Source organism: Luteimonas sp. J29, from assembly GCF_000472505.1.
In the GTDB taxonomy this organism is placed as follows: Bacteria; Pseudomonadota; Gammaproteobacteria; order Xanthomonadales; family Xanthomonadaceae; genus Luteimonas.
In genome coordinates this window covers 222,004-278,805 of the sequence record NZ_AWZR01000004.1, presented here as the reverse complement: position 1 = coordinate 278,805, position 56,802 = coordinate 222,004, and the positions used below count along the sequence as shown (strand labels likewise).

The 56,802-nt window shown below is 73.1% G+C and carries 46 protein-coding genes and 2 pseudogenes (2 of these 48 cut by a window edge); 32 read left to right on the top strand and 16 right to left on the bottom strand.

The features are described 5' to 3' along the window. Positions 1–2,745: the 5' portion of a TonB-dependent receptor gene (locus LUTJ29_RS0108270; protein ID WP_043740868.1), read on the bottom strand. 144 nt of this gene lie to the left of the window's left edge; 2,745 of the gene's 2,889 nt are visible here — the first part of the coding sequence; it begins with the start codon at positions 2,743–2,745; the stop codon falls past the left edge of the window. Between the two features lie 225 nt (positions 2,746–2,970). Between LUTJ29_RS0108270 and plsB the strand changes: the two genes are divergently transcribed. Continuing rightward, positions 2,971–5,595, top strand: a complete 2,625-nt coding sequence (gene plsB, locus LUTJ29_RS0108265) for a glycerol-3-phosphate 1-O-acyltransferase PlsB (protein WP_027072109.1) — start codon at positions 2,971–2,973, stop codon at positions 5,593–5,595. A 102-nt stretch (positions 5,596–5,697) separates the two neighbouring features. Here the strand turns inward: plsB and LUTJ29_RS0108260 are convergent, their stop codons facing one another. Further along, entirely contained in the window at positions 5,698–5,904 is a 207-nt protein-coding gene (locus LUTJ29_RS0108260; protein ID WP_027072108.1) for a DUF465 domain-containing protein, read from the bottom strand. A 61-nt stretch (positions 5,905–5,965) separates the two neighbouring features. Further along, positions 5,966–6,997 carry a class 1 fructose-bisphosphatase gene (locus LUTJ29_RS0108255; protein WP_027072107.1) on the bottom strand — a complete coding sequence of 344 codons (1,032 nt, stop codon included), beginning with the start codon at positions 6,995–6,997 and terminating at the stop codon, positions 5,966–5,968. Positions 6,998–7,107: 110 nt separating this feature from the next. Between LUTJ29_RS0108255 and ttcA the strand changes: the two genes are divergently transcribed. From ttcA to LUTJ29_RS0108235, 4 genes are all read left to right on the top strand, one after another. Beyond that, complete coding sequence (ttcA, locus tag LUTJ29_RS0108250; protein WP_027072106.1) at positions 7,108–8,013, top strand: tRNA 2-thiocytidine(32) synthetase TtcA; 906 nt, start codon at positions 7,108–7,110, stop codon at positions 8,011–8,013. 103 nt (positions 8,014–8,116) lie between these two features. Next, the gene (locus LUTJ29_RS0108245) at positions 8,117–9,022 is read left to right on the top strand and encodes a recombination-associated protein RdgC (RefSeq protein WP_027072105.1); all 906 of its coding nucleotides are present in this window, start codon (positions 8,117–8,119) and stop codon (positions 9,020–9,022) included. 27 nt (positions 9,023–9,049) lie between these two features. Continuing rightward, a complete protein-coding gene (locus tag LUTJ29_RS0108240) occupies positions 9,050–9,832 on the top strand; it encodes a SprT family zinc-dependent metalloprotease (protein WP_027072104.1) in 783 nt (260 codons plus the stop codon). 124 nt (positions 9,833–9,956) lie between these two features. Further along, positions 9,957–10,448, top strand: coding sequence for a hypothetical protein (locus LUTJ29_RS0108235; protein WP_144774310.1), 492 nt, complete (start codon positions 9,957–9,959; stop codon positions 10,446–10,448). A gap of 7 nt (positions 10,449–10,455) precedes the next feature. Here the strand turns inward: LUTJ29_RS0108235 and LUTJ29_RS0108230 are convergent, their stop codons facing one another. Continuing rightward, entirely contained in the window at positions 10,456–11,325 is an 870-nt protein-coding gene (locus tag LUTJ29_RS0108230) for an alpha/beta hydrolase (RefSeq protein WP_027072102.1), read from the bottom strand. Continuing rightward, positions 11,325–12,311, bottom strand: a complete 987-nt coding sequence (gene hemH / locus LUTJ29_RS0108225; RefSeq protein ID WP_027072101.1) for a ferrochelatase — start codon at positions 12,309–12,311, stop codon at positions 11,325–11,327. Before hemH ends, LUTJ29_RS0108230 begins: the two co-directional genes overlap by 1 nt. 152 nt (positions 12,312–12,463) lie before the next feature. Between hemH and LUTJ29_RS0108220 the strand changes: the two genes are divergently transcribed. The 5 genes and pseudogenes from LUTJ29_RS0108220 (at position 12,464) to LUTJ29_RS18065 (ending at position 15,614) form a co-directional block, all read left to right on the top strand. Next, positions 12,464–13,360 carry a lipid-binding SYLF domain-containing protein gene (locus LUTJ29_RS0108220; RefSeq protein WP_051322845.1) on the top strand — a complete coding sequence of 299 codons (897 nt, stop codon included), beginning with the start codon at positions 12,464–12,466 and terminating at the stop codon, positions 13,358–13,360. An 85-nt stretch (positions 13,361–13,445) separates the two neighbouring features. Further along, positions 13,446–13,682 carry a Sec-independent protein translocase subunit TatA gene (tatA, locus tag LUTJ29_RS0108215; protein ID WP_027072099.1) on the top strand — a complete coding sequence of 79 codons (237 nt, stop codon included), beginning with the start codon at positions 13,446–13,448 and terminating at the stop codon, positions 13,680–13,682. A 23-nt stretch (positions 13,683–13,705) separates the two neighbouring features. After that, positions 13,706–14,168 (top strand): annotated as a pseudogene (gene tatB / locus LUTJ29_RS18070) (Sec-independent protein translocase protein TatB). Then, on the top strand, positions 14,152–14,913 hold the full coding sequence (gene tatC, locus LUTJ29_RS0108205; RefSeq protein WP_027072098.1) for a twin-arginine translocase subunit TatC: 762 nt from the start codon (positions 14,152–14,154) through the stop codon (positions 14,911–14,913). Before tatB ends, tatC begins: the two are co-directional and overlap by 17 nt. Further along, a complete protein-coding gene (locus LUTJ29_RS18065) occupies positions 14,910–15,614 on the top strand; it encodes an RDD family protein (protein WP_051322843.1) in 705 nt (234 codons plus the stop codon). Before tatC ends, LUTJ29_RS18065 begins: the two co-directional genes overlap by 4 nt. A 29-nt stretch (positions 15,615–15,643) precedes the next feature. Here the strand turns inward: LUTJ29_RS18065 and LUTJ29_RS0108195 are convergent, their stop codons facing one another. Continuing rightward, positions 15,644–16,555, bottom strand: a complete 912-nt coding sequence (locus tag LUTJ29_RS0108195; protein WP_144774306.1) for a hypothetical protein — start codon at positions 16,553–16,555, stop codon at positions 15,644–15,646. 156 nt (positions 16,556–16,711) lie between these two features. On the opposite strand from LUTJ29_RS0108195, the gene LUTJ29_RS16765 reads away from it, so the two are divergent. Beyond that, positions 16,712–17,662, top strand: a complete 951-nt coding sequence (locus tag LUTJ29_RS16765; protein WP_084524784.1) for a glycoside hydrolase family 11 protein — start codon at positions 16,712–16,714, stop codon at positions 17,660–17,662. A gap of 11 nt (positions 17,663–17,673) precedes the next feature. On the opposite strand, the gene LUTJ29_RS0108185 is transcribed toward LUTJ29_RS16765, so the two are convergent. Continuing rightward, positions 17,674–19,494, bottom strand: coding sequence for a GspE/PulE family protein (locus LUTJ29_RS0108185; RefSeq protein ID WP_027072096.1), 1,821 nt, complete (start codon positions 19,492–19,494; stop codon positions 17,674–17,676). 79 nt (positions 19,495–19,573) lie between these two features. Here LUTJ29_RS0108185 and glyQ point away from each other — a divergent pair, with 79 nt between their 5' ends. The 6 genes from glyQ (at position 19,574) to LUTJ29_RS0108155 (ending at position 30,464) form a co-directional block, all read left to right on the top strand. Further along, on the top strand, positions 19,574–20,479 hold the full coding sequence (gene glyQ, locus LUTJ29_RS0108180) for a glycine--tRNA ligase subunit alpha (RefSeq protein ID WP_027072095.1): 906 nt from the start codon (positions 19,574–19,576) through the stop codon (positions 20,477–20,479). Between the two features lie 112 nt (positions 20,480–20,591). After that, positions 20,592–22,793 (top strand): glycine--tRNA ligase subunit beta, encoded by a 2,202-nt coding sequence (gene glyS / locus LUTJ29_RS0108175; protein WP_027072094.1) that lies wholly within the window; start codon positions 20,592–20,594, stop codon positions 22,791–22,793. 542 nt (positions 22,794–23,335) lie between these two features. Continuing rightward, positions 23,336–25,147: an outer membrane protein assembly factor gene (locus LUTJ29_RS0108170; RefSeq protein ID WP_027072093.1), complete on the top strand. Its 1,812-nt coding sequence runs from the start codon at positions 23,336–23,338 to the stop codon at positions 25,145–25,147. 1 nt (position 25,148) lies between these two features. Next, positions 25,149–29,078, top strand: a complete 3,930-nt coding sequence (locus LUTJ29_RS0108165; protein WP_027072092.1) for a translocation/assembly module TamB domain-containing protein — start codon at positions 25,149–25,151, stop codon at positions 29,076–29,078. A 128-nt stretch (positions 29,079–29,206) separates the two neighbouring features. Then, positions 29,207–29,575: a response regulator gene (locus tag LUTJ29_RS0108160; protein ID WP_027072091.1), complete on the top strand. Its 369-nt coding sequence runs from the start codon at positions 29,207–29,209 to the stop codon at positions 29,573–29,575. A 31-nt stretch (positions 29,576–29,606) separates the two neighbouring features. Beyond that, the gene (locus tag LUTJ29_RS0108155) at positions 29,607–30,464 is read left to right on the top strand and encodes a chemotaxis protein CheX (protein ID WP_027072090.1); all 858 of its coding nucleotides are present in this window, start codon (positions 29,607–29,609) and stop codon (positions 30,462–30,464) included. Positions 30,465–30,612: 148 nt separating this feature from the next. On the opposite strand, the gene LUTJ29_RS0108150 is transcribed toward LUTJ29_RS0108155, so the two are convergent. Further along, a complete protein-coding gene (locus LUTJ29_RS0108150) occupies positions 30,613–31,182 on the bottom strand; it encodes a type 1 glutamine amidotransferase domain-containing protein (protein ID WP_027072089.1) in 570 nt (189 codons plus the stop codon). Positions 31,183–31,363: 181 nt separating this feature from the next. On the opposite strand from LUTJ29_RS0108150, the gene LUTJ29_RS16755 reads away from it, so the two are divergent. After that, a complete protein-coding gene (locus LUTJ29_RS16755; protein ID WP_144774304.1) occupies positions 31,364–31,741 on the top strand; it encodes a hypothetical protein in 378 nt (125 codons plus the stop codon). A 15-nt stretch (positions 31,742–31,756) separates the two neighbouring features. Here LUTJ29_RS16755 and ubiB read toward each other — a convergent pair whose 3' ends face one another. The 5 genes from ubiB to oleC all read right to left on the bottom strand — a co-directional run bounded on the left by ubiB (position 31,757) and on the right by oleC (position 37,209). After that, on the bottom strand, positions 31,757–33,424 hold the full coding sequence (ubiB, locus tag LUTJ29_RS0108140; protein ID WP_027072088.1) for a ubiquinone biosynthesis regulatory protein kinase UbiB: 1,668 nt from the start codon (positions 33,422–33,424) through the stop codon (positions 31,757–31,759). Continuing rightward, positions 33,421–34,053, bottom strand: a complete 633-nt coding sequence (locus tag LUTJ29_RS18635; RefSeq protein WP_027072087.1) for an SCP2 sterol-binding domain-containing protein — start codon at positions 34,051–34,053, stop codon at positions 33,421–33,423. The genes ubiB and LUTJ29_RS18635 overlap by 4 nt, the downstream gene beginning before the upstream one ends. A gap of 121 nt (positions 34,054–34,174) precedes the next feature. Beyond that, complete coding sequence (locus LUTJ29_RS18380) at positions 34,175–34,333, bottom strand: DUF1328 domain-containing protein (RefSeq protein WP_027072086.1); 159 nt, start codon at positions 34,331–34,333, stop codon at positions 34,175–34,177. 186 nt (positions 34,334–34,519) lie between these two features. Next, positions 34,520–35,530 carry a 2-alkyl-3-oxoalkanoate reductase gene (gene oleD, locus LUTJ29_RS0108125; protein ID WP_027072085.1) on the bottom strand — a complete coding sequence of 337 codons (1,011 nt, stop codon included), beginning with the start codon at positions 35,528–35,530 and terminating at the stop codon, positions 34,520–34,522. Beyond that, entirely contained in the window at positions 35,527–37,209 is a 1,683-nt protein-coding gene (gene oleC / locus LUTJ29_RS0108120) for an olefin beta-lactone synthetase (protein WP_051322866.1), read from the bottom strand. Before oleC ends, oleD begins: the two co-directional genes overlap by 4 nt. A gap of 113 nt (positions 37,210–37,322) precedes the next feature. Between oleC and LUTJ29_RS0108115 the strand changes: the two genes are divergently transcribed. Continuing rightward, entirely contained in the window at positions 37,323–37,754 is a 432-nt protein-coding gene (locus tag LUTJ29_RS0108115; protein ID WP_232221176.1) for a YkgJ family cysteine cluster protein, read from the top strand. 2 nt (positions 37,755–37,756) lie between these two features. On the opposite strand, the gene LUTJ29_RS0108110 is transcribed toward LUTJ29_RS0108115, so the two are convergent. Continuing rightward, on the bottom strand, positions 37,757–38,659 hold the full coding sequence (locus tag LUTJ29_RS0108110) for an alpha/beta fold hydrolase (protein ID WP_027072082.1): 903 nt from the start codon (positions 38,657–38,659) through the stop codon (positions 37,757–37,759). A gap of 225 nt (positions 38,660–38,884) precedes the next feature. On the opposite strand from LUTJ29_RS0108110, the gene LUTJ29_RS18060 reads away from it, so the two are divergent. Further along, positions 38,885–39,361: a biliverdin-producing heme oxygenase gene (locus LUTJ29_RS18060; RefSeq protein WP_027072081.1), complete on the top strand. Its 477-nt coding sequence runs from the start codon at positions 38,885–38,887 to the stop codon at positions 39,359–39,361. Continuing rightward, positions 39,358–41,076 (top strand): GAF domain-containing protein, encoded by a 1,719-nt coding sequence (locus LUTJ29_RS16745; protein ID WP_051322842.1) that lies wholly within the window; start codon positions 39,358–39,360, stop codon positions 41,074–41,076. Before LUTJ29_RS18060 ends, LUTJ29_RS16745 begins: the two co-directional genes overlap by 4 nt. 100 nt (positions 41,077–41,176) lie before the next feature. Here LUTJ29_RS16745 and LUTJ29_RS0108095 read toward each other — a convergent pair whose 3' ends face one another. After that, on the bottom strand, positions 41,177–42,163 hold the full coding sequence (locus LUTJ29_RS0108095; protein WP_027072080.1) for an NAD(P)-dependent oxidoreductase: 987 nt from the start codon (positions 42,161–42,163) through the stop codon (positions 41,177–41,179). Between the two features lie 92 nt (positions 42,164–42,255). Here LUTJ29_RS0108095 and LUTJ29_RS0108090 point away from each other — a divergent pair, with 92 nt between their 5' ends. From LUTJ29_RS0108090 to LUTJ29_RS18375, 11 genes are all read left to right on the top strand, one after another. Further along, the gene (locus tag LUTJ29_RS0108090; protein ID WP_027072079.1) at positions 42,256–42,831 is read left to right on the top strand and encodes an ANTAR domain-containing protein; all 576 of its coding nucleotides are present in this window, start codon (positions 42,256–42,258) and stop codon (positions 42,829–42,831) included. Beyond that, positions 42,828–43,904, top strand: coding sequence for a CmpA/NrtA family ABC transporter substrate-binding protein (locus LUTJ29_RS0108085; protein ID WP_027072078.1), 1,077 nt, complete (start codon positions 42,828–42,830; stop codon positions 43,902–43,904). The genes LUTJ29_RS0108090 and LUTJ29_RS0108085 overlap by 4 nt, the downstream gene beginning before the upstream one ends. Before the next feature lie 515 nt (positions 43,905–44,419). Then, positions 44,420–45,589, top strand: coding sequence for a nitrate/nitrite transporter (locus LUTJ29_RS0108080; RefSeq protein ID WP_027072077.1), 1,170 nt, complete (start codon positions 44,420–44,422; stop codon positions 45,587–45,589). Positions 45,590–45,630: 41 nt separating this feature from the next. After that, positions 45,631–46,458: a formate/nitrite transporter family protein gene (locus LUTJ29_RS0108075; RefSeq protein ID WP_027072076.1), complete on the top strand. Its 828-nt coding sequence runs from the start codon at positions 45,631–45,633 to the stop codon at positions 46,456–46,458. 70 nt (positions 46,459–46,528) lie between these two features. After that, positions 46,529–47,020: a GNAT family N-acetyltransferase gene (locus LUTJ29_RS0108070; protein ID WP_043740854.1), complete on the top strand. Its 492-nt coding sequence runs from the start codon at positions 46,529–46,531 to the stop codon at positions 47,018–47,020. After that, positions 47,017–49,491 (top strand): nitrite reductase large subunit NirB, encoded by a 2,475-nt coding sequence (gene nirB, locus LUTJ29_RS0108065; RefSeq protein WP_043740852.1) that lies wholly within the window; start codon positions 47,017–47,019, stop codon positions 49,489–49,491. The genes LUTJ29_RS0108070 and nirB overlap by 4 nt, the downstream gene beginning before the upstream one ends. After that, positions 49,488–49,877, top strand: coding sequence for a nitrite reductase small subunit NirD (gene nirD, locus LUTJ29_RS0108060; RefSeq protein WP_027072073.1), 390 nt, complete (start codon positions 49,488–49,490; stop codon positions 49,875–49,877). The genes nirB and nirD overlap by 4 nt, the downstream gene beginning before the upstream one ends. Next, the gene (locus LUTJ29_RS0108055; protein ID WP_027072072.1) at positions 49,877–52,642 is read left to right on the top strand and encodes a nitrate reductase; all 2,766 of its coding nucleotides are present in this window, start codon (positions 49,877–49,879) and stop codon (positions 52,640–52,642) included. Before nirD ends, LUTJ29_RS0108055 begins: the two co-directional genes overlap by 1 nt. A gap of 25 nt (positions 52,643–52,667) precedes the next feature. Then, the gene (gene cobA, locus LUTJ29_RS0108050; RefSeq protein ID WP_051322841.1) at positions 52,668–53,462 is read left to right on the top strand and encodes a uroporphyrinogen-III C-methyltransferase; all 795 of its coding nucleotides are present in this window, start codon (positions 52,668–52,670) and stop codon (positions 53,460–53,462) included. 106 nt (positions 53,463–53,568) lie between these two features. Next, positions 53,569–54,306: a glucose 1-dehydrogenase gene (locus tag LUTJ29_RS0108045; protein WP_027072070.1), complete on the top strand. Its 738-nt coding sequence runs from the start codon at positions 53,569–53,571 to the stop codon at positions 54,304–54,306. Positions 54,307–54,402: 96 nt separating this feature from the next. Further along, positions 54,403–55,134 carry a UPF0149 family protein gene (locus LUTJ29_RS18375; RefSeq protein WP_027072069.1) on the top strand — a complete coding sequence of 244 codons (732 nt, stop codon included), beginning with the start codon at positions 54,403–54,405 and terminating at the stop codon, positions 55,132–55,134. A gap of 1,565 nt (positions 55,135–56,699) precedes the next feature. Here the strand turns inward: LUTJ29_RS18375 and LUTJ29_RS19170 are convergent. Beyond that, a pseudogene (locus LUTJ29_RS19170) lies at positions 56,700–56,802 on the bottom strand (DNA methyltransferase) (its annotated part continues 1,580 nt past the right edge of the window); the annotation flags it as partial.

Genomic DNA, 56,802 nt, shown 5'->3' with positions numbered 1-56,802 from the left:
CTTCGCCCGGGCATCGCCTGCCCACGACAGCTGGGCGTCGTGGTAGGTGGTCGATCCCAGGTCGTTGCGGTCGGCCACGCTGTCGTCGCAGATGTCGAAGCCGTTGGCGCCGCCGCACGACTCGCGCAGGCGGTCGATGTAGCGCGCCGTCCACGCCGCCTGCCAGCCGCCGGGACCGCGCCACACCGCGGCCAGGGTCGAGGTGCGCTCGGGAATGGCGCTGTTGTTGATCTCCACGCCGGGCGCGCGCGGCTCGGCCTGGCCGGCCTCGTTGACCAGTTCGTACTTCGTCACCCAGGTGGTCTTCCAGGCGAAGGCGAGGTGGCCCCAGGCCCGCTCGGGCAGGCGCCAGTCGGCGCTGAAGTCCCAGCCGTCGGTGCGAATGGTGCCGACGTTGCCGAGGATGTTGTCGAAGCGCACGATCTGGCCGCGCTCGTTGCGCTCGTAGAACCCGCAGGACACCGGGTCGCGCGTCCCGACGCAGCGATCGAGGATGGTCTGCGCGTCCAGCGCCTGGATCGCGCCGTCGATGGTGTGGCGGTAGAAGGTCAGGCCGAGGTCGAGTGCATCCGACCATGCCGCGTCGTCGGCGAAGGACGGGCTCCAGACCGCGCCCAGCATCAGGCTGCGGCTGGTTTCGGGCTGCAGATCGATGTTGCCCGAGGTCACCACCGAGATCTGTGGATTCGTCTGCTCGTAGCCGGGCGGCACGCCGTCCGCAACGCACTGCGGGGTGGTCGAGGCCTCGTTGTTGCACGGATCCACGAGGGTCGCGTCGAAGCGGCTGAGGGTGCCGTAGAGCTCGCCGATCGACGGTGCGCGGAAGCCTTCCGCGAACGAGCCGCGCAGCAGGAGTTCGTCGGCCACCTGCCAGCGCAGGCCGAGCTTGCCGGTGCTCGTGCCGCCGAAGTTGGAGTAGTCCGACCAGCGACCGGCCAGGCTCAGGTCCAGGCTCTTGCCCAGCCAGCCATCGCGCGCCAGCGGCACCAGCAGCTCGGCGTAGGCCTCGCGCACGTCGTACTTGCCCCGGGTCGCGCCGGAGGGGACGCCGTTGTATTCGCCGGCGACCGTGATCGGGTCGGGCTGGTACTCGCCCTCGTACTTGCGGTACTCCAGCCCGGCCGCGAACGCGACCGTGCCGGCCCAGCCGTCGAACAGGTCGCCGGTGAGGTTGGCCGAGGCCACGCTCAGCTCGTTGCTGCTGCGGTCGTGGACCACCGGCTGGATGAAGGCCAGCATCTCGGGGGTGATGGTGCCGGGACCGCCGAACAGGTCCAGCGGCACGCAGCCGGCGATCGCCGCGCACGCGGCCGGGTCGCCAAGCGCCTCGTTGATGCGCCTGACGTTGTAGCTGCCGGTGTTGGTCTGCCCGGCGTCGCTCTCGCTCCGGACCAGGTTGACGTCCCAGCTCCACTGGCGCCCGCCGACGTCGAACAGGCCGTTGAGCCCGAACGCGGCGTACCAGGTCTCGACCTCCTGCACGTAGCGGCGCGGCCCGCCCTCGACCGGGCGGCGGCCGAGCAGGAACAGGTTGGCGTCGGGCCCGACCGTGGTCAGGTCGAAGCCGAACGGGTTGTAGGGATTGGCGGCCGAGATCACCAGTCGCGTCTCGGCCCATTCGTTGTACACGCCGGCGTCGGTGCCGAGGAAGATCGGTTCGGGCGCGGCCTGGTTGGCCGATTCGCGCTCGTTGTAGAGCACGCGCGCGTAGGCGCCGAAGGTCGGGCTGAAGTCGAACTGGACCTGGCCGAACACCGACTTGCGCTCGGACGGCGTGAGCAGCAGGTTGTAGGGAGCGAAGTTGAAGCGGTCGGCGGTGCCGAAGCAATGGAAGTCGTCGGCGCGGTCGGTGGGGCAGCCGGGCAGCCCGCCGGCATAGGTCGGGGCGGTCGCCCCGGCATCGGGCGTGATGTCGTAGACGATGCCGGTGTTGGGGTCCTGGAACACGAAGCGGCCCTGCGGCGTCGCCGAACTGCCGTTGGACAGCCCGGTGCCCGGCACCGGCTCGCTGGCCGGCCCGTACTCGAGCGAGGAGATCTCCTTCTGCTTGAAGTAGGACGCACCGACGAACCAGCGCGCGCGGTCGCTGCTGCCGCCCCATCCCAGGTCCGCGCCCCAGGTCTCGCCGCCGGCCAGGTCGCTGTAGTCGCCGTAGTGCAGCTGCACGCTGGGCCCGTCGACCTCCTTGCGGGTGATGATGTTGACCACGCCGGCGATGGCGTCGGAGCCGTAGATCGACGAGGCCCCGTCCTCCAGCACCTCGATCCGCTCGATGATCGCGAGCGGGATGGTGTTGAGGTCGACCGCCGAGCCCACGCCCGAGGCCGAGGACTCGTTGACCCAGCGGATGCCGTCGACCAGCACGAGCACCCGCTTGGCGCCGAGATGGCGCAGGTCGACCGTGGCCGCGCCGGCGCCGACCCCGCCGCCGTCGGGCGGGAATCCGAAGTTGCCGGAGGAATTGAAGCGGGTGTTGAGCGCCGCGCCGCTCGCGGTCAGGTTCTGGACGAGGTCGGCGACGGACGTGAAGCCGCTGCGGTCGATGTCCTCGCGGGTGAGGATCTGCACCGGGACCTGGGTCTCCAGGTCGGCCCGGCGGATGCGCGAGCCGGTGACCTGGACCGTGTCCAGGGTCCGGGTGGAGGGCGTGGACGCGTCCTCCTGCGCGGCCGCGGCGAGCGGAAGCATGGCGAGGACGAGGCCGCAGCGGACGGCCGTGGCCAGGGGGTTGGGTCGGGGCGACATGTTTCTCTCCTTGAGATCGCGAAGTCACTGCAACTGCGGGCGCCCCCCTCGCCGCACCCCTGCTTGTAAACAAGTCGTAAAGATGCGCAAGTCCCGTCGGCGCGGCGCGGGTGAACCCGATCACGATTCCCGCTCGAGTCCGGAGGTCTGGTTCAGCTGGCCTTGACATCGCTGACCGGCCACGCGGGTCCGGCCCGGCCGACGCGCTTGGGCATAATGGTTGGAATGCCCACGCAACCGAACCTGTTCGACGCCCCGCCGCCCGGGGGCGACCCGCCGCCGCCCGACGAGGGCCGGGCGCCTGCGCGCGATCCGCTGCCGCCGCGCGTGGCGGCGATGCGCAGCGGGCGCCCGCTGTGGGCGAAGCTGGCCGGCTGGGTGCTCAAGCCCTGGATCGGGTTGCGCATCGAGCCGCCGGCGCCACCGGAACTGATCGACGGGCGTCCGGTGTGCTACGTGCTCGAGGACTACGGCCTGTCGAACGCCCTGGTCCTGGACCGCGCCTGCGCCGAGGCCGGGATGCCGGCGCCGCTGCGACCGCTGCCGGGGGACCCGCTCGGGCGCAAGCGCGCCTACGTGGCCCTGTCCCGGCGCAACATGGGCGGCGCGCTGGCGCTGGCGACCGGCCAGGCGCCGGCCAAGAAGACCCATTCCGAATCGCTGGCCCGGCTGCTCGAGGCCCATCGCGCCGATCCGGCGATGGACGTGCAGCTGGTCCCGGTGTCGATCTTCGTCGGCCGCTCGCCGGACAAGGCCTCGGGCTGGTTCTCGGTGCTGTTCTCCGAGAACTGGGCGATCGTCGGCCGCTTCCGCCGGCTGCTGGCGATCCTGCTCAACGGTCGCGACACCCTGGTGCGCTTCGCCGCGCCGGTGAGCATCCGCGAGCTGCTGGACGAGGACCTGCCGCCCGAGCGCGCGGTGCGCAAGCTCTCGCGCCTGCTGCGCACCCACTTCAACCGCCTGCGCGAGGCGGTGATCGGGCCCGACCTGTCCACCCGCCGGCTGCTGATCGACAAGGTGCTGGCCTCGCAGCCGGTCAAGGACGCGATCGCCGACCAGGCCCGCCGCGACGGCACCTCGGTCGAGGAGGCGTGGAAGAAGGCCCACGCCATGGCCTACGAGATCGCGGCCGACTACTCGCACCCGGTGGTGCGGTCGGCCTCGTTCCTGCTGACCTCGGTGTGGAACCGGATCTACCGCGGCGTGCTGGTCCACCACCTCGACCACCTCAAGGCGGTGGCGCCCGGCAACGAGGTGGTCTACGTGCCAAGCCACCGCAGCCACATGGACTACCTGCTGTTGAGCTACCTGCTCTACACCAAGGGCATCGTGCCTCCGCACATCGTGGCCGGGATCAACCTCAACCTGCCGGTGATCGGCCCGATCCTGCGCCGCGGCGGGGCGTTCTTCATCCGCCGCTCGATCCGCGGCTCGGCGCTGTACTCGGCGGTGCTGGCCGAATACGTGGCGCAGCTGATCGCCGGCGGCTACTCGATCGAGTACTTCATCGAGGGCGGGCGCTCGCGCACCGGGCGCCTGCTCCAGCCCAAGGGCGGCATGATCGCGATGACCGTGCGCGCCTACCTGCGCCAGCTCTCGCGCCCGGTGCTGTTCCAGCCGGTGTACATCGGCTACGAGAAGCTGATGGAAGGCAGCAGCTACCTCGACGAGCTGAGCGGCAAGCCGAAGGAGAAGGAGTCGATCTGGGCGCTGCTGTGGGGCATCCCCAAGGTGCTGCGGCAGAACTACGGCCAGGTGGTGGTGAACTTCGGCGAGCCGATCCCGCTGGCCGAGCTGCTGGCCGAGAACGCGGCCGAATGGGACGGCAAGGCCCTCTCCGACGAGGACAAGCCGGAGTGGCTGTCGCGCACCGTGGACGCGGCGGCGCAGCGCATCCAGGTCAACATCAACCGCGCCGCGGACGTGAACCCGATCAACCTGCTGGCGCTGGCGCTGCTGTCCACGCCCAAGCACGCGATGGGCGAGGCCGACCTGCTGGCGCAGATCGCCCTGTCGAAGATGCTGCTGGCCGAGGTGCCCTACTCCGACCGGGTGACGGTGACCCCGCACTCGCCGCAGGAGATCGTCGCCCACGGCGAGGAGATCGGCGTGCTGCGGCGGATCCCGCACCCGCTCGGCGACGTGCTCAGCGTCGGCGACGAGGACGCGGTGCTGCTGAGCTACTTCCGCAACAACGTCCTGCACCTGTTCACCGCCTCGGCCTGGATCGCCTGCTGCTTCCAGCACAACCGGCGCATGGCCCGCGACACCCTGCTGCGCCTGGGCCGCGGCGTGTACCCGTTCCTGCAGGGCGAGCTGTTCCTGCCCTGGGACCCGGACGGCTTCGCCGCGCGCGTGGACCGCACCATCGACGTGTTCGTGCGCGAAGGCCTGCTGCAGCAGGTGGGCGAGGACGACGGCGGGGTCCTGCAGCGCAATTCCGGCCAGTCCGACGAGGTGTTCCGCCTGCGCGCGCTCGGCCATCCGCTGCAGCAGGCGTTCGAGCGCTACTACATCGCCATTTCGGTGCTGGCCAAGAACGGCCCGGGCACGCTCGGCGCCGGCGAACTCGAGGGCCTGTGCCAGCTGGCCGCGCAGCGGCTGAGCCTGCTGTACGCCCCGGCGGCGCCGGAGTTCTTCGACCGCAGCCTGTTCCGCGGCTTCATCCAGAAGCTGCGCGAGCTCGACCTGGTCAAGCTCGACCAGAACGGCAAGCTGGTGTTCGACCAGCGCCTGGAAGGCTGGGCCAAGGATGCCAAGGTCATCCTCGGCCGCGAGCTGCGGCATACGATCGAGAAGGTCAGCCCGGAAGCGGTGCGACCGGACGCCGACGCGCCGCCGGCCGACTGAGGCACGCGGCGCCCGGCCGGAACCCGGCCGCCGGCACGACCGCGCGGCGGGGGCCGCCAGGCCGGTGCCGCCGGCACGCGCGCCAGGGGCGATCCGGCCGACTCAGGCCGGCTCGTCCGGGATCAGCGCCGATTCCAGGCGTGCGATCTGGTCCTTGAGCAGCAGCTTGCGCTTCTTCAGGCGCTTGATGGTCAGCTCGTCGCTGGTGATGTTCGCCTGCAGGGTGGCGATCGCCGTGTCCAGGTCGCGGTGCTCGAGCCGCAGCTCGGCCAGCTTGCGGGAGAGTTCGGCGGGATCGACGGGCTGCATCACCCGGCCAGCTTACACGCCTGCGCGGGCGGCCGGCAGGCCCGGCCGCGCGCTCCGGCGGTCAGCCGCGCGCGTCGTGCTCGCGGTGGTAGCGGGTGGCCGCCTCGACCTCTTCCTTCGAGCCCAGGAACACCGCCACGCGCTCGTGCAGCGCGCCGGGCTGGATGTCCAGGATCCGGCGCCGGCCGTCGGTGGCGGCGCCGCCGGCCTGCTCGACCAGCATCGCCATCGGGTTGGCCTCGTACATCAGCCGCAGCTTGCCGGGGCGGTCGGGTTCGCGCCGGTCCCAGGGATAGATGAAGATCCCGCCGCGGGTCAGGATGCGGTGCACGTCGGCCACCATCGAGGCGATCCAGCGCATGTTGTAGTCCTTGCCGCGCGGCCCCTCGCGCCCGGCCAGCAGGTCGGCCACGTAGGCCTGCATCGGCGGCTCCCAGTGGCGCTGGTTGGACATGTTGATCGCGAATTCCCTGGTCGACTCCGGGATCCGCACGTTCGGGCGGGTGAGTACGAACGAGCCCTGCTCGCGGTCGAGGGTGAAGACGTGGGTGCCGTGGCCGACGGTCAGCACCAGCAGGGTGCTCGGGCCGTACACGCAGTAGCCGGCCGCGACCTGGGCGCTGCCCGGCTGCAGGAAATGCGCGTCCTCGGGCTCGCCGGCGCCGTCCGGCGCGCGCAGCACCGAGAAGATGGTGCCGATCGACACGTTCACGTCGATGTTGCTGCTGCCGTCGAGCGGATCGAACAGCAGCAGGTAGTTGCCGCGCGGGTAGGCGTCGGGGATCGGCTGGCAGTGCTCCATCTCCTCCGAGGCGCACGCGGCCAGGTGCCCGCCCCAGGCGTTGGCCTCGAGCAGGATCTCGTTGGACAGCACGTCGAGCTTCTTCTGCGCCTCGCCCTGGACGTTGACGCTGCTGGCGCCGGCGCCGCTGACCGCGTCGCCGAGCAGGTCGCTCAGCGCGCCCTTGCCCACCGCCACCGAGATCCGCTTGCAGGCGCGCGCCACCACCTCGATCAGCAACCGCAGCTGCGGGTTGATGCGGCCCTCGCGCTGGGCCTCGATCAGGAAACGGGTCAACGACATCCGCGTCACGGCACCAATCTCCCGGGGAACGGCATGGACGGAGCGCCATTGTCGCCCTTTCGCGCGCCGATTGCGCCCCGCGCCGGGACGCCGGCGTCCGGCGCCGGTAAAATCGCGCCATGAGCACCGTCCTGCCCCTCGCCGAACCCGCCTCCCGGCGCGACCCGCGCGCCGCCGCGCGCGAGGGCGCGAAGCTGGCCAAGCGCCTGCGCCACCAGGTCGGCAAGGCGATCGCCGACTTCGGCATGATCGAGGACGGCGACCGGGTGATGGTGTGCCTGTCCGGCGGCAAGGACAGCTACACCCTGCTCGACGTCCTGCTGCAGCTGCAGAAGAAGGCGCCGGTGTCGTTCTCGATCACCGCGGTCAACCTCGACCAGAAGCAGCCCGGGTTCCCGGAGCACGTGCTGCCGGAGTACCTGCGCTCGCTCGGCGTCGACTACCACATCATCGAGCAGGACACCTATTCGGTGGTGACGCGCGTGGTGCCCGAGGGCAAGACCATGTGCTCGCTGTGCTCGCGCCTGCGCCGCGGCGCGCTGTACACGTACGCCGGGCAGAACGGCTTCACCAAGATCGCGCTCGGCCACCACCGCGACGACATGGTGGCGACGTTCTTCCTCAACCTGTTCTTCCACGCCAGGCTCTCGGGCATGCCGCCCAAGCTGCTCAGCGACGACGGCAGGCACGTGGTGATCCGCCCGCTGGCCTATGTGCGCGAGGCCGACATCGCCGCCTACGCGGAGCATCGCGGCTTCCCGATCATCCCCTGCAACCTGTGCGGCTCGCAGGACAACCTGCAGCGCAAGCAGGTGCAGAAGATGATGGCGCAGTGGGAGCGCGAATCGCCGGGCCGGATCGAGACCATCGCCCGCGCGCTGGGCGACATCCGCCCCTCGCAGCTGGCCGACCCGGCGCTGTTCGACTTCCTCTCGCTGGGCCGGCGCGACCCCGACGCCCCGCCGCCGGACGCGCACGCCTGGCTGGCCGGCGAACCGCACGCCCCGCCGGGCGAGCCTTCCTGATCCGCATCGCCGCGACGCCGCACCGGCGCCTGCCGCCCCGGCACGGCGCCGGTGCCCGGCCCCGTTCCCGATCCACGCCCCCTTCCCCGACACGGTCCCGCAGATGTTCTTCCGCAATCTCACCATGTTCCGCTTCCCCGTCTCGCTGGACCTGTCCTCGCTCGAGGAGCTGCTGGCCGGGCACCCGCTCAAGCCGGTCGGCGCGCTGGAGCTGTCCTCGCGCGGCTTCGTGCCGCCGTTCGGGCGCGAAGGCGAGGCGTTCTCGCACCGTGTCGGCCAGTCGGCCTGGATCACCCTCGGCGGCGAGGATCGCCTGCTGCCGTCGTCGGTGGTCAACGACATGCTCGCCAAGCGCCTGGCCGAGGTGGAGGAGAAGCAGGGCCGCCGTCCCGGCGGGCGGATGCGCAAGCAGATGAAGGACGACCTCATGCACGAGCTGCTGCCGCGCGCGTTCGTGCGCCCCTCGCGCACCGACGCCCTGCTCGACCTGGCGCACGGCGTGTGCGTGGTCGACACCTCCAGCCGCAAGGCCGGCGAGGCCGTGGTCTCGGAGATCCGCCACGCGCTGGGCAGCTTCCCGGCGCTGCCGCTCAACGCCGAGGTCGCGCCGCGCAGCGTGCTCACCGGCTGGATCGCCGGCGACCCGCTGCCCGAGGGCCTGTCGCTGGGCGAGGAATGCGAGCTGCGCGACCCGGCCGAGCACGGCGCGGTGGTCAAGTGCCAGCGCCAGGAGCTCCAGTCCGACGAGATCGCCAGGCACCTGGAATCGGGCAAGCAGGTCACGCGCCTGGCCCTGGTGCTGGACGACCACGTCTCGTTCGTGCTCGGCGAGGACCTGGTGGTGCGCAAGTTCAAGCTGCTCGACGGCGCCGTGGACCAGCTCGAATCCACCGAACGCGACGACATCCGCGCCGAGCTCGACGCGCGCTTCGCGCTGATGGCGGCGGAGTTCTCGCGCCTGTTCACGGTCCTCGAGGGCGCGCTGAAACTCTCGCGCGCCGATGCGTAGGCCGCGGCCAGCGGTTAGCATTCCCCCATGCCCTCGCTGTTCCGACTGTCGCCCCCGGCAGCCCCCACCGCCCCGCGCCTGCAGCGCGACAGCATCGCCTTCATCCTCGCCGACGGCCGCCGCATCGACGTGCTGCGGGTGCGCGATCCACGCGCCCGCCGCCTGCGCCTGAGCGTCGGCGAACGCGGCGCGCGGCTGACCCTGCCGCCGCGCACGAGCCTGGCCGCGGGCGAACGCTTCCTGCACGAACACCGCGAGTGGCTGACGCTGCAGCTGGCCCCGCGCGAGGACGACGTGCAGCCGCTGGTCCCCGGCGAGCCGGGCGCGGTGCCGCTGCGCGGGGAACGGCTGGCGCTGCGCTGGGAGGCCGGGCGCGCGTCGCGCGCCCTGCGCGATGGCGAGGCCGTGGTCCTGCAGCTGCCGCCGCGCGCCGGCGCGGCCGCGGCCGCGCGCGCACTGCGCGACTTCTACGAAGCCGAGGCCCGGGCCGACATCGGCCGCTGGCTGCCGGCCTGGCTGCCCGGACTGCCGCGACCGCCGCGGCGGATCCGGTTGAAGGTGCTGTCCTCGCAGTGGGGCTCGCTGGCGCCGGACGGCACCCTGACCCTGGACCTGGCCCTGGTGCTGGGGCGGCCGAGCGCATTCCACTACGTGCTGGTGCACGAGCTCTGCCACCTGCTGCACGCCGACCACTCGCGCGCGTTCTGGCGCGAAGTGGAGCGGCGCTGCCCCGACTGGCGCGAGGAGCGCGACTACTTCCGCGAGGAAGGCCGGCGGCTCAAGGCCGCCCTGCACGTCCTGCTGGGCTGAAGCGGGTGGCCGCCCTGGCGGCCCGCGCCCCGGCGCGACCGGTCCCCGGTGGCCGCTCCCCCGCGTCGGCCGCGTTAGTCCCGGGAAACCGTGGCCCCCGCCGCGGAGCACACCCGAGAGTGCGATGAGCCCTGTCCCGACCCCGACGATGCGCCTGTCCGCGGCCGCCCTGGTGGCGATCGCGCTGCTGTGCGGCTGCCAGCGGGCGGGCAATCCGATCGCCACGGCGATCGGGCAGGGCGCGCGCGGCGCCACGGATGCCGGCGGACTGGCCGGCACGAGCGACTCGCTGCCCCTGCCCCCCGGCTTTCCCGAGGACGTCTACCTGCCGCAGGGCTACCGCGTGAACAGCGTGATGACCCTGCCCCGGGCCAGCGTGCTGAGCCTGAGCGTGCGCGGCGACGTGGACGCCCTGCTCGCCGACGCCCAGACCGCCATGCAGGCCGAGGGCTGGACGCCGACGCTCTCGGCGCGGCACTCGGCCGACACCGCCATGCTGGCGTTCGAGAAGCCGGGGACCGGGGCCGTGCGCAACGCCACCCTCTCGTTCAGCCGCAACGTCGGCGACGAGCGCGTGATCCTCGGCGTGCAGCTGCGCGAGATACGGCGGCAGTAGCCGACGCTCAGGCGTCGCCGGCCAGGAAGTCGCCGATCGCCGCGGCCACCGCCGCGGGCTGCTCCATGTGCAGGTGGTGGCCGCCCGGCAGCACCACCAGTTCCCCATGCGGAAGCAGCGCGGCGCGCTCGCTGCGTTCGGGTTCGGGCAGGTAGGGCTGCGGCGGATCGGCATGGATCACCCGGGTCGGGCACTCGATGCCGGCGACCAGCGCCCGCACCTGCTCCTCGGTCGGGCGCAGCATCGTGGTCACGGTCAGGCGCGGGTCGGTGCTCCATTCCCAGCCGGTCCGGCCGTCCTCCAGCGCGACCGGGCGCGTGCCGCGCTCGACCAGCAGCCGCGCCGCGTCCTGGGCGATCGCGCCGACGCGGGCCATCATCCGCGCCCGCACCGCGGTGTCGAGGTCGGGGAACGCGCGCAGGCGCTTGCCGCGCAGGGCACGGGTGGAGGCCACCGCCTGGCGCAGGCGCGGCACCGTGTTCTCCGGGGTTTCGGGCAACGCCCCGAGCGCCTCGATCGCGACCAGCCGGCGCACCCGCTCCGGGCACGCGGCCGCGACCAGGCTGGAGATGCCCGCGCCCATGGAATGCCCGAGCAGGGCGAAGCGCTCCCAGCCCAGCGCATCGGCCACGTCCAGCACCAGGTGCACCGCGGCCGCGAACGAATAGTCGCCGCCCGGCGGCAGGTGGTGGCTGCGGCCGTGCCCGGGCAGGTCGATGGCGACCAGCTCGATTCCGTGGAGGTGGCCGGCCAGCGGCACGAAGCTGGCCGCGTTGTCGAGCCAGCCGTGCAGCGCCAGCACCGGCGGCCGTCCCGGTTCGCCCCAGCGCAGCCCGCGCACGGTGCCGCCGGGCAGCGTGATCTCGACCTCGCGCATCACGCCTCCGCGTCCCAGTCCGCCAGTTCGCGCCTGGCCAGCGCGGCCAGCGCAGCGGCGTGCGCGGGGGCATCGTTGAGGCAGGGGATGTAGCGCAGGCGCTCGCCGCCGGCCTCGCGGAACAGATGCGCGTTCTCGATCGCGATCTCCTCCAGCGTCTCCAGGCAGTCGCTGGCGAAGCCCGGGCAGACCACGTCCACCTCGCGCACGCCGGCCGCGGCCAGGCCGCGCAGGGTCTCGTCGGTGGCCGGGCCCAGCCAGCGTTCGCGGCCGAAGCGCGACTGGTAGGACACCACGTACTGCGCCGGCGCCAGCGCCAGCGCGCGCGCGATTGCGGCCACGCTCGCCTGGCACTGCGCCTGGTAGGGATCGCCGCCGTCGACCAGCCGCTGCGGCAGGCCGTGGAACGAGAACACCAGCCGCTCGCCCCGCCCGTGCGCGTCCCAGTGGGCACGCACCGACGCCGCCACCGCGTCCACCCAGCCCGGATCGGTGGCGTAGTCCTCGCGCACGCGCAGCTGCAGGCCGCCGCGCTCGCGCCGGGCCAGGGCGGCCACGGTGCCGGTGGTCGTGGACGAGTACTGCGGGTACAGCGGCAGCACCAGCACCCGGCGCACGCCCGCGGCCTCGAGCGCGCGCAGCCGCGCCGGCAGCGCCGGCTCGCCGTAACGCATCGCGTGCTCCACGCGCAGGTCCGGCGCCAGCGCCTGCATCCGCGCCGCCAGCGCGCGGGTGTGCACCGCCAGCGGCGAACCGCCCTCCATCCAGATCCCGGCGTACTTCTTCGCCACCCGCGCCGAGCGCAGCGGCAGGACCAGGCCGTGCAGCAGCGGCCACCACACGAGCCTGGGGATCTGCACGACGTAGGGGTCGGACAGGAACTCGCCGAGGTAGCGGCGCACCGCGGCGGGGGTCGGCGCCTGCGGGGTGCCGAGGTTGACCAGCAGCACCGCGGTGCCGGGCGCGGGAGGAGCAGGGGTTTGCATCGGCATAGGATGGCAGGGCACGGCGGCGCGCGCACGGCGGCCGCGGGGACGCTGCGATGCGCCGGCGCAACTCATCCGCGATTCATCGCCCCGTCACTAGCCTGAGCCGTCGCCGCGACGCGCGGCGGGCCGTCCAACGTGGAGTCCAACGTATGACCCGTTCCCGCACCCGTTCCGCGCCGCGCCGCCTGCTGGCCGCCGCGCTGCTGGCCCTGTCGCTGGCCTCCGCCGTCGCCGTCGCCGGTCCCGAAGAGGACGAGCGCGCGCGCAACTCGGTGCGGGTGCTCAACGAGGTCCAGGCGATCCCCGAGTCGGCGATCCCGGACAAGCTGCTCGACGAGGCGCGCGCGATCGTGGTCGTGCCCGACACGCTGAAGGTCGGCCTGGTGTTCGGCGGCCGCCGCGGCCACGGCCTGCTGTCGGTGAAGTCGGCCGACGGCACCTGGTCCAACCCCAGCTTCGTCACCCTGACCGGCGGCAGCATCGGCCTGCAGGCGGGCGTGCAGTCGGCGGACGTGGTGCTGGTGTTCCGCAACGACCGCAGCCTGGAATCGATCGTCAACGGCAAGGTGACCCTCGGCGCCGACGCCGGCGTGGCCGCCGGTCCGGTGGGGCGCAACGCCACCGCCGCCACGGACGGCCAGCTCAAGGCCGAGATCTGGTCCTGGTCGCGCGCCCGCGGCCTGTTCGCCGGCGTGGCCCTCGACGGCGCGGTGCTGCGCATCGACCACGACGCCAACCAGGTCGTGTACGGGCCCAACGTCACCCCGCGCATGATCCTGGAAGGCCGCCTGCCGCAGCCGCCGTCGGCCGCCGTGGTCGCGTTCCGCGACCAGCTCGAGGAGGCGACCGCCGCCGCCCGCGCCGCGCGCCGCAGCGAAGGTGCGGGCCAGGCCGCGCCCGCCGCCGCCCCGGCCCGGCCGCAGCCCGAGCCGGCCGGCGCCAGCACCGCGCCGCTGCTCGAGCCGCCGGCCGATCCGCAGCCGCGCCCGTTCGAGCCGGTGGACGACAACCCGGCCCTGGTCGAGCCGCTGCCCGAGACCCCCTGAACCGGCGGCGGACCCGGCGCACGGTCCGGCCCTGCGGGCTGGAGTATCCTGAGCGCCTCTCCTCACGGTTCGGCGGGAACACGCAATGGGTAGTTTCAGCATCTGGCATTGGCTGATCGTGCTGGTCGTGGTGCTGCTGGTGTTCGGCACCAAGCGGCTGCGCGGCGCCGGCCGCGACCTGGGCGAGGCGGTGAAGGGGTTCAAGAAGGGCATGGCCGACGACGACCGGCCGGCCGGCGAACTCGACCACCAGTCGCAGCCCGAGCGGCGCGAGGACACCGTGTCGGGCAAGCCCCGGCAGGACGACACCATCTCGCGCTGAGCCGCGGGTCCGCGGCCGCCTCCATGTTCGACATCGGCTTCAGCGAACTGCTGCTGGTGGCAGTGGTCGCCCTGGTCGTGCTCGGCCCCGATCGCCTGCCCAAGGCGGCGCGCTTCGCGGGGCTGTGGGTCCGGCGCGCGCGCGCAGTGGTATTCGGTGAAGTCCGAGCTCGAGCGCGAGCTGGCGGCCGAAGAGCTCAAGCGCAGCATGGACGAGGCCCGGCAGGCGGCCGCGAAGCTGGAGGAGACGATGCGCGAGACCGAGGCCGAAGTGCAGGCCAAGGTGCGCGCGGCCGAGGAGGAGGCACGGCGCGAAATCGAGGCCATGCGCCGCGAGGTGGCCGGCGCGCCGGCGCCGGAGGCCACGGATGCGGGTGCAACGATGCCCGAGCCGGCCGGGCCGGCAGCGACCGACGACCCACCGCAACAGCCCGGCCTGCCGGGCATCGGCAATGGACAAGACGGGGACGATGGCCAGCAGCGCTGAAGAAGACGACGGCTCGGGCAGCCTGATCGAGCACCTGGTCGAACTGCGCTCGCGCCTGCTGCGGGCGATCGTCGGCCTGGGCATCGCCCTGCTGGCGCTGCTGCCGTTCGCCAACCGCCTGTACGGCTGGTTCGCGCAGCCGCTGCTCGAGAAGCTGCCCGAGGGCGCGCACCTGATCGCGGTCGAGGTCGCCTCGCCGTTCTTCGCGCCGCTCAAGCTGGCGATGTTCGCGGCGCTGCTGCTGACCATGCCGTGGCTGCTGTACCAGGCCTGGGCCTTCGTGGCCCCCGGCCTGTACCGGCGCGAGAAGCGGCTGGCGCTGCCGCTGCTGGTCTCGGCGGTGGTGCTGTTCTACGCCGGCTGCGCGTTCGCGTTCTTCCTGGTGCTGCCGGCGGTGTTCGGTTTCCTCACCGCGATCACGCCCGAGGGCGTGGCGATGATGACCGACATCAACGCGTACCTGAACTTCGTGCTGGTGATCTTCCTCGCCTTCGGCATCAGCTTCGAGCTGCCGGTGGCGCTGGTGATCCTGGTGCTGCTGGGCTGGGTGACGCCGGCGCAGCTGCGCGAGTGGCGCGGCTACGCGGTGGTGGGCGTGTTCATCCTCGCCGCGGTGATCACCCCGCCGGACGTGGTCTCGCAGCTGATGCTGGCGATCCCGATGTGCCTGCTGTACGAAGCCGGCATCATCGCCGCGCGGGTGCTGGCGCCGAAGGCGGACGACGCGGCCGCCGGCGACGCATGAGCACGGCAGCCGGGCCGGCGCCAGCGCCCGCCGGGCTGCTGCGCCGCTACCTGGCCTGGTCGCTCGACATGGTCGTGCCGCTGACTGTCGCCGGCGCCCTGTGCGCCACGCGCATCGCCGCCGCGGCCGCGCGCGTCTCGGCCGCGCTCGATGCGCTGGCGCAGCGCATGGCGCAAGCCGCGCTCGACGCCCTGGTGCACGGCGCCGGCCCGCTGGCGCTGGCGCGCGACTGGCTGGGCGATCCCGCCTGGCGCGAGGCGGTGGCCGCCCTGTCCGTCGCCGTCACCGACGTCGTGGTCGCGCCGATGCTGCTGGCCGCGACGTTCGCGCTGGCCTGGTTCGCCGGGTTCGAGGCCTCGCCGCTGCAGGCGACGCCCGGCAAGCGCGCGCTCGGGCTGCGGGTGGAAGGCGTCGACGGCGCGCGGCTCGGCCCCGGACGCGCGGCGCTTCGGCACGTCGCCGGCGCCCTGTCCTGGCTCACCCTGAACTTCGGCCACCTGCTCGCAGCCATGCCGTCGCGCCACCAGGCGCTGCACGACCGCATCGCCGGCGCGCGGGTGCTGCAGCGGCGCGACGGGCGGCTGCCGGCGTGGTCGATCGGATGGCTGGTGCTGCAGCTGTTCGCGGCCGCGGCCGCGGGCGCGTGCCTGTTCCTGTCCGCGCACCGGGCGATCGAACGCGCCTTCGACGCCCTGCTCTAGGCGATCCGCGGCCTGCGCCCGTCAGGCGGTCACAGCTCCACCTGGTTCGCCGGCAGCGGCGGCGGCGCCGCGGGTGCGCCGCAGACATCGCGCCACATGTGGTACATCACCCCGAACATGACCACGTACATCAGCAGGATCAGGCCGAAGTAGAGCGGCGCGACCAGCAGCACGCCGAGCGCCGGATGCACCAGGCCGCCCACCAGGCCCAACAGCCCGCCGACCAGCACCAGGACCAGGAACAGGACGAACATCGCCGCCACCGAGAGCACCGCCAGCACCGCGATCGGCAGCAGGTTGCGCAGCGCGCCGGTGACGCCGTCGCGCATCGCCTCGAGCACCCCGCGCCCGCCCAGCGCGACCTGGCCGAAGCCGATCGCGTAGGCGCCGCCCAGGAACATGCCCAGCAGCATGCCCAGCCCGAGCAGCCTGCCGAGCCCCGGCGGCGGGTCCGGCAGGTCGTCGGGCTGGATCGGCCGGCCGGCCGCCTCGACCTGCAGCTGCATCATCTGCGCGTACCACTCCGGCAGGCCCTGCCCCACGGTGGCGACCAGGATCGCGAACACCAGCAGGTAGATCGCCGACATCAGCAGGCCGAAGCCGACCAGGCGCCCGCCGCCCTGGCCGCCACGGAACGGCTCGAACACCGCCATCGCCGCGACCGGGCGACCGCGTTCGGCCGCGTCGATCACCCGCAGCACGCCGCCGATCAACAGCGGGAACACGATCACCGACACCAGGGTGGCCAGCGCCGCGACCACGACCATCCCCTCCGCGCCCAGCAACCGCTGCCCCGCCACCTGGACGATGCTCGGCACCAGCGCCAGCGCGGCGACGATGGCGACCGCGCCAATCACCGCGCGCGGGTTGTTGCGCCCGAGGTTGACCGCCCGCGCCAGCCACGACCACCCCGCGCCCGGCCCCATGGTTCGCGTCGACATGCCTGCCTGCTTCGCTTCGATGTGGCCCCTGCCACGTTGGCGCCATGCTACTGCATCGGCGGCACGGGTCCGCGCTGGCGCACGCGTCGCCGGCCGGCCCGGGCCATGCGATGCTTCCGATCCCGCACGGGGTTCCCCGGCGACCGGAGGATTGCGATGAAGACGCGACGATCCCGGCTGGCGGCCGCCACCCTGGCCTGCATCGCCCCGCTGGCGGCGTGGACGGCCGGGGCGCAGACGCTCGGGCGCAACGCCACCGGCTTCCACGACGGCTACTACTACACGTTCTGGAAGGATTCGGGCGACGCGACCATGACCCTGCTGCCGGGCGGTCGCTACGCCTCGCGGTGGAACCGGAGCACCCACAACTGGGTCGGCGGCAAGGGCTGGAATCCCGGCGGACCGCGCGTGGTGGAGTACGCCGGCCACTACGGCGTGGACGAGACCCGGAACTCGTACCTCGCCCTGTACGGCTGGACCCGCGATCCGCTGGTCGAGTACTACGTGGTCGAGAGCTACGGGTCCTACAACCCGGCCACCTGCGACGGCGGCGAGGACTTCGGCAGCTTCCGCAGCGACGGCGCGACCTACCGCGTGCGGCGCTGCCTGCGCGTCGACGCGCCCTCGATCGAAGGCAACAGCAGCACGTTCCACCAGTACTTCAGCGTGCGCGAGCCGAAGAAGGGCTTCGGCGAGGTCTCGGGCACGATCACCGTTGGCAACCATTTCGACTACTGGGCCAGCCGCGGCCTGGTGCTTGGCCGCCACGACTACATGGTGATGGCCACCGAGGGCTACCAGAGCGAGGGCAGCAGCGACATCAGCGTCCGCGAGGTCCAGCCGCCCGCGGCGCGGCGCCGCAACGGCAGCCATCCGCTGGCGCCGGCGCACGCGTCCAGCATGGCGCCCGCGGCGCAGGCCGCGCCGCCACCGGCACCCGCGGCGGCGGGCGCCGCGCCCGCGCCGGCTCCTGCTGCCACCCCGGCCCCGGCATCGGCGCCGCGCATCCAGGCCATCGCGCCGTCCCCGGTCGTCGAGCTGTGGACCCGGCTGCGCGGGTGGTGGGACGGCACGCGCGACGCGGAGGCGAGCGCCCGCCGCGACTGAGGCGCGCGCGGCTACTCGACCGGCGGCAGTACGGTCAGCACTTCCTCGACCGTGGTCAGCCCGCGCGCGACCTTCTCCGCGGCGGCCATGCGCAGGGTACGCAGGCCTTCGTCCACGGCGGCGCGGGTGAACCCGGCCAGCTCCATGTCGGGCCGGATCAGCGCGCGCAGCCGCGGCGTGACCGGCATCAGTTCGTAGATGCCGACGCGGCCGAGGTAGCCGGTGTTGCGGCACTCCAGGCAGCCGACGGGGCCCTGGGTGCCCGCCGGCACCGGGGGCGCGTCCGGACCGGGGAACAGGGCGTGCCAGGCCTCGGGCCCGAGCGGCCGCGGCGCCTTGCAGTGCGGGCACAGCGTGCGCACCAGGCGCTGGGCGAGCACGCCGTTGAGCGTGGAGGCGATCAGGTAGTGCGGCAGGCCGAGGTCGAGCAGGCGGGTGATCGCCGAGGGCGCGTCGTTGGTGTGCAGGGTCGACAGCACCAGGTGGCCGGTGAGCGCGGCCTGCACCGCCATCTGCGCGGTATCCAGGTCGCGGATCTCGCCGATCATGATGATGTCCGGGTCCTGGCGCAGCAGGGTGCGCACGCCCTGGGCGAAACCGAGGTCGATCGCGTGGTGGACCTGCATCTGGTTGAGCTCGGTCGCGATCATCTCGATCGGATCCTCGATCGTGCACACGTTCACGTCCGGCGTCGCCAGCCGCTTGAGCGTCGAGTACAGGGTGGTGGTCTTGCCCGAACCGGTCGGGCCGGTCACCAGCACGATGCCGTGGGGACGCCCGGTGAGTTCGTTCCAGGTCGCCGCCTCGCCCGGGTCGAAGCCCAGCTGCTCGATGCTCTTGAACGCGGTGTCCGGGTCGAAGATGCGCATGACGCACTTCTCGCCGAACGCGGTCGGCATGGTCGACAGGCGCATCTCGACCTCGCGCCCGCCGGGCGAGCGGGTCTTGATCCGGCCGTCCTGCGGCCGTCGCCGCTCGGCCAGGTCCATGCGCCCGATCACCTTGATCCGCGACACCACCGCGGTCATCACCGGCGGCGGCATCTCGAACACCTTGTGCAGCACGCCGTCGATGCGGAAGCGCACCCGGCCGACCTCGCGGCGCGGCTCCAGGTGGATGTCGGAGGCGCGCTGCTCGTAGGCGTACTGCAGCAGCCAGTCGACGATGTTGACGATGTGGTGGTCGTCGGCATTGACGTCGCCGGCGCGGCCGAGCTCGACCAGCTGCTCGAAGCTCGGCGCCTGGCTGCCCTTGCCGTCGCCGTCCTGCTGCGCGCCGCGCACCGAGCGGGTGACGCCGTAGAACTCCATCGTGTAGCGGTGCAGGTCGAGCGGGTTGGCGACCACCAGCTCGATCTCCCGCCGCAGCAGGCGCTGGATGTCGGGCAGCCAGTCCAGCGCCATCGGCTCGCTGGTGGCGATGCGCACGCGGTCGGCATGCACCTCCACCGGCAGGATCCGGTGCCGGCGCGCGTAGGCGTGCGAGACCAGGTCGGTGACCTCGGCGACCACGATCCGGGTCGGGTCGATGCGCAGGTAGGGGCGGCCGCTGGCCGCGGCCAGCCATTCGGTCAGCGCCTCCAGGCCCAGCTCGCCGCCGGCGCGGCGCGCCGAGGGCAGCTTGAGGTTGGCCAGCACCACCAGCGGATGAACGGCGTCGAGCCCGCGCACGTGGCGGGCGCTGGCGCGCGCATGTTCGGCGTCCTTCTCCGCCAGCAGCCCGTCGGCCTGGAGCGCGGCGATCACCGGTTCCAGTGCCAGCTTCCCCGGCGGCAGGCGCGCGGGCAGGGGGACGGTGGGCGGGGACGGCGTTGGGTTCAAGCGTGGCTCCATGCCGGCCCGCGCCGGCCGCTGCGGGGTCCGCCGCTATACTAGCGCGCCGCGCCAGCCGCCGACCCCAGCGCCTCCTCCGATGACCGGACCGACGTTCCAGGAACTGATTTCCCGCCTCAACGCGTACTGGGGCGCACAGGGCTGCGTGCTGGTCCAGCCGCTCGACCTGGAAGTCGGCGCCGGCACCTTCCACCCCGCGACCTTCCTGCGCGCGCTCGGCCCCGAGCCGTGGAACGCGGCCTATGTCCAGCCCTCGCGCCGCCCCACCGACGGGCGCTACGGCGAGAACCCCAACCGCCTGCAGCACTACTACCAGTACCAGGTGGTGATGAAGCCCAATCCCGACAACATCGTCGAGCTGTACTTCGGCTCGCTGAAGGAACTCGGGATCGATCCGCTGGTGCACGACCTGCGCCTGGTCGAGGACAACTGGGAGTCGCCGACGCTCGGCGCCTGGGGCCTGGGCTGGGAGGTCTGGCTCAACGGCATGGAGGTGACCCAGTTCACCTACTTCCAGCAGGCCGGCGGCCTGGAATGCCGCCCGGTGCTGGGCGAGATCACCTACGGCCTCGAACGGCTGTGCATGTACCTGCAGAACTGCGACAACGTCTACGACCTGGTCTGGACGGTCGGTCCGCAGGGCGTGGTGACCTATGGCGACGTGTTCCTGCAGAACGAGCGCGAGCAGAGCGCCTACAACTTCGAGCACGCCGACGTGGCCGAACTGTTCCACCGTTTCGACGCCTGCGAGGCCGAGGCGCTGAAGCTGGTCGAGGCCGGCCTGCCGCTGCCCGCCTACGACCAGGTGTGCAAGGCCAGCCACAGCTTCAACCTGCTCGACGCGCGCCGCGCGATCTCGGTCACCGAGCGCCAGCGCTACATCCTGCGCGTGCGCCGGCTGGCGCAGTCGGTGGCGCAGGCCTACTACGAACAGCGCGAGAAGCTGGGCTTCCCCGGCTTGAAGACCCCGCCGAAGGCGGCCTGATCCCGCCCTTCCCCCGCGCGCCGGGGAAGGTGCCCGAAGGGCGGATGGGGCCGGCGCGTCCCTCCCCGGCCCTCCCCCGCGGGCGGGGAGGGAGACGACACAAGGTTGAGGAATGAGCGAACAACTTCCACTGCTGGTCGAACTGGGCACCGAGGAGCTGCCGGTCAAGGCCCTGCCCGGGCTGGCGCAGGCGTTCTTCGACGGCGTGCTGGCGGCGCTGGAGCGGCGCGGCATCGCGGTCGAGCGCGGCGACGCCAGGCCGCTGTACTCGCCGCGGCGGCTGGCGGTCCTGCTGCCTGGCGTGGCGGTGGAGCAGCCCGAGCAGTCGTCGGAGGTGTCCGGTCCCTACGTCAACGTCGCCCTCGACGCCGACGGCCAGCCGACCAGGGCCCTGCTCGGCTTCGCCGCCAAGGCCGGCGTGGAGTGGACCGCGCTCGAGCGCACCAGCGACGCCAAGGGCGAGCGCTTCGTGCTGCGCTCGGTGAAGCCGGGCGCCAGGACCCGCGACCTGCTGCCCGAGGTGCTGGCCGAGGCCATCGCGGCGATGCCGATCCCCAAGCCGATGCGCTGGGGCGACCACGATTTCGCATTCGCCCGGCCGGTGCACTGGCTGGTGCTGCTGCTGGGCAAGGACGTGGTCGAGGCCGAGGCCTTCGGCGTGCGCGCCGACCGCTTCAGCCGCGGCCACCGCTTCCTGCACGAGCGCCCGGTGTGGATCTCCACCCCGGCCGACTACGTCGACGCCCTGCGCGGGGCGAAGGTGCTGGTGGACCCGGCCGAGCGCCGCGCCCGCATCGTCGAACAGGTCGAGGCCGCCGCGGCCGCGGCCGGCGGACGCGCGCGCATCGACGCCGACAACCTCGACCAGGTGGTCTGCCTCAACGAATGGCCGCGCGCCGTGGCCTGCACCTTCGACGAGGAGTTCCTCGCCGTGCCGCAGGAAGCGCTGGTGGCGACGATGGAGGCCAACCAGAAGTTCTTCCCCGTCCTCGATGCCGACGGCCGGCTGACCGCGCACTTCATCGGCATCGCCAACATCGACCCCAGGGACGACGGCGAGATCCGCAAGGGCTACGAGCGCGTGATCCGGCCGCGCTTCGCCGACGCCAAGTTCTTCTTCGTCGAGGACATGAAGCAGGGCCTGGAGTCGATGAACGCGGGCCTGGCGACGGTGACCTACCAGGCGAAGCTCGGCACCGTGGCCGACAAGGTCGCGCGCGTGGCCGCGCTGGCCGAGGCGATCGCCCCGCAGGCTGGCGTGGACCCGGCGCTGGCGCGGCGCGCGGCGCAGCTGTCCAAGGCCGACCTGCAGTCGCGGCTGGTCAACGAGTTCCCCGAACTGCAGGGCATCGCCGGGCGCCACTACGCGATGCAGGACGCCGCGCTCGCCGACCTGCCGCACGAGCAGCGCGTGGCGCTGGCCAACGCGATCGACGAGGCCTGGCAGCCGCGCTTCGCCGCCGACGCGATCGCGCCCTCGCCGCTGGGCCGGGTGCTCGCCATCGCCGAGCGCCTCGACACCCTGGCCGGCGGCTTCGCCGCGGGCCTCAAGCCGACCGGCAACAAGGATCCGTTCGCGCTGCGGCGCAATGCGCTGGGGCTGGCGCGCACGATGATCGAGGGTGGGCTCGACTTCGACCTGCGCGACCATCTCTTGCGGGCACGACGGGCCGCACTCTCCGCCTGCGTCGCGAACGCGGAGAAGGCCGTCGGCGATGCCAAGGGCGAGAAGGAAGCTGCGTCCGCCCGCAAGGCGCTCGACGAGTTCACCGCGCTTCGCGATGGCGACGCGTCGTCGGGCGTCGATGAGCTGTACGACTTCATCCTCGAGCGCCTGCGCGGTTACTACGCCGACAAGGGCGTGCCGGTGCAGCAGTTCAACGCGGTCGCGGCGATGAAGCCGGCCTCGCTGGCCGACTTCGACCGCCGCATCGCCGCCATCGGCCACTTCGCGGCCGTGCCCGAGGCCGAGGCGCTGGCCGCGGCCAACAAGCGCATCGGCAACATCCTGCGCAAGGCGGAAGACCCGATCCCCGAGGCCGTGGACCGCGCGCTGCTGCGCGAGTCCGCCGAGCTGGCGCTCGCGGCCGCCGTGGACATGGCCATCGCCGACACCGACGGGGCCCTGGCCCGCGGCGACTACGTCGCGGTGCTCGGCCGCCTGTCCGCGCTGCGCCCGCAGGTGGACGCGTTCTTCGACGCGGTGATGGTGAATGCCGAGGACCCGGACCTGCGCCGCAACCGCCTGGCCCTGCTCAAGCGCCTGTCGGCGCGGCTGGGCAGCGTGGCGGCGATCGAGCACCTGTCGGCCTGAGCGACGCCGGGCACGGCGCGCGGCCGGCCTGCCCCCACCCANCCCTCCCCCGCAGGCGGGGGAGGGCTTTGGCGCGGCGTCCGTCACGGCCCGCATGCGCACCCGCATGGGGGGCAGCCATGACGACCGCGAGGGACGGCTCCGCCCGTTGTCCACGAGGGCGCCGCTGCGGGCGTGGGAGCTGCGACGCGCACGGCGACGATCCTTCGCTCCCTCCCCCGCTGGCGCGCCCTTGCCGCATGCGCTCGCTTGCCCGCTGCGCTTCCTCGTCCGCCTGCGCCCCCTCCCTCGCCGCACTCCCTCGCCCGCTTGCACTCCCTCGCCCGCTTGCACTCCCTCGCCCGCTGCGCTCGCTCGCCCGTTTGCGCCCCCTTGCCCGCTTCCGCTCCCTTGCACGCTGCGCTCGCTCCTCCGCTTGCGCTCCCTCCCCCGCCTGCGGGGGAGGGTCGGGGTGGGGGCACCCGCGCGACGCATGCACCTTCCCATCGTTCCAGCCTGGATCCGTTAAACGTCTTTCGACACTGCTTGGGTATCCTCCCCCGATGCGCCTCCCCCACCGCATCGCCGCCCTCGCCCTGCTGGCGCTCCTTGCCTGCGGCGCGGCGCATGCGGTCACCGTCGGCCCGGTCACGATCGTGGGGCTCGACGAGGAGATGGAGGAGAACGTGCGCGTGTCGCTGTCGCTGGTCGACGCGGCCGGGCAGGAGGTCACGGGCCGGCGCCTGGGCTACCTGGTGCGGGTCGCCGAGGCCGAGGCGCGCGAGGCGCTGGAGCCGTTCGGCTTCTACTCCCCGGCGATCGAGGTCGAGCGCAACCGCGACAACGGCACCGTGGCGGTCACCCTGCGCATCGACCCGGGCGAACCGGTGCGGGTGCGCAATTCGGACATCGCGATCATCGGCGAGGGCCAGCGCGACCGCTACCTGCAGGACGACATCGACGCGTTCATCCCCTCGCCAGGCGCCATCTTCAACCACGCCGACTACGAGGCGAGCAAGATCCGCATCAGCCGCCGCCTGACCGAGCGCGGCTATTTCGACGCCGACTTCTCCTCGCGCCGGGTCGAGGTCACCCGCGCCGAACACGCGGCCGACATCGAGCTGGTCTGGACCAGCGGCCCGCGCTACGACATGGGCCCGACCACGATCGAGCAGGAGCGCCCGATCATCCGCCAGGACCTGCTCGAGAAGCTGGTGTACTGGGAGGAAGGCCAGTACTACCACCAGGGGCGCCTCGACCGCCTGCGCACCTCGCTCTCGCGCCTGGACTACTTCGGCGACATCGAGATCACTCCGCATCCGGACCAGGCGGTGGACAACCGCGTGCCGGTGACGGTCAAGCTCACCCCGGCCAAGCGCAGCATCTACACCGCCGGCGTGAGCTACGGCACCGACAGCGGCCCCGGCGTGCGCCTGGGCGTGGAGCGGCGCTACGTCAACACCCGCGGCCACAAGGCGCTGGCGCAGGTGGACCACGCGCGCAAGCGCAAGACCCTGACCCTGCAGTACCGCATCCCCGCGTTCGCCTGGCGCGACGGCTGGTACACGGTCAGCGCCCAGGCCTACGACGAGCAGACCGACTACATCGACACCCGGCGGGTGGAACTGGTCGGCAGCCGCAGCGGGCGCTACAACCGCCACCTCGACCTGGTCGCGTCGGTGCACGTGCTGCGCGAGCGCTGGCTGTACGCCGACGACGGCGTCGCCGGCCGCGCGGTGGACCCCGAATACCGCTATGCGACCTTCACCTTCCCCTCGGTGCGCGCCGACTACCGCAACCTCGACAACCTGGTGTTCCCGCGCAGCGGCGTCGGCGGTTCCCTGGTGCTGCGCAGCGGCGTGGAAGGCGCGGGGTCGGACGCCAGCTTCCTGCAGGCACACGCGCGCGCCACCACCTTCAAGGGCCTCGGCGACGACGCACGCCTGATCCTGCGCGCCGAGGCCGGCTACACCTGGACAAGCGCCCTGGTCGACATGCCGCCGAGCCTGCGCTTCTACGCCGGCGGCGACCGCAGCATCCGCGGCTACGAGTGGCGCGAGGTGGGACCGCGCCTGACCCGCTACGAACGCGACGAGGCCGGCAACCTGCACGAGACCGGCTATCTGGCCACCGGGGCGCGCAACGTGGTGACCGCCAGCGTCGAGTACGAGCGCTACTTCCTCGAGGACTGGGGCGCGGCGGTGTTCATCGACAGCGGCAGCGCCTTCGACGACCGGCCGGACTGGCACACCGGCGTGGGCGTCGGCCTGCGCTGGCGCTCGCCGGTGGGGCCGCTGCGACTCGACATCGCGCGCGGGCTGGACGACCCGGACTCGGCGTTCACCGTCGGCCTGAGCATCGGCACGGAGTTCTGAGATGGCCCTGCGACGCCGGCCGCGGCTGCCCGACGACATCACGCCCGAGGAGCGCGAGCGCCGCATCGCCGAGCTGCGCGAACGCCGGCGGCGGCGCATGCGCGTGCTCGCCGTGCGCAGCGCGATCGGCACCGCGGCGCTGCTGGTGCTCGGCGCGGCGCTGCTGTACTGGCTGCTGGCCACGTTCGGCGGACGCGACTTCCTGCTGGCGCGCATCGCCGGCCTGCTGCCGGCCGGCACCGAGCTGACCTGGTCGGGCGCCGAAGGCCCGGCCTCCGGGCCGCTGGTGATCCACGACCTGCGCTACGTGCAGCGCAGCTGCCCCGACGTCGACGGCAAGCCGGTCGCGTTCGGCGGCTGCGCGGACCCCGCCGTGCTCACCTTCACCGCGCGCCGGGTGGTGCTGGACCCGGAGATCACGCCGCTGGTCGGGCGACGCCTGCGCCTGGACGCGCTGGACGTCGAACAGGCCACGCTCGACCTGCCGGTGACCGAATCGGAGTTCGAGCTGCCGACCTGGCCGGAGGTGCTGCCGCGCATCGACCTGCCGCTGGCGCTGGAGTCGGACGCGATCCGGGTCGATGGCCTGCGCGTGACCCGCGCCGGTGCGCCGCTGGTCGACATCGCGAGCATCCGCGGCGGCCTCGACGCGCGCCGCGACGACCTGCGCGTGCACCGGCTGGTGGTCGACAGCGACCGCGGCCTGTTCAGCGCCGACGGCCGCTACGCGCCGCGCGACAACTACCGCACCGACCTCGTCGCCACCGCGGTGCTGCCGGCGCCGTTCGCGCGGCCGCGGCCGCGCGTAGGCCTGATCGCGCGCGGCGACCTCGACCACATGGACCTGGCCATCGGCGGCCGCGCGCCCGAGCCGCTGCGGGCGCACGTGGGCCTGCGCGGCAAGCGCTGGACCCTGCGCGCGCGCACCGACGCACTCGATCCGTCCCTGCTCGCCGGCAGCGGCGAGCCCGGCACGCCGCTGGCGTTCTCGCTGGAGGCCGACGGCCAGGGCGGCGATGCCAACCTGCAGGGCGAGTTGCGCCGCGGCGACCTGCACGCGGTCGTGCGGCCGTCGAGGCTGCGCCTGCGCGAGCGGGTGCTGGAGCTGCACCCGCTGGTGGTGGACGTGTTCGAAGGCCGCATCACCGCCACCGGCCGCGGCGACTTCAGCCGGCCCGACGACGGCGATTTCCGCTTCACCGTGGAAGCCACGGGCCTGCGCTTCGGCGGCCAGCCGGCGGCCCCGGATCCGCAGCCGGCCGATCCCGCGCCGGCGATCGGCGTGGACGCCGCGCTGGAGATCGCCGGGCGCAGCGCCGACTGGACCGTCTCGGGCACCGGCGACATCCGCCGCGACGACCTGCGCGCCAGCGTCGAGCTCGACGGCCGCGGCGACCTCGACCGGCTGGTGCTGCGCACCCTGCGCGCGCAGGCGCCCGGCGGCGCGCTCGAGGCGAACGGCGAGGTGGCGTGGGCGCCGGCGCTGGCCTGGGACATCCAGGCGCGGATGGCGGGCTTCGACCCGGGCTATTTCGTGTCGGGCTGGGACGGCGCGGTCGACGGACGCCTCGCCGGCACCGGCCAGCAGCGCGCCGACGGCGGGATCGACCTGCAGGTCGACGCCACCGGCCTGGGCGGATCGCTGCGCGGCCGGCGCCTGTCGGGCCAGGCGCGGTTCGCGATGCAGGGCGCCTCGCCATCGAAGCCTCGCAACGATTTCGAGGGCAAGGCCGACCTCGGCCTCGGCGACAGCCGCGTGCAGGCCGAAGGCCGCCTCGGCGAACGGCTCGAACTCGACGCCAGCTTCGCCCCGCTGCAGCTCGCCGACCTGCTGCCCGACGCCGCCGGCAGCCTGCGCGGCACGCTGCGCGCACGCGGCCCGCGCCAGGCGCCCGACATCGAGGCCGACCTGCAGGGCAGCGGACTGCGCTGGGCCGGCTACGGCGCCTCGTCGCTCACCCTGCGTGGCCGCCTGCCGTGGTCGCGCGGCGATGGTGCGCTGGTGCTCGACGCGGCCGGCGTGGACGCGGGCCTCGCGCTGGACGCCCTGCACGTCGATGCCGCGGGCGCGGTCGAGGACCTGCGCCTGGAGGCGTCCGCGCGCAGCGGCGCGATCGGCACGCTCGACTTGCGCGGCACCGCCGCGCGCCGCGGCAGCGGCTGGCGCGGCGAGGTCTCCACCCTGCAGCTGGCGCCGGTGCGCGGCGCGGCCTGGCGGCTGCAGTCGCCGGCAAGCTACGCGGTGGCCGGCGCCGCGTGGTCGCTGTCGCGCAGCTGCTTCGTCGCCGAGGGCGGCGGCTCGCTGTGCGCGCAGGCGCAGTGGCCGCGCAGCGGGTTGCAGGTCGAAGCGGTGCAGCTGCCGCTGGCGCTGGTCGAGCCCTACCTGCCCGAGCGCGAGGGCGGCCGCCGCTGGAGCCTGCGCGGCGACATCGACCTCGACGGCGAGGTGCGTCCCGCCGGCCGCGCCTGGCAGGGCCGCGTGGCCCTGCGCTCGGCCGACGCGGGCCTGCGCAGCAGCCAGCGTTCGCGGCGCGACCTGCTGCAGCTGGGCAACCTGCGCTTCGACGCCAGCTTCGATCCGGCGCGGCTGCAGGCCGAGCTCGCCGCGGCCCTCAACGACGACGGCCGGATCACCGCGCGCGTGGCCACCGGCTGGGATCCGGGCTCGCCGCTGTCGGGCACGATCGAGGTCGACACCGATGAGCTGACCTGGCTGGAACTGTTCTCGCCGGACATCGTCGAACCCGCCGGCCGGCTCACCGCCGACCTGCAGCTGGCGGGCACGCGCGCCCAGCCCGCGCTCGCCGGCCAGGCGCGGCTCGCGGACTTCAGCACCGAGCTGCCGGCGCTGGGCATCCTGCTCGAGGAAGGCGACGTGCGCCTGCAGGCGCAGGCCGACGGCAGCGCGCGCATCAGCGGCGGCGCGCGCTCGGGCGAGGGCCGGCTGCTGGTCGACGGCGAACTGGGCTGGCGCGACGCCGGCGCGCCGCTGCGGCTGCGGCTGCACGGCAGCAACGTCCTGCTGGCCAATACCCGCGACCTGCGCGTGGTCGCCGATCCCGACGTCGAGCTGCGCTACGCCGCGCGCCAGCCGTTGCGCGTGACCGGCACGGTCACCGTGCCCAGCGCGGTGATCGACCTGGAGCGGCTGGACCAGGGCGTGTCCGCCTCGCCCGACGTGGTGGTGCTCGACCCGGTCGATCCGGAACGCGGAGCGTCCTCGCCGCTGCAGCTCGACCTCACCCTGGCGATGGGCGAGGACGTGCGCCTGCGCGGCTTCGGCCTCGACGGCACCCTCGGCGGCAGCCTGCGCGCGCGCGCCCAGCCCGGGCGCGAGATGACCGGCAACGGCACGCTCGAGGTCGGCGGCGTGTACAGCGCCTACGGCCAGCGGCTGCGGATCACCCGCGGGCGGCTGTCCTTCAATGGCCCGGTGTCGGACCCGCTGCTCGACATCCGCGCCGAGCGCAAGGTCGAGGCCTACGGCGTCACCGCCGGCATCAACGTCACCGGGCGTGCGTCCTCGCCGCAGGCGCGGGTGTGGACCGATCCGTCCAGCGACGAGTCGCAGGCGCTGTCCTACCTCGCGCTCGGCCGACCGCTGTCGAACCTGAGCGCCGCCGAGGGCCAGCAGCTCGACGCCGCGGCCGCGGCGCTCACCGCCGGCGGCAGCATGCTCGCCGGCCAGCTCGGCGCGAAGCTGGGCCTGGACGATGCCGGCGTGTCCGAATCGCGCGCGCTCGGGGGCAGCGTGCTGGGCATCGGCAAGCAGATCTCGCCGCGGCTGTACCTGGGCTTCGGCGTCTCCCTGCTCGGCACCGGCCAGGTGCTCACGCTCAAGTACCTGCTGCGTCGCGGCTTCGACGTCGAGATCGAATCGAGCACGCTCGAGACCCGCACCTCGGTCAACTACCGCCACGAGAGCGATTGAGGCGCACCGTCCGGCGCCCGCCTGCGGCGACGGAGGGCCCGCGGCGTCGCTAAAGAATCCCCGCCGGCTTCCGTTACCGATGGAACAAAGGCCCATCCGGGCCCGGGATCGGACTGGGGAGGAGACCGATGACCTCACGACCCACCGTGCTGCTGTGCGACGACTCGCGCGCCCTGCGCATGCTCGCCGCCGGACAGCTGGAGGAGGCAGGATTCGAGGTGGTGGGCGAGGCCGGCAACGGCCTGCAGGCGCTGGAACGGTACCAGGCGCTGCGCCCCGACCTGGTCCTGCTCGACCTCGTCATGCCCGAATGCGACGGACGCCAGGCGCTCGCCCGCATCCTCGAACACGACCCGCAGGCGCGGGTGGTGATCCTGAGCTCGCTCGGCGCGCAGAGCGACATCGAGGAGTGCCTGCGCATCGGCGCGCGCTCCTACCTGCAGAAGCCCATCGACCCCGAGGCGATGGAACGCGTGCTGCACCAGGCGCTGGCCTGAGCGGCTGGCCACGCATACGGGGGATCGGACGATGGCGGCGAAATTCCTGGGCCAGTTCCTGCTCGAGCGCGGCGCGATCAGCGCGCCGCAGCTGCTGGCCGCGATCCAGGCGCAGCGCGCCTCCAACCCGCTGCTCGGCGAGCTGGCCGTGCAGCGCGGACTGCTGGACGAGGCCCAGGCGCGGCGCATCCACCAGCGCCAGCGCGTGGAGGACCGGCGCTTCGGCGACATCGCGCTGGAGATGGGGCTGCTCGACCAGGCCCAGCTCGAGGCCCTGCTGGAGGCGCAGCGCGCCGGACGCAAGCTCATCGGCCAGGTGCTGCTGGAACAGGGCGCGATCGACGCCGACCGCCTGGAACGGGAACTCGCCGCGCACCGCGCCGAACAGGTGAACGCGCGCAACGCGCTCGACCGGGTGGTCGCCAGTCATCCGCAGGGAGAGCTCGCCTCGCGCGTGATCGAACTGTGCGCGCGGCTGTTCCCGCGCATGCTCGGCGCCCAGTGCCAGGCGGCGACGGTGCTCGCGCCGCAACAGCTGGGGATGTGGCCGTGCACGGTCCACGTCCGGGTCGAGGGCACGCATCCGTTCGACATCGGCCTGGCCTGCGACCTGGAGACCGCGCATGCGCTGGCGCGCGCCCTGCTCGGGGTGGCGCCGGAGGCCTGCGACGACGCGCTCGCGCTCGACGCGCTGGGCGAGATGGTCAACGTGCTGATGGGCTACGCGGTGCGCGAGGTGCTGCCCGACGACGACGCCCGCTACCGCGCCCTGCCGCCGGACCACGGCACGCCGGCCCGGGACCTGGTCGGCGACCGCGAACGCAGCATTGCCGTCCTGCTCGGCTCGCAGCTCGGCGACTTCGTGTTGCTGCTGGCCCGCCCCCTGTAGGAGCGGCTTCAGCCGCGACAGGAACCGCGCCGGACCTGCCCGCAGGCACACGCGGCCACGTCGCGCCGCGGCTGCGCAGGCCACCCGGCACCCGACGCTGCCCGGTCGCGGCTGAAGCCGCTCCTACAGGGTCGTGACGGGATGCGCGCTACGCCGCCGAGCGCGCCTGGCCGCGGTGCCGGCCCTCGGCGACCTCCTCGACCAGCTTGGCGCAGAACGCGGGCAGGTCTTCGGGCGTGCGGCTGGTGACCAGCCCCGCGTCCACGACCACTTCCTCGTCGACCCACGTCGCCCCGGCGCGTTCGATGTCGCGTCGGATGTTCGGCACCGAGGTGACGGTGCGGCCGTCGAGCACGTCGGCATCGGCCAGTACCCAAGGACCGTGGCAGATCGCGCCCACCGGCTTGCCCATGGCGAAGAAGCCGCGGGCGAACTCGAGCGCGCGCCCGTTGGCGCGCAGGGCATCGGGGTTGAACAGGCCACCGGGCACCACCAGCGCGTCGTAGTCGCCGGCATCGGCGTCGTCCAGGCCCACGTCCACCTGCACCTGGCGGCCCTTCTCGAAGTGTTCGAAACCCTGCAGCGGGCCGTCGCCGGGCGAGACCACCTCGACGGTCGCGCCCTGCGCCTTCAGCGCTTCCAGCGGCTCGAACAGTTCCGACTGCTCGAACCCGTCGGCGGCGAGGATGGCGACGCGCTTGCCTGTCAGCTGGCTCATGGACCTGCTCCTGCTTGGGGGTTGGATCCGGAAGCCTAGGCGGCGCGGCGCTCAGCCAGCGCGAAGGAAACGTGCACGCCAGGTCAACGACTGCGCCCGCCACCGCGCCTTCCGGAGCGGGTCCTCGCCGTTGCCGCGTGTACGCTGCAGCCTCCGCATCCCCGACCGCCCGATGGCGAACATGCCCACTACCCTGCTGCGCAGCGCGCTGGCGCTGGCCGCGGCGACCGTCGCCCTGGTGCTGGTCAACGCCGGCGGATCGCGCGTGTCCGGCGCGATCCCGGCGTTCGCGGCCGGCGATGCACGACTGGCCGCGGACCTGGCCTGGCTGTGGCTGGGCGGGATCGCGGCGGCGTGGGCGGCCGCCGCGCTCGCGCCGGCGGCCAGGGGACGGCACGTCCTCGCGTTCTTCGCCGCGCTTGGCGTGGGGGCGCTCTGGTGGATGCTGGACGCGGGTGACGACTTCCCCGCATGGTTCTCCATCGGCGCGCTCGCCGGGCTGCCGCTGCAGGGACTCGCGGGCGCGTGGCTGGGCCGGGAGCGGCGGCGCGGCGCATGAGGCGCCGCGGGCGGATCAGCGGCGGGGCAGCGCGGCGCGGATCGCCCACAGGCCGCCGATGCCGGCCACCCACGACGACAGGGGCACGCCGAGGAAGGCGGGGCCGCCGGCCTCGAGCGCGTACAGTACCGCGGCGACGATCAGCAGCCCCACGCCGAGGATCGCGGCCACGATGCTGCGCTGCATGCCGCGCAGCGCATGGCTGATCGCCACCACGTCCGGCGAGCGCATCTGCAGCTCGTGCCGGCCCTCGACCTGCTGCTCCAGCCAGGCATGCAGCAGCCGCGGCACTTCGGGCGCGCGGGTCATCATCTCCGGCACCCGGCGGCGGAACTCGGCGGCCAGCCGCTGCGGGCTGTAGCGCTCGGCCAGGATCCGCTCCAGCACCGGGCGCGCCACCGCCCAGATGTCGATCTTCGGGTCGAGCAGGCGGCCGATGCCCTCGATCGTGAGCAGGGTCTTCTGCATCAGGATCAGCTGCGGCTGCAGGGTCAGCTCGTAGCGGCGCGCGGTGCGGAACAGCTTGCCCAGCACCTCGCCCAGCGAGATCTCCGCCAGCGGCCGGGTGAAATACGGCTCGCACACCGCGCGCGCCGCGGCCTCGAGCTCCTCGATCCGGATGTGCGCCGGCATCCAGCCGGCCTCGACGTGCAGCTCCGCGACCCGGCGGTAGTCGCGGTTGAAGATCGCCATGAAGTTCTCGGCGAGGTAGTACTGGTCCGCGCTCGAGAGCTGGCCCATGATCCCGAAGTCCAGGGCGATGAAGCGCGGGTTGTCGCGGCGGTCGGGATCGACCCAGATGTTGCCGGCGTGGGCGTCGGCGTGGAAGAAGTTGTCGCGGAACACCTGGGTGTAGAACACCCGCACGCCCTTGGCCGCGAGCGCCTTGCGGTCGATGCCGGCGGCGTCGAGCGCGGCGATGTCGTCGCTGTTGATGCCGCGCACGCGTTCGAGCGTGAGCACGCGCTGGGTGGTGTGGCTCCAGATCGGCTCGGGCACGTAGAGATCGGGCGAGTGCAGCCAGTTGCGGCGCAGGACCGAGGCGTTGGCGCCCTCGCGCTGCAGGTCGAGCTCGGCCGCCAGCGTGTTCTCGATCTCGGCCACGACCTCGCGCGGGCGGATCTTGTCGGCGTTGGGATGGGTGCGGTCGACCAGCGCGGCGAGGCTGCGCAGCAGGCCCACGTCCTGCGCGATGCGGCGGTCGATGCCCGGGCGCAGCACCTTCACCACCACCTCGCGCGGCGGCGCGTCGCCGACCGGATGCAGGGTGGCGGCGTGGACCTGGGCGATCGAGGCCGAGGCCAGCGGCTCGGTGTCGAAGGAGGCGAACAGGACGTCCACCGGCGCCTGCAGTTCGGATTCCACGATCGAGCGCGCGGTGTCGCCGTCGAACGGCGCCACCTGGTCCTGGAGCAGGGCCAGCTCGTCGACCAGGTCGGGCGGCAGCAGGTCGCGGCGGGTGGACAGGATCTGGCCGAACTTGACGAAGATCGGCCCCAGCTCCTGCAGCGCCAGGCGCAGGCGCGCGCCGCGCGAGCGCGCGGCGATGTCGCCGGCGGCGCGCGGCACGAACGGCCGCATCAGCTTGAGCCAGCGCTCGGCCGGGGTGTCGTCGAACAGGTCGTCGAGGCGGTAGCGCAGCAGCACCCGGCCGATGCGCGCGGCGCGCAGCAGCGTGCTCAAGCCGGACTCCCCTGGCGCAGGCGCTCGATGCGCACCGCGAGCCGGTCGGCGTCCTCGCGCAGCGCGTCGACGTCGTCGAGGAAGGCGTCGAGCTCGGCGCGCGCGACCACGTCGCGCGATTCCTCGGTCACGAACTCGGCCGCGCTGCGGGCCAGGCCCGAGCCCAGCGCGCGCAGCTGGCGCAGGGCGCCGCCGAAGGCATTGGCCAGCTGCACCCCGGCGACCTCGCCGAACACCGACACGAACGGCTGCTGCCAGTCCGGATCGAAGCGCGTGGCCAGGCGCTGCAGGTGGCGCGCCAGTTCCGCATCGCCGGCCACGCGCACGCGGCCGGCCGGCGCCGCGTCGTCGCGGCGCAGGAACGGCAGCTGGGCGAGGATCCCGCCGAGGGTGGCGCGCACCGCGAGGTCGGGCTCGACGGTCTCGTCCACCGGCCCGACCACCAGGCGCTCGCCGGACACCGTCAGCGACAGCGCCACCGGCGGCGCCTCGAGCGCGAGGCTGACGTGGCGCCCGTCGAGCCGGGCGAGCGCGTCGCGCGTCTCCGGATCCAGCGCCAGCGCGCGGTTGAGGGCGGCTTCGAGCGCGCGCCCGGCCAGCGGCTTGAGTGCGTCGAAGGGGGAAGGCATCGGCGAGGCCATGCCGCATTGTAGCCGCCGGCCGGGCGCCTCCCGGCGTCGCTGTCGGCCGGACGCAGGAAGGCCCGCCTCGCGGCGGGCCTTCCGGTCCTCGAATGCCTGCGGTGGCGCGCTAGACGCGGCGGCCGCGCAGCATCGAGACGATGGCCAGGATCACGAACACGACGAACAGGATCCAGGCGATGTTGGTGGCGGCGCCCGCCACGCCGCTGAAGCCGAGGACGGCGGCGATGAGGGCGATGACGAAGAAGATGACGGCGTATCTGAGCATGGGTGGTGTCTCCGGTGCAGCGGCGCGCGGCCGCAGTGATGGTGTGCAGGCGGGACGCTACGCACCGCGCGGTCGTGGGCCGGTGAGCGTGGGGTGAGTCCGTCGTGAAGGCGCGGCGCGCCTGGGAATCAACGCGCCCGCGCGGGATGCTCACGCCGCCCTGACGTGCCGTGGGCAGGCTGCCGTTCAGCCGCGCCAGGCGGCGCGCAGCCGTTCCAGCCCTTCGGCGATCGGGACCTTCGGCACGTAGCCGAAATCGCGCCGCGCCGGCTCCATCGAGTACCAGTGGGTGGTGCTGAGCTGCTCGGCGAGGAAGCGCGTCATCGGCGGCTCGCCGCGCAGCCGCAGCAGCGGCCACAGCGCTTCGCACAGGCCGCCGATCGCGTAGGCGACCGGGAACGGGATCGCGCCCTCGACCCGCGGCGCGCCGGCGGCCTCGAGCAGCGCGTTGACGATCTCGCGCGTGGGCCTGGGCTCGCCGTTGCTGATGAAGTAGGCGCGGCCCGCGCACGCCGCGCCCGGCGCGAGGTGCTCGAACGCATCGAAGTGCGCCTGCGCGGCGTTGTCGATGTAGGTGGTGTCGATGCGGTTGCGGCCGTCGCCGACGAAGCGCAGGCGTCCGGCCTTCGCGCGTTCGACCAGGCGCGGCAGGATCTGCTGGTCGCCCGGGCCCCAGATCAGGCGCGGGCGCAGCGCGACCGTCGCCAGGCGCGCGCCGCCGGCCAGCTCGCCGCCGTTCGCCGCCAGCACTTCCTTTTCCGCGATGGTCTTGGTCGCCGCGTAGGGCGCCTTGAAGCCCTCGCCATAGGGCACGGTGTCGGCGGTCCCGCCTTCGACCGGATGCGTGCGCCGGTGGGTCACGCTCGGCGTGGAGGTGTAGACCAGGCGTCCGATCCCCAGCGCGCGGCAGGCAGCCAGCACGTTCCGGGTACCGACCACGTTGGCCTGGAAATAGCCGTCGTAACTGCCCCAGGCGCCGGCCTTGGCGGCGTTGTGGAAGATGGCTTCGGCGCCGCGCGCGGCCTCGAGCACCGCCTGCGCGTCGGCGAGGTCGCCTCGCACCTGGCGCACCCCCAGCGCATCGAGCGCGGGGTAGTGTCCGCGGTTGAAGCTCACCACCTCGTGGCCGCGTTCGACCAGGCCGCGGCACAGGGCCTGGCCGAGGAAACCGCCGCCGCCGGTCACCAGGATCCTCATCGCGCGCCTCCCAGTCGTTGGCCTGCCCACGCGGCCAGCTTCTCGCGGCCGATCTTGGCATTGTGGCGGATGTCCACCGGGAAGCGCGGATGGAACAGGAAGGCGTCGATGCGCGCGGTGTGCGGATAACGCGCGCCGGTCGCGCGCAGCTCGCGCTCGATGCGTGCGTGCTCGCCCGCGGGCACGCCGGCATTGGCCTCGACGCACAGCACCGCGCGCTGCGCGCCCGGCGCGCCGATGCCGACCAGCGCGGTGCGGCGCACGTCCGGATGGACGTTGAACACCGGCTCGACCTGCTCGGTGTACAGCGGCCCGTCGGCGGTCTCGACCCGCTGCGACTTGCGTCCACAGAACCACAGCCGGCCGTCGACATCGAACCAGCCCACGTCGCCCATGCGATGCACGATGCGCTCCGAACCGTCCGCCAGGCGCTCGCGGATCTTCGCCAGCGCGGTCTGCGCCTCGCGGTTGAAGTAGGCGTCGGTGGCGGTGGGACCGGCCACGGTGATCTCGCCCACTTCGCCCGGTGCGACGAGCAGGTCATCGGACCACTCCGCGACCGGGTCGTCGCCGATGCGGATGATGCGCACCTCGTTCGGCGGCACCGGGCGGCCGACGCAGGTGCCGGCGCCCTGTTCGGTGCGCTCGCGCAGCGACAGCAGCTCGCGGCCCTCGATCACTGCCACCGGCAGGCATTCGGTGGCGCCGTAGGGCGTCCAGAACCGCGCGTCCCCGGGCAGCAGTTCCAGCATCCGCGCCACCACCTCCGGCGGCACCGGCGCGCCGGCCGACGTCACGCGCCGCAGCGTGGGCAGCGGCGCGCCATGGTCGGCCAGCACCCGCATCAGCGCCGGCGAACCGAACAGCTGGTCGGCGCCGAAGCGGGCGATCGCCGCGTGCAGCTTGCGCGGGTCGGCCGCGGCAGGGCGGGTGGGATCCATGTCGGGGATGATCGAGGTCAGCCCCAGCGCGGGATCGAACAGCGCGAACGGCGGGAAGGTCGGGAAATCGACGCCGCCCGGTGCGATCCCGAACGCGTCGCGCAGCATCCCGACCTGGGCGACGAAGTGGCGATGGCGGTAGACCACGCCCTTGGGCACGCCGGTCGAGCCGCTGGTGAACAGGATCGCGGCGACGTCGTCCGGCCTGGTGTCGGCCGGCGGCGGCGCGGCGCCCGTACCCTCGCGCTCGACCCGGGCCAGCGTGGCATCGGCGAGCAGCGCCCAGCGCCCGGTCGTCACCCGCACCCGCGCCGACTTCGCCCAGCCCAGCAGCACCCGCGCCAACTGCGCCAGCGGGATGCCGATGAAGGCCTCGGGCCTGGCCTCGTCCAGGCACTGCCGCAGCGCGCGCCGGTCGATGCCCGGATCCACCAGCACCGGCACCGCGCCGGCCTTGAACAGGGCGAACATCAGCAGGAAGAACTCCGGCGTCGGCCGCACCATCAGCACCGTGCGGGTGCCGCGCACGATCCCGCGCCGGGCCAGGCCCGCGGCGATCGCGTCACTGCGGGCGTCGAGTTCGCCATAGGTGAGCGTCTGGCCGTAGCGCCCGTCGCGACCCGGGCAGCGCATCGCCACGCGGTCGGGCGCCTGCGCGACCAGGCGCGGCAGGGCGGCGGCGATGTTGCATGGGGCGGCGGGCGCGGCGGGCGTGCCCGCGCTCGGATCCTGGGCCATGGCGGCGTCCGGGTCGGCGGAGACCGCCATTATCGCCCGCCGGCCCTGCCCCCTTGCGCGCGCCCGGACGCGCCGGGAAAAATCGCGCACCGCCCGATCCGCCCGTTCCACCCGTGCACCCCTGCCTGTCCTGCGGCGCCTGCTGCACGCGCTACCGCGTCGCGTTCCACTGGCTCGAATCCGACGAGGCCACCGAAGGTGGCGTCCCGGCCGCATTGGCCGAACGCCTCGACGCGCACCGCCTGTGCATGCGCGGCACCCGCAGCGAGCCGGTGCGCTGCATCGCCCTGGACGCGCGCATCGGCGAGTACTCGCGCTGCACGATCCACCCGCGGCGGCCGTCGGTGTGCCGCGAGGTGGAGGCCTCCTGGGAATCCGGCCGGCCCAGCCACCAGTGCGACCAGGCCCGGATCGCGCATGGCCTGGCGCCGCTCACCGCCGCCGACTGGCGCTGGCGCGACGCGGCCGGCAACGACGATGACGGCCGCCCCGACGACAACGGCGATCCGCCTCCGGCGCCGCGGCTGCCGCCGATCGCGGCCTGAACTCAGAGCGGGTGGCGGTCGAGGAAGCCGCGGATCGCCGGTACCAGCACCTCGTGCCGGTCCTCGAGCACGTAGTGGCCGGCGTCCTCGAAGGCGTGCACCTCGGCCTGCGGCCAGTCGCTCCGGAAACGGGCGAGGAAATCGCGGTCGAACACGAAGTCCTTCAGCCCCCAGCCGATGAAGGCGGGGCGGTCGGCATACTCGCGCAGGCGCTGGCCCGAAGCTTCCACCAGCGGCCAGGCGCGGTCGCCCGGGCGCAGCGGGATGTCCTGCATGAAGCGCACGGTGGCGATGCGGTTGGCCCAGCTGTCGTAGGGCGCGACGTAGGCGCGGCGCACCTCGCGCGGCATGCGCCGCTCCACGCCCAGCCACGAGGCGCCCGCCGAGAATGCGTTGAAGCCGCGGATCACCAGTTCGCCGATGTTGTAGTCGCGTCCCAGCGCGATCTGCCACGGCACCGGCTTGCCGGCCGGCATCGGGAAGGCCGCGGTGTTGAGCACCACCAGGCGCCGCACCCGCGGCATGCGTTCGAGCGCCCAGCCGAAGCCGATCATCCCGCCCCAGTCGTGCACCGCCAGGGTCAGCGGGCCGTCGATGCCCAGGTGCTCGAGCAGCGCCTGCAGGTCGTCCACCCGCGACTGCAGGGTGTAGTCGTAGCGCGGCAGCGCGTCGCGGTCGTCGTCGGGCTTGTCCGACAGGCCCATGCCGACGTGGTCGGGCACCACCACCCGGTAGCGGTCGCGCAGCCCGCGCACCAGGTGCCGCCAGTAATAGCTCCACGAGGGATTGCCATGCAGCGCCAGCACCACCTCGCCATCGCGCGGACCCTCGTCCAGGTAGTGCATCCGGATCCCCGGCCGCACTTCGAAACGGTGGCTGGCGAAGTCGTAGTCGGGGAAGGACACGGGCGCGTACGCGGGAACGGGGTGCGCATTGTAGCCGGCTCACCAGGCTGAACCCGGCCGCCGCCTGCCGCGCCGGAGAACCTGTACCCTAGGCGGATCGAGGGGAATGCTTCCAGCATCCGCCAACCGCCCCGGAACGGTGACGCAGCGCCGTGCCTGCGCGCGCACCTGCGCGCCGCCACGGCCGACCTTCACGCGCGCGTCGATGCGCTGTTCCCGCGCGGGTTGGACACGGTCGATGCCTACCGCCGCTACCTGCTCGGCATGCACCGCTTCGCCGTGGACTATGAATGCGCCACCGGCGCGCTGCCGCGCCGGTCGGCGTGGCTGGCCGGCGACCTCGCCGCGCTGTCGCTGCCGCCGCTGCCGGCGGAAGGACGTTGCGTCCCGGTCGCGGGCCACGCCGCGCGGCTGGGCTGGCACTACGTGATGGCCGGCAGCAGCCTCGGCGCGCGCAGGCTGCTGCGCGACGCGCGCCGGCTCGGCTTCGGGCCGGGCCGGGGCGCGGACTTCCTCGCCCGCCACGCCGAAGGCGGCGACTGGGACGCCCTGCTCGCGCAACTGCGCGAACAGGAGGCCGGCGATGACGCGCGACGCGCCGGGGCGGTGGCCGGGGCGCGCGATGCCTTCGCCCTCGTGTACACATGTTTCGAGCGCGACTTCGACCGCATCCCCATGCCATTGCCAGAGGACTGTCGATGAACCCGGAACTCGAACGCGCCCTGCAGGCCTGCGCCAGCGAGCCGATCCACCTGTCCGGCGCGATCCAGCCGCATGGCTACCTGGTCAGCTGCCGGCTGCCGGACTGGACCATCACCAACGTCTCGGCGAACGTCGAGGAACTCACCGGGGCAGCGCCGGAGGCGATGCTGCGCCGCTCGCTGCGCGAGTTCATCACCGACGACGTGATCCAGGCGATCGCCGAGACCATCGGCTTCAGCGACCCGGGCGCCCCCGCACAGCGCGCGGCGGTGGCGAACATCGGCCCGTCGGCGAAGCTGTGCGAGGTCAGCGTGCACGCCGCCGAAGGCCTGGTCCACATCGAGATCGAGCCGCACGTGCACGGCGCCGGCGACCGTTCGCCCACGCTGGTGGCGCAGGCGATGATCGCGCGCATCGCCCAGGGCCTCGACGAGGCGGGCTTCCACGAGCGCGTGGCCGAGCAGGTGCGCAAGCTCACCGGCTACGACCGGGTGATGGTGTACCGCTTCCGCCACGACGACTCGGGCGAGGTGGTGGCCGAATCGCGCGAACCGGACATGCCCTCCTACCTCGGCCTGCGCTATCCGGCCTCGGACATCCCGCCGCAGGCGCGCCGGCTGTACCTGCACAGCCGGATCCGGGTGATTCCCGACGCGCGCTACCGCCCGGTGCCGATCCTGCCCGACCGCAATCCCGGCGGCGGTCCGCTTGACCTGAGTCAGCTCTCGCTGCGCAGCGTCTCGCCGGTGCACCTGGAGTACCTGGCGAACATGGGCGTGGCCGCGTCGATGTCGATCTCGATCGTCGCCGGCGGCCGGCTGTGGGGCCTGATCGCCTGCCACCACCGCACGCCGCGGCCGGTGCCCGCGGGCATCCGCGCCGCGGCCGACCTGTTCGGCCTGTTCGTCTCGATGCGCGTGGCCGCGCGCGAACAGCAGGAGGCGGCGCGGCTCGAGGAGGAGGCGCGCGGCGTGCGCGACACGCTCGCCCAGCGCCTGTCCGCCGCCAGCGATCCGCGCCTGGCGCTGCCGGCCGAGCTGGAACTGCTGCAGCGCGCAGTCCCGGCCGACGGCGTGGTGCTGCTGCAGTCCGGCCACTGGCACGCGGCCGGCCGTTGCCCGCCGCCGGAGCGCATGCCCGACCTGCTCGCCTGGCTGCGGCGCGCGGCCACGCCCGGCGCGCCCGTGGCCACCGACCGCTGCGACGACTGGAGCCCTGGCCGCGAGGCCGCCGGCGGCGTCGCCGGCGTGCTGGCGTTGCCACTCGATCCGGCGCGCGACGAATGGCTGCTGTTCTTCCGCCGCGAGCAGGTCGAGGAGGTGCGCTGGGCCGGGCGCCCCGACCAGCCGATGGAGCTCGGCGACGACGGCCAGCGCCTCGGGCCGCGCCGCAGCTTCGAGGCCTGGACCGAGACCGTGCGCGGCACCAGCGCGCCGTGGAGCGACGCCGACCTGCGCATCGCCTCGCGCCTGGGCCTGGCGCTGCGCGAGTTCCACCAGCGCGGCGGCGGGCAGGCGGAGGCGCGCGAACTGCGCGGCCGCCGCAACCCGCTCGACGTGCGCGGGCACCGCGAGCGCCTGCTGCGGCTGTCGGAACTGCTCGACAGCCTGGTGCACGTCGATCCCGACACGGCCAGCGCGCTGGCCGAGCGCATCGCGCAGTTGGAAGACGAACTGCGCCAGCTGATCACCTCGGGGGATGCCGTCGCGGAGTGAGGGCATTGCGCGCGGCGATCCGTGCGCGGACCGCGCCGCATGGCGCGGGGATTGCACGGAAGACGGGTTCGCAGCGACCCGGTCGCGGCTGAAGCCGCTCCTACGGGCGGGTGGTGATGCCGGGGAGGACTTCGCACGGCCACGGCGCGTCGGCCAGCGCGGCCGCGACGGCGTTCCAGGGCGATTCGCGGAAACCGTCGCCCGGACGCAGCCAGACGACGTGGCGGCCGGCATCGGCATGGTCGCGCACGCACGCGGCCGCGGCCCGTGGATCGTCCGGTGCGGTGTCGCGCGGCGCATCCTTGCGCGCGAGCGCCAGCACCTGCGGCGCCACGCCCGCGTCCACCAGCAGCACGTCGGCCAGGTTCATCGCACGCAGTGCGGCCATGGTCAGTTGGCCCGGATCGCCCGGGCCGCTGCCCACGAGGCTGGCGCGGCCTGCGTGCGGGATGTCGTCGGCCCGGTCCAGCTGGCGGGCGAACGCGCGCCGTGCGTCCTCGACCCGGCCCGCGCGCAGCAGCGCCGGCACCGGTCCGTCGATCACCGCGTCGAACCAGCGCCGGCGCCGCCCCAGGTCGGGCAGGCGCGCGCGGATCAGTTCGCGGTGCGCGGCGAACAGCCCGGCCAGCTCGCCCAGCGCCGGATCGAGCCCGGTTTCCAGCCGCTCGCGCAGGCGCCGCGCCAGCATCGGCGCCGCGCCACCCGAGGAGATCGCCAGCTGCAGCGGCGCGCGTTCGACCACCGCGGGCACCTGGAAGCTGGACAGCGCGGCGTCGTCCACCACGTTCACCAGACGCCGGCGCACGGTGGCCTCGGCCGCGATCCCGGCATTGAAGCGGGCGTCGTCGGTGGCGACGACCACCAGCCAGGCGGTCTCGATCCAGCCCGGGTCGAAGTCGCCGTCGAGGCGCTCCAGCCGGCCCCGGGCGACCTGCAGCGCCAGCTCCGGGTGCAGTTCGCGGGCGTGGATCCGGACCCGCGCCCCCGCGTGCAGCAGGGCCTCCACCTTGCGCAGCGCGACCTCCCCCCCGCCCACCACGAGGACCTCGCGACCGGCCAGGTCGGCGAACAGCGGATAGAGCGGCATCGTCGGCCTCCTTGGCAAACCGCGTCGCGAGCGATTATGTTGCGGGGCAACATAACCCAACCCGTCCACGCCGCCAGCGAGGCGCCCCGGGCATGCCGCGCATCCTCCTCATCAGCGATACGGCCAAGCCGATCGGCGACCTGCGCGCCGCGCTGGAGGAGAGCGGCCACGAAGTGGTGGACGTGGTCGCCGACGTCGGCGCGCTGCTGCACGCGGTCCAGGCGCATCGGCCCGACGTGGTGATGCTCGACGTCGACTCGCCCTCGCGCGACGCGCTCGAACAGCTGGCGATGCTGCACCGGCACGCGCCGCGCCCGGTGGTGATGTTCTCCGCGGACGACGATGAGCAGCTGATCCGCGCCGCGGTCGGCGCCGGCGTCGCCGCCTACGTGGTCGATGGCCTGTCGCCATCGCGGCTGCGCCCGATCATCCAGGTGGCGCTGGCGCGCTTCGAGCAGGAGGTGCACCTGCGCCAGCAGCTCGAAGGCGTGCAGCAGCAGCTGCACGACCGGAAACTGATCGAGCAGGCCAAGGGACTGCTGATGGAGAAACGCGGAATGAGCGAGCGCGATGCGTACGCCGCCCTGCGCCAGCAGGCGATGCGGCAGAACCTGAAGCTGGTCGACGTGGCGCGCCGCATCCTGTCGATGGCGGAGCTGCTCGGATGAGTCGCCTCGCCGGCCCGCCGCGGACCCTGCGCATCGGCTACATGCCGCTGGTGGACTGCGCGCCGCTGGTGGTCGCGGTGCGCCTGGGCCTGGACCGCCGCTACGGGCTGCGCCTGGAGCTGCAGCGCCAGGCCTCGTGGGCGGCGGTGCGCGACCGCCTGATCTCGGGCGAGATCGACGCCACCCACGCGCTCGCGGGCATGGTGTACGGCATCGACACGGGCATCGGCGGCCCGTGCGAGCCGATGGCGGTGCTGATGGTGCTCAATCACAACGGCCAGGCCATCGTGCTCGCGCCGGAACCGGCGCGGCGCCTGCGCGAAGGCGCGTCCCTGCGCGAGGCCCTGGAGGTGCCGCGCCAGCGGCCCCGCCTGGCCCATACCTTCCCCACCGGCACCCACGCGATGTGGCTGTACTACTGGCTGGCGGCGCAGGACGTCGATCCGCTGCACGAGATCGAGGCCGTGACCCTGCCGCCGCCGCAGATGCCCGGCGCCCTGGCCGGCGGCGAACTGCTCGGCTACAGCGTCGGCGAGCCGTGGGCGGCGCAGGCCGAGGTCCAGGGCATCGGCGCGCGGGTGATCCGCAGCGGCGAGCTGTGGCCCGGCCATCCGGAGAAGGTGCTGGCCTGCCGGCGCGGGTTTGCCGCGCTCGAGCCCGACACCGTCACCGCCCTCACCGCCGCCGTGCTCGAGGCTTGCCGCTGGCTGGACGAAAGCGCCGACCACCGTGCGCGCGCCGCCCACTGGCTGGCCGCGGACGGCGCCATCGACCTGCCGGTCGAGGTGCTGGTCGAATGCCTGCTCCTGCCGGAGGGCGACCAGCGCACCACCCGCCTGCGCTTCCATGGCGACGGCGAGGTCAACTTCCCCTGGCTCTCCGACGGGCGCTGGTTCCTGCACCAGTTCCGGCGCTGGGGATGGCTGTCGCCCGATGCGATGGGCGACGACGCACGCCTGGCCGAACTGCACCGGCTCGACAGCTACCGCCTGGCCGCACTGCAGGCCGGCGTGCCCCTGCCGCGCGGCGACACGCGGCGCAGCGTGCTGTTCGACGGGATGCGCTGGGAGTAGTGGGGCGCCACCGTGCGCGCTCCGGGGCTGGGGGCGCACGGACCTCATTTGCACCGTATGGGTGCATTAGGCGCACCATCGTGGCGCACATCCGTGGCTCGATTCCCCATTGCGGGGCATTTCCGGCAGGACATGCGCCCGGACCCTCGCACGCCTGCCGGCGTCGCCCGGCCGCGGCAGGTGCCTGATCCGGCTCGCTTTTTCAGAGCGGGACCGGGGGCAGCCCGGTCCTGCAACGTCCTCCGGCGCCGACTTGGCACGCGTGTTGCGACGCAATAAACGCCGGACGCAATGCCGCGCCGGCACCACTTCAAGGCAATCCGGGGCCAACGGCGGCTCCGGGGTGCGGACAACGGCGTCATTCCGGCCACCCCCTCCGGTCGGATGGCGCCTTTTTTGTTTGGGCCCTTCCCTCCCCGCGGCCGTCGCGGGACGCGGCTCCAGGCCGCGGCGGCCGCTCTCCCACGGAGAGTGCGATGAACCGTTCGTTCTGGCAGGCCGGACACACCCCGACGCTGATCGCGGCCTTCCTCTACTTCGACCTGAGCTTCATGGTCTGGTACCTGCTCGGCCCGATGCAGGTGCAGATCGCCGGCGTGCTGGGGCTCGACACCCAGCAGCGGGCGCTGATGGTGGCGGTCCCGATCCTGTGCGGCGCCGTCCTGCGCCTGTTCCTCGGCCTGCTCGCCGACCGCATCGGCGCGCGCCGCACCGGCCTGCTCGCGCAGGCGCTGGTGATCGCCTCGCTCGCCACCGCCTGGTGGCTGGGCGTGCACAGCTTCGCCCAGGCGCTGGCGCTGGGGGGGATGCTGGGCGTGGCCGGCGCCTCGTTCGCGGTCGCGCTGCCGCTGGCTTCGCGCTGGTATCCGCCCGAGCACCAGGGCACGGCGATGGGCATCGCCGGCGCCGGCAACTCGGGCACGGTGCTCGCCGCGCTGTTCGCGCCGGCGCTGGCGGCGGCGTTCGGCTTCCGCAATGTGTTCGGCCTGGCCTGCCTGCCGCTGCTGGTGGTGCTGGTGGTGTTCGCGCTGTGCGCGAAGGACGCGCCGGTGCCGGTGGCGCGCAAGCGCATGGGCGACTACGCGCGGGTGCTGGTCGGCAACCGCGACTCGTGGTGGTTCATGTTCTTCTACGCGATCACCTTCGGCGGCTTCGCCGGCTTCGCCAGCGCCCTGCCCGGCTACTTCCACGACCAGTTCGGCTTCGCGCCCGAGGTCGCCGGCTGGGCGACCGCGGCCTGCGTGCTGGCCGGCTCGGCGATGCGGCCGATCGGCGGCGTGATCGCCGACCGCATCGGCGGCACCCGCACCCTGCAGATGGTGTACGTGGCGGTGACCGCACTCGTCGCCGGCGCCGCGCTGGGCATGGGCGGTCCGGTCGCAACGGTGGCCCTGTTCGTGGTCACCCTGCTGTGCCTGGGCGCCGGCAACGGCGCGGTGTTCCAGCTCGTGCCGCAGCGCTTCGGCGGCGACATCGGGCTGATGACCGGGCTGATCGGCATGGCCGGCGGCGTGGGCGGATTCCTGCTCGCGGCCGGCATGGGCGTGGTCAAGCAGCAGTCGGGCTCCTACGCGCCCGGCCTGTGGACCTTCGCCGCGATCGCGCTGGCCGCTTCCGTGTGCCTGGTCGGGGTCAAGCAACGCTGGCGCGTTGGCTGGGCCCGGCTCGGCGCCGCGCGCGTCTAGCGGCGCTTTCCTCCCCTTCCCCTCCAACGCAGGTCGACGCCATGAGCTACGTGAGCCCCTCCGAACTGGCCGCGAAGATGATCGACGCGGGCGAAAGCAAGATCCACATGTCCACCCGCGACACGGTGATCCGCGCCTACATGGCCGGCGCCATCCTCGCGCTCGCCGCCGCGTTCGCGGTCACCGTCACCGTGCAGACCGGGCAGCCGCTGCTGGGCGCGATGCTGTTCCCGGTCGGCTTCTGCATCCTCTACCTGCTCGGCTTCGACCTGCTCACCGGCGTGTTCACGCTGTGCCCGCTGGCGGTGATCGACCGCCGCCCCGGCTGCACCTGGGCCGGCGTGCTGCGCAACTGGGGCCTGGTGTTCGCCGGCAACTTCGCCGGCGCGATCACCGTGGCGGTGTTCATGGCGGTGATCGTGACCTACGGCTTCAGCACCGCGCCGGACGCGATCGGCGAGCGCCTCGGCCACATCGGCGAATCGCGCACGCTGGGCTACGCCGCCCACGGCGCGGCGGGAATGCTGACCCTGTTCGTGCGCGGCGTGCTGTGCAACTGGATGGTCTCGACCGGCGTGGTCGGGGCGATGGTGTCCTCGCACGTGTCGGGCAAGGTCATCGCGATGTGGATGCCGATCATGGTGTTCTTCTACATGGGCTTCGAGCATTCCATCGTCAACATGTTCCTGTTCCCGGCCGGCCTGATGCTGGGCGGGCAGTTCTCGCTCGGCGACTACCTGGCCTGGAACGAGATCCCGACCGTGGTCGGCAACCTGGTCGGCGGGCTGACCTTCGTCGGCCTGACGATGTACGCCACCCACGCGCGCACGGCGCGGCGGGTGCGCGGCGCGGAGGCCGGCGGTGCCTGAGTTCCCCGCATCCACGCCCGCGGCGCCGGCGGCAGGCATCGCCACCGGCGTGGCCGTCGCCGCCGGGACGATGCCGCGGATCGTGCGCGACCCGCTGACCGGCCCGGAGATCGCCGCCCTGTTGCGCGAGCACCTGGAGCAGATGCGCCGCATCTCTCCGCCCGAAAGCGTGCACGCGCTCGACCTCGCGCGCCTGCGCGCGCCGGGGATCGCGTTCTGGAGCGCCTGGGACGGCGACCGCCTGCTCGGCTGCGCCGCGCTGCGCGAACTCGATCCCGTCCACGGCGAGGTGAAATCGATGCGCACCGTGCCGGCGGCGCGCCGGCGCGGCGTGGCGGCGGCGCTGCTCGACACGGTCGTCGCCGAGGCCCGCCGCCGCGGCTACCGGCGGCTGAGCCTGGAGACCGGCAGCCAGCCGGAGTTCGCGCCCGCGCGGGCCCTGTACGCGCGCTTCGGCTTCACGCCCTGCGGCCCGTTCGGCGACTACCGCCCCGATCCCTGCAGCACCTTCATGACCCGCGCGCTCGACGGCGCGCACGAATGCGACGAGGCAACACGATGAAACAGCCACGGCTGGTGGTGGTGGGCAACGGCATGGCCGGCATCCGCACCCTCGAGGAGCTGCTGAAGCTGGCGCCCGGGATGTACGACATCACCGTGTTCGGCGCCGAGCCGTACCCGAACTACAACCGGATCCTGCTCTCGCCGGTGCTGGCGGGCGAGCAGGACTTCGACGACATCGTCCTCAACCCGCTGTCCTGGTACGCGGACAACGGCATCACCCTGCACCTGGGCAAGCAGGTCACGCGCATCGACCGCGCGCGCCGCCGGGTGCTGGCGGCGGACGGCACCGAAGCCGGCTACGACCGCCTGCTGCTGGCCACCGGCTCGCTGCCGTTCATCCTCCCGATCCCGGGCAAGGACCTGAAGGGCGTCATCGGCTACCGCGACATCGACGACACCCGCACCATGATCGAGGCCGCGAAGGTGAAGCGGCGCGCGGTGGTGATCGGCGGCGGCCTGCTCGGGCTGGAGGCGGCCAACGGCCTGATGCTGCGCGGCATGGAGGTGACCGTCGTGCACCTGGCCGGCTGGCTGCTCGAGCGCCAGCTCGATCCGGTGGCCGGCGCGATGCTGCAGGCGTCGCTGGAGGCGCGCGGGCTGCAGTTCCGCCTCGACACCTCGACCAGCGCGATCGTCGGCAACGAGGCCGGCGAGGTCGCGGCGGTGCGGTTCTCCAACGGCGACGAGATCCCGGCCGACCTGGTGGTGATGGCCGCCGGCATCCGCCCCAACACCGCGCTGGCGCAGGAGGCCGGCATCCACTGCAACCGCGGCATCGTGGTCAACGATTCGCTGCAGACCTACGATCCGCGCGTGTATGCCGTGGGCGAATGCGCCTCGCACCGCGGCGTCGCCTACGGCCTGGTCGCGCCGCTGTTCGAGCAGGCCAAGGTCTGCGCCAACCACCTGGCCACTTTCGGCATCGGCATCTACCGCGGATCCACGGTCTCGACCAAGCTCAAGGTCACCGGCATCGACCTGTTCTCCGCCGGCGACTTCATGGGCGGCGACGGCGCCGAGGAGATCGTGCTCAGCGACCCTGGCGCCGGGCTGTACCGGAAACTCGTGATCCGCGACGACCGCCTGGTCGGCGCGTGCCTGTACGGCGACACCAGCGACGGCGCCTGGTACTTCAAGCAGATCAAGGACGGCACCGCGATCGGCGAACGCCGCGACACCCTCGCCTTCGGCGAACTGGCGATGGGCGAATCCGGCACCGCCGGCCAGGACCGGGCCGCGGCCATGGCCGACGCCGACGAGGTCTGCGGCTGCAACGGCGTGTGCAAGGGCACGATCGTCAAGGCGGTGCGCGAGCAGGGCCTGTTCACCGTCGACGAGGTCAAGAAACACACCAAGGCGGCGAGTTCCTGCGGCTCGTGCACCGGCCTGGTCGAGCAGATCCTGATGAACTGCCTGGGCTCGAACTTCCAGGAGACGCCGAAGACCAAGGCCATCTGCGGCTGCACCGACCGCACCCACGGCGAGGTCCGCCAGGCGATCCGCGAGCATCGCCTGGTCAGCCACGCCCAGGCCTACGCCTTCATGGAATGGCGTACGCCCAACGGCTGCGCCACCTGCCGCCCGGCGATCAACTACTACATGCTCTCGACCTGGCCGCGCGAGGCGATCGACGACCCCCAGAGCCGCTTCATCAACGAGCGCGCCCACGCCAACATCCAGAAGGACGGCACCTTCTCGGTGGTGCCGCAGATGAAGGGCGGCGTGACCAGTCCGTCGGAGCTGCGCCGCATCGCCGACGTGGCCGAGAAGTACAAGGTGCGCATGGTCAAGGTCACCGGCGGCCAGCGCATCGACCTGCTGGGAGTGAAGAAGGAGGACCTGGTCGATGTCTGGCGCGACCTGGGCATGAAGTCCGGCCACGCCTACGGCAAGTCGATCCGCACGGTGAAGACCTGCGTGGGCAGCGAGTTCTGCCGCTTCGGCACCCAGGACAGCACCCGGATGGGGATCGAACTGGAAACGATGCTGGCCAACATGTGGAGCCCGCACAAGGTCAAGCTCGCGGTCTCCGGTTGCCCGCGCAACTGCGCCGAGAGCGGGATCAAGGACGTGGGCATCATCGCCGTGGATTCGGGCTGGGAGATCCACGTCGGCGGCAATGGCGGCATCCGCACCGAGGTCGCGCGCTTCCTGTGCAAGGTACGCACGCCGGAGGAAGTGAAGGAATACACCGGCGCCTTCCTGCAGCTCTACCGCGAGGAGGCGTACTACCTCGACCGCACGGTGCACTACATCGAGCGCGTGGGCCTGGACTACATCCGGCGCAAGGTGGTCGAGGACGCCGACAACCGCCGCGCGCTCTACGAGCGGCTGCTGTTCGCGCTCGAGGGCCTGCCCGATCCCTGGGCCGAGCGCGTGGCCGGCGCGCAGGCGCGCGAGTACGCGCCGCTCGCCGTGGGCCCGGCCGCGCCGCCGGCGCGCGCCATCGCCGTGACCCTGGAGGACTGAGCATGGACCGGATCGACGCCTGGCTGCGGGTGTGCGCGATCGAGGAGATCCCGGTGCTCGGCGCACGCGTGCTGCGGCGCGGGGACGGCGACGACATCGCCCTGTTCCGTCCCGCGCCCGACCGCGTGTTCGCGCTCGCCGACCGCTGTCCCCACAAGGGCGGGCCGCTGTCGCAGGGGATCGTGGCCGGCGACACCGTGACCTGCCCGCTGCACGGCTGGAACATCCAGCTCGACAGCGGCCAGGCCTGCGCCCCGGACGTGGGCTGCGCGCGGCGCTACCCGGTGCAGCTGCGCGACGGCCACGTGTGGCTGTCGCTGTTCGCGCTGGCCGGGGAGGAAGCGCACGCGGCGTCCGCCGCGCCTGCGCCGGAGGCCACGGCCTGATGGATGGCGGCGCGCCCGGTCCGGTGCGCGGGCGCACGGTGCGCTCGACCTGTTGCTACTGCGGCGTCGGCTGCGGCGTGCTGGTGCACGGCGCCCGCGACGCCGACGGCCGCGAGCGCATCACCGGCGTCGAGGGCGACCCGGCGCATCCGGCCAACGCCGGGCGGCTGTGCAGCAAGGGCCTGGCGCTGGCCGACAGCGCGCGCAGCCTCCAGGGCCGGCTGCTGCATCCGCAGCTGCGCGGCGACCGCGCCCAGCCGCGCAGGCGCGTGGACTGGGGCCTGGCGCTGGACACCGTGGCCGAGCGGCTGTCGCGCATCGTCGAGCGCCACGGCCCCGATGCGGTGGCGTTCTACCTCTCCGGCCAGCTGCTGACCGAGGACTACCATGTCTTCAACAAGCTGGCGAAGGGCCTGCTGCGCACCGCCAACATCGACACCAACTCGCGCCTGTGCATGTCCGCGGCGGTCACCGCGTACAGGCTCGCCTTCGGCGCCGACGGCCCGCCGGCCTGCTACGAGGACCTCGAACTGGCGAAGACGGTGCTCTTCGCCGGCAGCAACGCCGCGTACGCGCACCCGGTGCTGTTCCGCCGGCTCGAGGCGGCGAAGGCGCGCGACCCCGGCGTGCGCTGGATCGTGGTCGATCCGCGCCGCACCGACACCGCGGCCATGGCCGACCTGCACCTGCAGGTCCAGCCCGGCACCGACGTCGCCCTGTTCAACGGCATGCTCCACCACCTGGTGTGGGAAGGGCTGCTGGACGCGGACTTCATCGAAGCGCATACCACCGGCTTCCCCGAACTCAAGCGCCTGCTGCGCGAGTACACGCCGCGCATGGCGGCGGAGATCTGCGGCATCCGCGCCGAGGACCTGGTGACCGCGGCGGAATGGTTCGGGCGCAGCCCGGCGGCGCTGTCGCTGTACTGCATGGGCCTGAACCAGTCCGTGCACGGCACCGACAAGAACCTCGCCCTCATCCACCTGCACCTGGCCACCGGCCAGGTCGGGCGCCCGGGCGCGGGGCCGTTCTCGCTCACCGGGCAGCCCAACGCCATGGGCGGGCGCGAGGTCGGCGGCATGGCCACGATGCTGGCCGCGCACCGCGACCTGGACGACTCCGCGCACCGCGCCGAGGTCGAGGCGCTGTGGCAGCTGGCGCCCGGCACCCTCCCCGACCGCCCCGGGCTGGCCGCGGTGGAACTGTTCGAGGCGCTGCGCGCGGGACGGATCAAGGCGGTGTGGATCGCCTGCACCAACCCGGCCCATTCGATGCCCGACCTCGGCCTGGTGCGCGAGGCGCTGCAGCGCGCGGAGTTCGTGGTGGTGCAGGACGCCTTCGCCGGCACCGACACCGTGTCCTTCGCCGACGTGCTGCTGCCGGCCGCGACCTGGGGCGAGAAGGACGGCACGGTCACCAATTCCGAGCGCCGCATCTCGCGCGTGCGCGCGGCCGTCGCGCGGCCGGGCGAGGCGCGCCCGGACTGGTGGATCGCGCGCGAGGTCGCGCTGCGGCTCGAGGCACGCCTGGCCGCGCCGGGCGCCGCGCCGCTGTTCACCGCCGCCACGCCCGCGGCGCTGTTCGACGAGCATCGCGCGCTCACCGTCGGCCGCGACCTCGACATCGGCGGGCTCGACTACGCGGTGCTCGAACGCGACGGTCCGCAGCAATGGCCGTTCCCCGCCGGCGCCGCGCGCGGACAGGCCAGACGCTACGGCGACGGCGTGTTCGCCACGCCCGACGGACGCGCCCGCTTCCACCCCACGCCCTACCGGCCCGTGGCCGAACCGGTGTCGGCGCGCTATCCGCTGCGCCTGCTCACCGGTCGCCTGCGCGACCAGTGGCACGGCATGTCGCGCACCGGCCGGGTCCCGCACCTGTTCGCGCACTGTCCCGAGCCGGCGCTGCGCATGCATCCCGACGACGCCGCGCGGCGCGGCCTGCAGGCGGGCGAGCTGGTGCGCGTGGCCAGCAAGCGCGGCGCGCTGGTGCTGCCGCTGGAGCTGTCGGACGAAGTGGCCTCCGGCACCGTGTTCGCGGCGATGCACTGGAGTGGGCAGCACCTGTCGTGCGGCGGCGTCAACGAGGTCAGCCTGCCCGCGGTCGATGCGCGCTCGCGCCAGCCCGAGCTCAAGCACGCGGCGGTGCGGGTGGAGAAGGCGGCGTTCGGCTGGCACCTGCTGGCCGCGCGCCGCGGCGATGCGCTCGCGCTGCACGCGGCGCTGCAGCCGCTGCTGCGCGACTGCGGCTATGCGGGGCTGGCGCTGCATCCCTGCGCCGAAAGTACCGGCGACGGCCGAGCCTGGATGGTGCTGCGCGCGGCGGCCGCCGAGCCGATGCCCGCGGCGTGGATGCAGCGGCTGGAGGATGCGTTGGACCTCGGCACCGGACCGGACACGCTCGAGTACCGCGACGCGCGACGCGGCCTGCTGCGGCGCGTGGCCTGGCGCGAAGATGACGGCAGCTCGCGGATCGAAGGCGTGCTGTGGGCCGACGCGCGACCCGGCGGCGATGCCCTGCTGCAGGCCGCCCTTGCCGACCGCCCCTGGACCGGCCCGCGCCTGGCCGCGTTCTCGTCCACGGCCACCGTGGCCCGCGACCCGATGGTCTGCGTCTGCCGCCAGGTCAGCGAGTCCCAGATCCGCGCCGCGGTGCGCGACGGCGCCGACCTCGCCGCGCTGCGCACGCGCCTTGGCTGCGGCACGGTCTGCGGCTCCTGCACCCCCCAGCTGCTGCGCCTGGTCGCCGAACCCGTCCGCGCATGACCCCGCCCCGCCACCGGAGACCGCCATGGACCCCGCCAGCAACGATCCGCACCTGCCGCGCCCGATCCCGGCCGAAGTCGTGCTCCTGTCCGCCGGCCCCGGCGACCTGGAGCTGCTGACCCTGCGCGCGGTGCGCGACCTGCAGGCGGCGGACGTGCTGCTGCTCGACGAACTGGTCGACCCGGCGATCGTCGAACTCGCGCCGGGCGCGCGCGTGCTGCGCGTGGGCAAGCGCGGCGGCTGCCGCTCCACGCCGCAGGACTTCATCTGCCGGCTGATGCGCCGCTACGCGCGGCAGGGGCTGCGCGTGGTACGGGTGAAGGGCGGCGACGCGCTGCTGTTCGGGCGCGCCGGCGAAGAGATCGCGTTCCTGCGCGCCGCCGGCGTGCCTGTGCGCATCGTCAACGGCGTCAGCGCCGCGTTCGCCGCCGCCGCGTCGCTCGGCGTGTCGCTCACCCATCGCGAACACTGCCACGGCGTCACCTTCGTCACCGCCCACACCGCCGACCATGGCGAACCGGACTGGGCCGCGCTCTGCGCCACCGGCACCACGCTCGCGATCTACATGGGCATGCGCAGGATCGACGCGCTCGCGCGCGCGCTGCTGTGCCACCTGCCCGCGCGCACCCCGGCCGCGATCGTGCAGGCGGCGACCCAGGCGGGCGAACGGCGCACGCTGACCACGCTCGGCCGCCTCGCCGGCGCGGCGGCCGGGGTCGCGCCGGGCCTGCCCGGGGTGATCCTGGTCGGCGGCGCGCTGCGTGAAGTCGCCTTCGAACGCAGCGGCCAGCCCGCGCAAGCGGTGGCGACGCCCGCCTGACGCGACGCCAGCGGCGGTCCCGGCCGCCGACGCGTTGACCCCGATCAATGCGCCGGCCGGCGCCACCGGCCAGCATGGCACCCGGACACATCGACGGGAGCCGCACATGGGGACTCCACTGACAGGCAGGACCGCCCTGGTCACCGGCGGCGCGCGCGGCATCGGCGCGGCCATCGTGCGCAGGCTGCATGCCGATGGCGCGAACGTGGCCATCACCGACGTGCTCGAGGCCGAAGGCCGGGCACTGGCGACGGAACTCGGCGAACGCGCCCGCTTCTTCGCCCACGACGTCACCGACGACGGCGCCTGGCGCGACGTGGTCGAGGCCACGCTCGCGGCCTTCGGCCGGCTCGACGTCCTGGTCAACAACGCCGGCATCTACGAGGCCGGGACCATCGAAGAGGCCGACCTCGCCGGCGTCGAGCGCCAGTTCCGGGTCAACCAGTTCGGCACGTTCCTGGGCATGCGCCACGCGCTGGCGCCGATGCGCGCGGCCGGCGGCGGCAGCATCGTCAACATCAGCTCCATCGCCGGGCAGCTCGGGCTCGCCGGGTCCGGCGCCTACGTCGGCACCAAGTGGGCGGTGCGCGGCATGACCAAGACCGCCGCGGTCGAGTTCGCGCCCGACCACATCCGCGTCAACTCGGTGCACCCGGGTTACATCGAGACGCCGATGCTCGGCGGCGTCGATCCCGAGGCGCTCAAGGCCGGCGTCGAGGCCACGCCGCTCAAGCGCATCGGCAAGCCGGAGGACATCGCCGCCGCGGTGGCCTACCTCGCGGGCCCGGACGCGAGCTTCGTCACCGGCGCCGAACTCACCGTCGACGGCGGCTGGATCCTGTAGGAGCACCGCGGGGGCGCGGGGCCTGCGGTGGCGTCTCCCGGCGGGAGGCCGCCGCGGGCGGCTACCATGCACGTTTCAACGCACGAGCCTTCGCCCATGACCGCTGCACCTCCCGGCCTCGACGACGGCCAGATCGAACGCCTGTCCGACCTGCTCGACCGGCGCGCGGTCCCGTTCCGCGGCTTCAACCTCGAAGCGCTCGACGGCTTCCTCTCCGCCCTGGCGGTCTCGCCCGAAGACATCCCGGCGGACGAATGGAGGCCGGTGGTCTGGGGCGGCAAGGAGCCGCGCTGGGACAGCGAGGCCGAACGCCGCGAGGTCCACGGCCTGCTCGACGCGCACCTGGCGATGTGCGCCGCGCGCGCGCGCTTCGAGGGCGACGACCTGCCCGAGCACCTCGCGCCGCTGATGTGGCTGCCGGAGGATCCCGAACTCGAGGGCGAGGACGCGCTGCACGAGGACGAACTCGACGTCGGCCACGACTGGGCGCTGGGCTTCTTCGAGGGCGTGGCCCTGCGCGAGGAGGCCTGGGACCGCTGGCTGGACGGGCACGACTGGATCGGCGAGGCGCTCGACCTGCTCGACCGGCTCGCCAGCGGCGAGGTCATCGACCCGGCCGACCCCACCGCCCCCGCCGCGCCGGTGACCTACCGCGAGCGGCTGGAAATCATCATGAGCGTCCCCGGCCTGCTGGCCGACCTCAACCGCCACCGGGTCGAGGCGCTCACCCCGCGCACCCCGTTGCGCCGCGACGACGGCCCGGGCCGCAACGACCCGTGCCCCTGCGGCAGCGGGAAGAAATACAAGAAGTGCTGCGGGGCGCAGTAGCCGGGAAGCGGACTGCCGCGCGGCGCGGCCGCGCGGTCATGCCGGTTCGTAGCGGCCGTCCTGCTCGCGCGCGCGGCCCAGTGCCACGAGCATGTCGAGCAACTGCGGCAGGCGCCGCTTCCATGGGCCGCGTGCGGTGAAGCGGGCCGCCACGTCGTCCACCGACAGCGGATGCGCGCTGCCGGCCAGCACCTCGGCCACCGCGCGCACCTGCTCCACCGCATCCCTGGGCCAGGGCTTCGGCTTGTTGCCGGCCTGCACCGCCACTGCTGCGACGATGGCCTCCTCCGCCGCGTCGCCCCCGTCGTGCTCCACGCCGCCCAGGGCCGGCTGCTCCGGTGCCTGGCCACCGCCCGCGGGATTCTGGAACTCCGGGCGCAGCCAGCGCACGATGCCGCGCGCCTCCTCGGCGGCGCGCTCGGCATTGAGCGCGACCAGCCGATCCAGCACCGCCTCCTCGAATCGGCCGGCGACTCGTTGCCATGCGCCACGCGCAGCAGCGGCAGCAGGTCGGACCACCCATAGGCTTCGAGCACGGCGGCGTCGAGGTCGTCGTGCAGCTGGCGCAGCACCGACACCAGTCCCTGCTCGTGGATGGCGCGCTCCTTCGCGCTCAGCGGCTCGCCCGCGCGCAGCTTCTCCAGCACGTTGTACATCCCGGTCAGAGTCAGGCCGGGATGCGCGGCCTGCTGGCGCTTGCGGTGGGCGTCCAGTTCCTCGGCCAGGCGGCGAATGCGCTCGGTCGGGTGCTCGCCAGAGACGTTCACAGGACCGCAGTTGCGGTCGGCGTCCTCCGGACTGTGGGCGATAGGGCCGCCGAACTTGTCGGCCGCGTGGAGGTCCGGGAAGGGGAACGATTCAAAGCACGCGGACTTGTTGTAAACAGACAGCACACCAAGGATCGCTGCATCCTCCGTAGCAATAGCGATCAGCTTGTCATCGGGCAGAACACTCCCGTCGAGGAGTACGAAGATCCTGTGTTTGCTTGTCTGCACGGTGACGATATAGCGGGAAAGGCCGGCAATCGACTCGCGCATTCGCGGCTGGTTCTCGGCGAACAGCCACCAGTTTTCGCGCCGACTGGCGCGCGGATTCTGGTCACGCCCGGGCTTAACCCGTTCGAGAAGGTGCTGGTAGATCGCCGGAAACCTGGCACGTACCTCGTCAGCCGAGAGGCCAAACATGTCGATCACCATCACACCGCGGCTTGTCTGGGAAATATCGCGCCCATTTCGATACAGGCGGATATGCTCATTCACTCCCGGAACGGTCCCCAATCCCAGTCGCATGGCTTCATCCGAATCTACGATGAAGCCTTCGCCATGCGGGATCACGCCTCGATTGCTGATTCCGCAGTTGGATCGAAGCGGGCACGCGCCCGCCACGTTGGCTCCCACCTTGAGGTCAGCGAACACCGCACCGCGCTTCTCCCGCAGAGTCACCGCAACCTCGTCCCCGCCCTCCCGTTCCTCCACGACCTGGCGCAGGACACCGGCGCTCTTTCCTTCCGCGCCCACCGTCATCGCGATGCGCACAGCAGCGCCGTCCGCCGTATCCACCCACGGATGGTCCGGGATTGCGAACAGCAGTGACAGGGGCTGCTTCTTGTCCGTGAGGTGCGGTTCGATCACGCGACGGTTGAACGTTTGCCGGATCGAATTGGTGGTG

Excerpts from the sequence above, each read along its gene's own strand:
- cobA (WP_051322841.1), top strand. The coding sequence starts at position 52,668 with ATGGACCCCGCCAGCAACGATCCGCACCTGCCGCGCCCGATCCCGGCC.
- LUTJ29_RS0108095 (WP_027072080.1), bottom strand. The coding sequence starts at position 42,163 with ATGCCGCTCTATCCGCTGTTCGCCGACCTGGCCGGTCGCGAGGTCCTC.
- LUTJ29_RS0108240 (WP_027072104.1), top strand. The coding sequence starts at position 9,050 with ATGCCCTCGCTGTTCCGACTGTCGCCCCCGGCAGCCCCCACCGCCCCG.
- ttcA (WP_027072106.1), top strand. The coding sequence starts at position 7,108 with ATGAGCACCGTCCTGCCCCTCGCCGAACCCGCCTCCCGGCGCGACCCG.
- LUTJ29_RS18380 (WP_027072086.1), bottom strand. The coding sequence starts at position 34,333 with ATGCTCAGATACGCCGTCATCTTCTTCGTCATCGCCCTCATCGCCGCC.
- LUTJ29_RS0108160 (WP_027072091.1), top strand. The coding sequence starts at position 29,207 with ATGACCTCACGACCCACCGTGCTGCTGTGCGACGACTCGCGCGCCCTG.
- plsB (WP_027072109.1), top strand. The coding sequence starts at position 2,971 with ATGCCCACGCAACCGAACCTGTTCGACGCCCCGCCGCCCGGGGGCGAC.
- LUTJ29_RS0108045 (WP_027072070.1), top strand. The coding sequence starts at position 53,569 with ATGGGGACTCCACTGACAGGCAGGACCGCCCTGGTCACCGGCGGCGCG.
- LUTJ29_RS0108155 (WP_027072090.1), top strand. The coding sequence starts at position 29,607 with ATGGCGGCGAAATTCCTGGGCCAGTTCCTGCTCGAGCGCGGCGCGATC.
- tatA (WP_027072099.1), top strand. The coding sequence starts at position 13,446 with ATGGGTAGTTTCAGCATCTGGCATTGGCTGATCGTGCTGGTCGTGGTG.
- LUTJ29_RS16755 (WP_144774304.1), top strand. The coding sequence starts at position 31,364 with ATGCCCACTACCCTGCTGCGCAGCGCGCTGGCGCTGGCCGCGGCGACC.
- nirB (WP_043740852.1), top strand. The coding sequence starts at position 47,017 with ATGAAACAGCCACGGCTGGTGGTGGTGGGCAACGGCATGGCCGGCATC.
- LUTJ29_RS0108090 (WP_027072079.1), top strand. The coding sequence starts at position 42,256 with ATGCCGCGCATCCTCCTCATCAGCGATACGGCCAAGCCGATCGGCGAC.
- LUTJ29_RS18635 (WP_027072087.1), bottom strand. The coding sequence starts at position 34,053 with ATGCCTTCCCCCTTCGACGCACTCAAGCCGCTGGCCGGGCGCGCGCTC.
- LUTJ29_RS0108070 (WP_043740854.1), top strand. The coding sequence starts at position 46,529 with ATGCCGCGGATCGTGCGCGACCCGCTGACCGGCCCGGAGATCGCCGCC.
- hemH (WP_027072101.1), bottom strand. The coding sequence starts at position 12,311 with ATGCAAACCCCTGCTCCTCCCGCGCCCGGCACCGCGGTGCTGCTGGTC.
- LUTJ29_RS16765 (WP_084524784.1), top strand. The coding sequence starts at position 16,712 with ATGAAGACGCGACGATCCCGGCTGGCGGCCGCCACCCTGGCCTGCATC.
- tatC (WP_027072098.1), top strand. The coding sequence starts at position 14,152 with ATGGCCAGCAGCGCTGAAGAAGACGACGGCTCGGGCAGCCTGATCGAG.
- LUTJ29_RS0108230 (WP_027072102.1), bottom strand. The coding sequence starts at position 11,325 with ATGCGCGAGGTCGAGATCACGCTGCCCGGCGGCACCGTGCGCGGGCTG.
- LUTJ29_RS0108185 (WP_027072096.1), bottom strand. The coding sequence starts at position 19,494 with ATGGAGCCACGCTTGAACCCAACGCCGTCCCCGCCCACCGTCCCCCTG.
- LUTJ29_RS0108260 (WP_027072108.1), bottom strand. The coding sequence starts at position 5,904 with ATGCAGCCCGTCGATCCCGCCGAACTCTCCCGCAAGCTGGCCGAGCTG.
- LUTJ29_RS18375 (WP_027072069.1), top strand. The coding sequence starts at position 54,403 with ATGACCGCTGCACCTCCCGGCCTCGACGACGGCCAGATCGAACGCCTG.
- LUTJ29_RS0108165 (WP_027072092.1), top strand. The coding sequence starts at position 25,149 with ATGGCCCTGCGACGCCGGCCGCGGCTGCCCGACGACATCACGCCCGAG.
- LUTJ29_RS0108245 (WP_027072105.1), top strand. The coding sequence starts at position 8,117 with ATGTTCTTCCGCAATCTCACCATGTTCCGCTTCCCCGTCTCGCTGGAC.
- LUTJ29_RS0108235 (WP_144774310.1), top strand. The coding sequence starts at position 9,957 with ATGAGCCCTGTCCCGACCCCGACGATGCGCCTGTCCGCGGCCGCCCTG.
- LUTJ29_RS18065 (WP_051322843.1), top strand. The coding sequence starts at position 14,910 with ATGAGCACGGCAGCCGGGCCGGCGCCAGCGCCCGCCGGGCTGCTGCGC.
- glyS (WP_027072094.1), top strand. The coding sequence starts at position 20,592 with ATGAGCGAACAACTTCCACTGCTGGTCGAACTGGGCACCGAGGAGCTG.
- LUTJ29_RS0108075 (WP_027072076.1), top strand. The coding sequence starts at position 45,631 with ATGAGCTACGTGAGCCCCTCCGAACTGGCCGCGAAGATGATCGACGCG.
- LUTJ29_RS16745 (WP_051322842.1), top strand. The coding sequence starts at position 39,358 with ATGAACCCGGAACTCGAACGCGCCCTGCAGGCCTGCGCCAGCGAGCCG.
- LUTJ29_RS0108085 (WP_027072078.1), top strand. The coding sequence starts at position 42,828 with ATGAGTCGCCTCGCCGGCCCGCCGCGGACCCTGCGCATCGGCTACATG.
- LUTJ29_RS0108170 (WP_027072093.1), top strand. The coding sequence starts at position 23,336 with ATGCGCCTCCCCCACCGCATCGCCGCCCTCGCCCTGCTGGCGCTCCTT.
- oleD (WP_027072085.1), bottom strand. The coding sequence starts at position 35,530 with ATGAGGATCCTGGTGACCGGCGGCGGCGGTTTCCTCGGCCAGGCCCTG.
- LUTJ29_RS0108195 (WP_144774306.1), bottom strand. The coding sequence starts at position 16,555 with ATGTCGACGCGAACCATGGGGCCGGGCGCGGGGTGGTCGTGGCTGGCG.
- oleC (WP_051322866.1), bottom strand. The coding sequence starts at position 37,209 with ATGGCCCAGGATCCGAGCGCGGGCACGCCCGCCGCGCCCGCCGCCCCA.
- glyQ (WP_027072095.1), top strand. The coding sequence starts at position 19,574 with ATGACCGGACCGACGTTCCAGGAACTGATTTCCCGCCTCAACGCGTAC.
- LUTJ29_RS0108055 (WP_027072072.1), top strand. The coding sequence starts at position 49,877 with ATGGATGGCGGCGCGCCCGGTCCGGTGCGCGGGCGCACGGTGCGCTCG.
- LUTJ29_RS0108150 (WP_027072089.1), bottom strand. The coding sequence starts at position 31,182 with ATGAGCCAGCTGACAGGCAAGCGCGTCGCCATCCTCGCCGCCGACGGG.
- LUTJ29_RS0108220 (WP_051322845.1), top strand. The coding sequence starts at position 12,464 with ATGACCCGTTCCCGCACCCGTTCCGCGCCGCGCCGCCTGCTGGCCGCC.